The sequence below is a fragment of the Streptomyces niveus genome (genome assembly GCF_001723055.1).
In the GTDB taxonomy this organism is placed as follows: Bacteria; Actinomycetota; Actinomycetes; order Streptomycetales; family Streptomycetaceae; genus Streptomyces; species Streptomyces niveus.
The window spans coordinates 1-57285 of sequence record NZ_MDCR01000257.1; the positions used below are offsets into that span (position 1 = coordinate 1).

Sequence of the window (57285 nt, forward strand, 5' to 3'; positions counted from 1 at the left end):
GAGATTCGCAGGTACGGCGACGGGGCGGTCGCCGTCACCTGCTGGTGTCGCGGCCCGAGCCGCCCGGCGTCAGAGGCGGGACTTGCCGGCCTCGTGGGCCTCGGCCTTCGCGGCGGCGGCGCGCTCGGCGGCCTTCTCGGCCAGCTCGGCGCCACGGTCCTGCGGCGCGGCCTGCTTGGCGGAGCGGGAGGCCGACGCGCTCGCGGCGGCGGTGTCCCCGGTGACGGCGCCACGGATACGCGCCAACTCGCCCACGACCAGGACGGGGTTGTTGCCGGTCGCGGTGAGCGAGCCGCGCACGATCGCGTTGTCGAGCACGGAGTTCGCGGTGTTGTCGGTGATCGCCAGGTTGCCGCCGAAGTACGAGGCGCCCGCGCAGGGGCCGAGCGCGCCCTCGCCGCCGATCTGGAGGTTGTCGGCGTTGCCGGAGTACTTCGCCGCGCCGTACACCTCGCTGGCGCAGAACACGCCGCCGAGGGCGTTCCCGTTGACGGTCAGCGCGCCCTTGACGGTGGAGTCGTACACGTCGGTGTACTGGTTGCCCTCGCCCGTCAGCGCCGCGTTGAGGGTGCTGCCGGAGACGTACAGCTCGCCGCTGTCGGTGCTGACGTTCCCGCCGAGGGTCGAGTCGACCGCGTAGACGAATCCCTCGGTGGCGTCGACCGCCTTGAGGCTGCTCTTCTCCAGGTGTGTGCCGAACGCGGATTCGGTCGTCAGCGTGCCCTTGACGGTGGTGTCGGTGAGGTCGAGGTAGGCGTTCTCCTCCACGTTGACCGCGCCGTTGAACGTCGCGCCCGCCGCCACGAGGTCGGCGCCGGCCTCGACCGTCACCGAACCCTTGACCTTGGTACCGGTGAGGGTGCAGGACTTCCCGGCCGGAACGACCAGGTCGTTGCTGACGGTCACGGCCCCGCCGTCACCGACACAGGTGGTGTAGAGAGCGGCCTGGGCGGAGCCCGAGAAAGCCACCAGGCTTCCGGATGCCACCAGCGAGGCCGTCGCGATGAACGTACGGATCTTCATGTCGCTTCCCTTCAGCTGCGGTCACGGCAGAGTCGGTGACCCGGCCGGTTTCCCGTCCTGCGACGGGGGTGCTGCACGGTGCGTGTGCGACGAACGCCGTGGTGGCGATCGACGCAGCGCCTCGTGACGGGCGGTGGCCCGGCCATGGGGGGAGAGACGTGGAAAGACTCGTGGGGTGACGGGTGTTCGAGTGAACGCCCGACGGCTGCGGTGTTACCGCGACGAAACAATGTCTCGGTGGGCCGAGACATTAGAGCGCCACGTGAAGACTGTCCAGAGGTTCGGTATGAATCTCGGCAACTTTCTAATGATTCATCAAAAGGTGTGCTGTGCCCGTGGGAAAGGCGGCGGAAAGTCCGCGGGGACGGCGGGGGAGCGCAACGGCGGTGTCACGTGCGCGCGTTCGCGGTCGCGAAGGGGACTGTCCAACGCGGGGTGCTCAGGGGCGTGATGAAGCCGCGCGCGCCTCGTCGTACGCCTCGCGGGCCGTGAACACCGCGTCCAGCCGCCGCTCCGTCCAGCGCGCCAGTGCCCACACCTGCTCGGCCGCCTCGCGGCCCAGGTCGGTCAGCGAGTAGTCCACACGCGGCGGGATGACCTGCTTGGCGTCGCGGTGGACGAAGCCGTCCCGCTCCAGGGTCTGAAGGGTCTGGGCGAGCATCTTCTCGCTGACTCCGCCGACCGTGCGGCGCAGCTCGCCGAAGCGGTACGACCGCTCCAGCAGCGCGGCGAGCACCAGCACGCCCCAACGGCTGGTGACATGTTCCAGTACCAGCCGGGAGGGGCACATCTGCCGGTTGACGTCGGGAGCGATGATGCTTTCGTCCATTCCGGTACCTTACTTCAAGGTGGGTACTTCCTCTGAGTAAGTGTGGAACATATCGTTGATCCAGCGAGTTACGAACCAGTGCCAGACATGGCAAACCGTAAGAAATGGATAGGGCGCCTTCATGAGCATCGTCGTCACCGGAGCGACCGGACACCTCGGCCGGCTCGTCATCGAATCCCTGCTGACCGCCGACGTGCCGGCCGGCGAGATCGTCGCCGTCGCCCGGGACAGGGCGAAGGCCGCGCCCCTGGCCGCGCGCGGTGTCGACGTACGGATCGCCGACTACGACCGGCCCGAGACTCTGAGGGACATCTTCCGGGCCGGCGACCGGGTCCTGCTCGTCTCCGGCAGTGAGAACGGCCGCCGCGTACCGCAGCACAGCGCCGTCGTCGACGCCGCGCGGACGGCGGGCGTCGCTCAACTCGCGTACACCGGCGTACTGGGCGGCCCCGACGCCGACTTCGAACTGGCCGCCGAACACAAGGTCACCGAGCAGCTGATCCTGGACTCCGAGCTGCCGTACACCTTCCTGCGCAACGGCTGGTACACGGAGAACTACACCGAGAACCTGGCCCCTGTGCTGGAGCACGGCGCCGTCGTGGCGGCGGCGGGCGAGGGTCGCGTCGCGTCCGCGGCGCGCGCCGACTACGCGGCGGCGGCAGCGGCCGTACTGACCGGCGAGGGGCACCTGAACAAGGCGTACGAGCTGTGCGGAGACACCGCGTGGTCCTTCGACGAGTACGCGGCGGAGCTGTCCCGGCAGACCGGCCGGACGATCGTCTACAACAACGTCCCCGACGAGACGCTGTTCGGCATCCTCAAGGGCGCCGGGGTGCCCGGGCCGATGGTCGGCGTCCTGGTGGACGTGGACAAGGCGATCGAGCGCGGCCTCCTCGTCGGCACGACGGGCGACCTGTCCCGACTGGCGGGCCGCCCCACCACGCCGCTGGCCGACACGATCGCGCAGGCGCTGAAGGGCTGACGCGCGGGCGGGACCTTTGTGGGCCGTTGACCAGGTGGGCCTCCGCCTGGTCAACGCGGCGGTCTTCGCCTGCCAGAGTCTGTTCACGAGCGCGAAGTGACCGAGGTGATTGGTGGCGAACCACGCCTGCCGTCCGAGCCTCGCGGGACCTCGTGGTGGCCCGCCCGGCTCCGTCGGGACTTGAACTTGCCGTAGGCGTCAAGTTCTACCGTCGTCGCGACCCGTCGTCCCCGTCCTGAGGAGTCGCGATGACCAGCGCTGTCCCTGCCACCCACGGTGAGGTGTGGCTCCGTGCCCGGCCCGACGGAGTGCTCGGTACCGACCACTTCGAGGTGGTGCGTGTGCCGGTCCCCGACGTACGGGCCGGGCAGGTGCTCGTGCGTAATCGGCTGATGAGCGTCGTCGCCGTGATGCGTACGCTCATAGAAGGCGGCGCCGGACTGCCCATTCCGGCCGCCGCGCTCGGCGAGCCGCTGTGGGCGCCCGCCCTCGGCGAGGTGGTCGCGGCGCCGGGCGGCGAGCTGGCACCCGGCGATCTCGTGACGCACGGCCTCGGCTGGCGCGAGTACGCGGCCGTCGACGTCGCCGAGGCCCGGCGCGTCGACCCGTCGGAACTGCCCGACCCGGCCGCGCACCTCTCCCAGGCGATGACGGCCTGGCTCGGCGTCGTACGGGGCGCCGAAGTACGGCCCGGAGACACGGTGTTCGTGACCGGCGCGGCCGGCGGTGTCGGGACGATGGCCGGCCAGTTCGCCCGGCTGCGCGGCGCGGAGCGGGTGATCGGCAGCACGGGCTCCCGGCTCAAGGGCGAGTATCTGGTACGGGAGTTGGGGTACGACGCCGTCGTCGTCCGGGGAGCGGCGGCGCCGATCGAGGAGCAGCTGCGCGAGGCGGCCCCCGACGGCCTGGACGCGGTCTTCGACAACGTCGGCGGCGAACAACTCGTCGCGGCGCTCGCCGTGGCCCGGCGCGGCGCGCGCGTGGGGCTCGTCGGCGCGCTGTCCGGCCAGCTCTCCGGCGGCTTCACCGCGCCCATCCGGATCGACACCGGTTCGCTCATCATGCGGGGGATCACGCTGCGCGGGATGTCGGGCAGCGATCATCTGGACGCGATCCCGGAAGGCATGCGGGAGTTCGGGCGTGGTCTGCGCGAGGGGAGCATCGTCTTCCCGCACGCGCGGCTGCCGGGCATCGACCAGGCACCCCGGGCGCTGTGCGAACTTCTCGAAGGGCGTCACACGGGCGCCGTCCTGGTGGAACTGTGAGCGGTGACGGAGGGATCGGAGATGCGTATCGGCGATGCGGCGGCCGCCGCGGGCCTCACCCCGCGCGCGCTGCGGTACTACGAGGAGGAGGGCCTGCTGCGGGCCAGACGCATGGCGTCCGGTCACCGGGAGTACGGCCCCGAGGACGTCCACCGGTTGCGCGCCGTACGCCGGCTGCTGGAGACGGGGCTGACGATCGGTGATCTGCTGGCCTTCATCGACGTCCTCGACATGGTCTATCCGATGGACGGTGAGGACGCGGGGCCGGGGCCCGTCGAGCGGCTGGACCACTGCCCGGTCGCCGAGGTGACCGCCCGTCGACTGGCGGCGCTGGACGAGCGGATCGCGCGGCTGGTCGAGGCACGGAACAGGCTGGCCGCCGGACTGGCGGACCGGTTCGGGAACGTGTTTCCCGAACCGGCCGCGCGTCAGGACGCCAACCAGGGCGCGGACCAGGGCGCCGACAAGGGCCCCAACCGGGGCGCGAAACGGGCGGCTTGACGGAAAAGACGGGTGTCGTACGCCACCCGCCCACCCCCTCTATTGGTTGATCTTTCACCGCACCGACACTTCCGGACGCTCGGCATGTCAACAACATCCGGAGAAGATGATCCGAGCATGTCAAGATGGCCGACACCCCCATGTCGCGGTCGATCAGGAGGACGCAGTGAAGAAAAGCTCGCGCATCCGGAAGGTCTCATTCACCCTTGGCAGTGCCCTCGCACTGGTCATCGCGTTTCCCGGGAACGCTCTCGCCGCCGATCCCCCCAACGCCCTGCCCGCCAACGCGGACGGACTGGAGCAGACGTTCCAGCCGGCGTACGACTACGACACGGACGGCTGCTACCCCACCCCCGCCATCGGCCAGGACGGGACCATCAACCCCGGCCTCAACCCGAGCGGCGCGCTCAACGGTCAGTGCCGGGACTCCTGGGACCTCGACAACACCAACGGATACTCGCGGTCCAAGTGCAACAACGGCTGGTGCGCGATCATGTACGGCCTCTACTTCGAGAAGGACCAGGCCGTGGTCGGCAGCGGCCTCGGCGGGCACCGTCACGACTGGGAGCACGTCGTGGTGTGGGTGCAGAACGACCAGGTGCAGTACGTCTCCACCTCCGCCCACGGCAACTTCGACATCCAGACCCGTGACCAGATGCGGTTCGACGGAACGCACGCCAAGGTCGTCTACCACAAGGACGGCATCGGCACGCACGCCTTCCGGCCCGCGAACAGCAACGACGAGCCGCCGGAGAACCACCAGGGCAGCTGGCAGTTCCCCCGGCTCGTCGGCTGGAACGGCTACCCGGCCGGTCTGCGCGACAAGTTGAGCCAGGCCAACTTCGGCAGCGCCGTCTTCGGCCTCAAGGACGGCAACTTCAACGGCCACCTGGTGAAGGCCAAGCCGGCCGGCATCCCGTTCGACCCCAACGCCTGACGCGCCCGCGCCGGGGGCGTACGGGCCGGCGCGCCCGCCCAACCGCCCCCGGCCCGGCCGCTGTTACTGTGACCGTGTGTTCCTCCTCCGTGCGTAGGACCCCGTAAAGACCGCGACAGCTCTGCTCGTCGCGGTCTTCCGGTGTCCCTGTACGGCCGCGGCGCCCGCACTCGCGCCGCCCTCCTTGAGGAACCACACCGCGATGCACTCGTACGCCGCTGTCCTGCGGACCCCGCACGCCCTGAGCACCTTCGGCGCCGCCCTGCTCGGCCGGCTCTCCTACGGGACGGTCTCCCTCTCCCTCGCTCTGGCGGCGAAGAAAGCCTCGGGCTCCCTCGCCGTCGCCGGCACCGCACTCGCGCTGTTCGGCGCGACCAGTGTCGTTCTCTCGCCCGTACGCGCCGCCCTGGTCGACCGGTACGGCCCGCGCCGGGCCCTCGTACCGATGGCGGTCGTGTACGCCGCCCTGCTCACCGTGTTCGCCCTCGTCACCCGCGACCACCCGGGAGCGGGGGCGGGCACGTCCGCCGTGACGCTGGGCACGCTCGCCGTCTGCGCCGGGGCCTGTACGCCGCCGCTCGGCCCCACGATGCGGACCCTGTGGAGCCAACTCATGCCGGACCGGCGGATGTTGCAGCGCGCGTACAGTCTCGACGGCGTCGCCGAGGAACTGCTCCTCGTCGCCGGGCCCCTGCTCGTCGGGATCCTCGTGGCGTACGCGGAACCGGCCGCCGGAGTCGCGGTCAGCGCCGCGCTCGTACTCGTCGGGACGGTCGCGCTCGCGCTGTCACCCGTGCCGTTCCCCGTACGGCGGGGGAGTGGCCGGCGGGGGAGCGCGCGGCGTGAGCGCACCACCCGTACCCGGCCGCGCGGTCTCGGGCAGCCGGTGCTGGCGGCGGCCGGGGTCGGACTCTGTCTGGGCGGGCTCGACCTGCTGGCGATCGCCTTCACCGAGGAGCAGCACAGGCCCGGCGCGGTGGCCTGGATACTGGCTGCGCTCTCGGCCGGCAGCGCCGTCGGCGGCCTGGCGTACGGCGCCGTCTCCTGGCGGTCCGCCGCCCGGCCGAGACTCGCCCTGATCTGCGCGGCGCTCGGTGCCGCGCTGGCGGCGGCGGGGCTGGCGCCGAACGTGTACGCGCTCGGCGCCGCCGCGGCCGTCGCGGGACTGTTCGTCGCCCCCGCACTGACCACCGCCTATCTGATCGCGGACGAGACAGCCGCGCCGGACGCCCGCACCCAAGCGGGCGCGTGGGTCAACACGGCGGTGAACGCCGGGAGTTCCGGCGGTACGGCCCTCGTGGGCGTGCTGGTGGGCAGGCTGCCGTCCCTCTGCTTCGTCCTGGTGGCCGCACCGGCGCTGGTCTGCGCCGCCGTGACGCTCCACGGCGAAAATCACCGGAAGCGGCACTGATCAAGGGGCTACGCTCACCGCACCCGAGAGCCCGCGAGAGCCCGCGAGTGAGGAGCATCGATGAGCCGCCCTCTGCTCTACATCGACGTGGACGGCCCGTTGAACCCGTACGCCGCCAAGCCCGAGCGGCGCCCGGCCGGCTACTCGACGCACCGGATGAAGCCCGAGGGCTGGATCGCCCAGCACCCGGGCACCCCCGCGGCCCAGGTGAAGCCGCTGCGGGTCTGGCTCAACACCGACCACGGACGACGGCTCCTGGAACTCGCCGAGCGGTACGAGCTGGTGTGGGCCACCACCTGGGGCGAGGAGGCGAACGAGTTCATCGGGCCCGTCCTCGGACTGCCCCCACTGCCCGCGGTGGAGTGGCCGATGGAGTCCGACCAGGAACCGGACGCCACGTTCTGGAAGACCCGCCCGCTCGTCGCGCATGCCGCCGGCAGGCCCTTCGCCTGGGTCGACGACGAACTCGGCGACGCCGACCGTACCTTCGTCGCGGCCCACCACCACGGATCCGCCCTGCTGCGCCGAGTCGATCCGCGGCTCGGCCTGCTGGAGGCCGACTTCGCGGCGCTCGACTCCTTCGCACGCGGCCGGTGACCTGGAATCGCCCACTTGACCTGAAGTTCGGTTGAGGTCCTAGCGTCATGTCTCGTTGATCACCGCGCGACGAACGGGAGAAAAACCTCATGATCCTGGTGACCGGGGCCACCGGAAACATAGGCAGCGCCCTGCTACGGGAGCTTCGGGCCTACGGCGTCGGACCGTTGAGAGGGCTCACCCGTGAGCCCGCGCGGGCGGCGTTCCCCGAAGGGGTCGAGGCCGTGGCCGGCGACCTCGCCCACGCGGCTTCGCTGAAGCCCGCGCTGGAGGGCGCGCGATCCCTGCTCCTCGTGTCGCGCCGGGGCGCGGACGCCGAGATCATCGAGGCGGCCAAGGCGGCCGGTGTGGAACACGTCGTACTGGTGTCGTCCATCACCGGTCAGACCCATCCGCATCTCGGCCCCGCCGTAGAGAACCTGGCCGTCGAGCGGCTGCTCAAGGACAGCGGCATGACGTGGACGATCCTGCGGCCGACCCAGTTCGCCTCGAACGCCCTGCTGTGGGCCGAGGCGATCCGGGGGCATGAGGCGGTCCGTCTGCCGTACCCGGACATCGGCCTCCCGGCCATCCACCCCGCCGACATCGCCTCGGTGGCCCGCGCGGCACTGACCGAGCCCGGCCACCGGGGGCGGACGTACGCGCTGACCGGTCCGGAACGGATCACGCCCCGGGAGCAGGTCGGCGTCATCGCGGCGGTCCTGGGGCGGGACATACCGCTCACCGAGATCAGCCGGGCCGAGGCCCACGAACAGCTGGCCGTCTTCCTGGGCGACGAAGCCGCAGCCGCCGTACTCGACCTGACGGGCGGAGACGTCAACGACGATCTCCTCCTGGTGCGCGACACCGCGCCCCGCACCAGCGGTGTCCCGGCCAGGACGTTCCGGCAGTGGGCCGAGGAGAACGCCGCGGCCTTCCGCTGACCGCCAGGCGCGGAACGCCGCCCGGCCGGGACCCGACCCCGGTCGTCGGGTCGCGGCCGGACGAGTGTGATCAGGGGCCCGCCAACAGCGCCTCCAGCGCCACCGCCGTGTCCGGATGCCGGGCGGTGAGGACCGCGCCCGACGCGGCGGGAGCCGTCGTCTCCCACGAGCCCTCGTAACCCAGCAGATCCGCGACCGAGTCGCACGTCTCCGGATACGCGGCGAGCAGCGCGGCACCCGTACGCGCGCCGGCGGCAGGCCGGGCCTCCACGACCGTCGGGGGCTCCAGCCACGGTGGCACCCACGCGTCCAGCGCCGCCAGCCGGCCGGGGAAGATCCGGCCCGCCTCACGGATCAGCAGCGGCGCCAGGTCGGAGCCGTCGGCCCGCAGGGTGCTGATCAGGGTCGGCAGCCACGGCAGCAACACCGGATCCGGCAGCCGTGCGAACGCGTTGGACACCGCCTCCACGACGAAGTCCGCCAGCTGCGGCACCGGCTCCAGCGCGTGCAGGAACCCGCTCAGGTAGCGCGGATAGGCGGGCACCACCAGCGGATTGCCGAGCAAGTCGTCGCACAGGGAACGCAGTTCGGCACGGGAGAGCTGTCCCAGCTGGACCTGGGCCGCCCACCGCAGCGCCACCTTGGCCGGCTCCTTCGGATGCGACTGCGCGAACGCCAGGTCCAACTGCGTACGGTCGCAGCCCAGCGAGAGCGCCAGACTCTCCATGCTGAACAGGAAGCCCAGCATCGCGGCGACCTGCCGGACCGTCGCGTCCTCGTCGCCGAACGCCGTCGGCAGCAGGGTGCAGTAGTGCGCGTACCCCGTCTTGACGAAGGACTCGATCCACGGCGGCAGCACCGGCTCACTGGTCCGGTAGTACGCGAGCAGCCGGCGCACCCGGCGCAGCACCTCCGGCGCGCCGTCCACGCTGCGCTCGGTCGCCAGGACCTCCAGGGCGCGCGTGCCCAGCTCGTCGGCGAGACGGCGGCTGCGCAGATACAGCGTGGCGTCCTCCACCGCCTTCAGGACATCCGCCGTCGTCGCCTGCGCGTCGTACGCCCGGCGCCGCAGACGCTGCTCAAGCACCTGCTCGATGGTCACGCCCTCGTACCCGAGCTCGATCAGCTCCCGCTGATGAGTGCCGAGCGCCAGGTCCCAGGACTCCTGGATGGGCTGCTCGCCGAGCCGCCGCTCACCCATGATCGCCCGCGCGGCGCCCCACGGCAGCAGATGGCGCAGCATCCACAGCACGTCGGAGCAGCGCGCCAGCTCCGGACTGGCCGCCATGTCCAGCAACGCCCTTTGCACACCGCGCTGTTGGAGTTTGAGATTCAGCGGCGCGAGCCGGTCGTGCACATCGCGCGCGAGCGGCGGCAGGGCCTCGTAGCCGACCTGTCCGATCCGGTCGCCGCCCATCATGATCTCCACGATGCGCCGCACGTCACGCCGGCCAGGCACCGAGTCCTTCTCGACGCAGGTGATCGCCGCGTCCTGGAAGTCGTACGGCGTCGGCCTGGCCCGGTCGCGCATCCCGGCCAGCAGGATCGACGTCTCGAACACGGCGATGGCGTCGGCGGTGGAGGCCAGATAGCCGTTGCGGCGCGCGGCGCGCACGATCTCCACCGACCAGCCCAGCAGTTCGGCCTCGTCCAGCGGGTCGAGGACCGGCGCGCGCCGCAGGAAACCGGACAGCTTGTCCGAGGCGACGTCCGCGACCCCGGGGACGACGGGGGTGAGCGGGACGGCCGCCTTCGCGGTCTTCGCCGGTTTCTTCGCACCGACCTGCCCCTCCAGCCGGAACGGCTGGACGCGGGTCCGCTTGAGATTCTTCGCCCACTGGGTCGCGGCGATGGACACCGAGCCCGCGGTGAGGCCGAACTGCGCCTCGATCGCCGAGTGGCTGGAGGGAATCAGACCGTGCTGCCACACGCTCGCGCTCGGCGGACCGATCTCGAAGGTCGCGGCGCCTCCGACACCGAACTCCTCGACCCGGCTGGCCGCGTGGAACGCGCCGCAGACATAGAGACAGTCCGCGGGATCCGTACCTGACGCGGCGAGATGCTCGCGCATCCTCGTCCACATGTGGCGCTCGCGGTCCTCGTCCACCCGGACCCGCTCGGCGTCGCCGGGCGCCAGCCGCCGGAAGAGGCTGCCGATCAGCAGCATGACCTGCCGGTAGGTGTCGTGGTCGCTGTCGCCGAGCGGCAGCTCGACGTACTGGTGCCACCACTCCGACCAGTGCCGCACCCGGCCGTGGCGCAGCAGATGCTCCTCCAGCTCGGCGAAGCGCGGGCGCAGGTCGCCGATCTCCACACCGACGGCGTCGCCGTGCAGCGCCGCGTCCTCCTCGGCCGGCGGTGTCTCCGACGGCGCGTCCGGCGCTTCCGGCTCTGCGGACCGGTCCTCCGCAGACCCGCCGGCCTGCCACTGGAAGACGTGGTCCGACGAGCGGTCGACGAGGACCAGCTCCACGCCCGGCGTGTCCAGCGCGTAGGCGATCGCCTGGTACTCGGCGGACGCCTCGGTGATCGGAGCGACCACAGACAGCGGCGCCCAGTCCGCCGGGAAGCCCTTGACCTCGCTGGCGAACGCCTGCACCGCCACCGGGAGCCGGCAGTTGCGCAGCTCGGACAGGAGCGGCGCCATGTCCTCGCACAGCTCCAGATAGACGACCTTCGGCCGCTTCTCCCGCAGCCGCCGCGCCATGGCGATCGCCGAGGCGGGGGAGTGGTGGCAGACGGGGAAGATCTCCAGTGGCTCCCGGACCGCGCGGTCGACGTCGTCGACGATGCCGAGGAGGATGCCCTCCAGCGCGTCGGGCCCGTCGGCCAGCGCCGTCGCGGCCTCCCGCAACTGCGTACGCAGGGCCTCGAAGACCGCCTCGTCCTCCCGCACGGGGCTCACGAGAGGGTGGCGATCGCGTCCCGACCGCCCTCCAGGAACTCCGGCCAGGAGCCGCCCTGTTCCTTGCTGCGCGGCTCCACGACGCCGTGCAGATACTTGTTGAGGATGGCCAGGTCCTCGGGCTCGCGCCGCGCCAGCGATCCGACGAGCGAGGAGGCGAGGGCACGGGCGGTCAGCTGACGCTCGCCGAAGAAGTTGCTGTGCAGGATCGCGTCCTCCAGGACGCCGATCTGCTCGGCGCTCGACAGCGCGGACTCCAGCTTCTCGTCGTCGCTGCCCGCCGCCGCCGCGGAGGCCCGTAGATCCGCGAAGCTCTGGAGCAGCACGTCCAGGAGCGTCGGCGGCACGTCCAGCTCGATCCGGTGCCGGCGCAACAGCTCCTCCGTACGGAAACGGACGATCTCCGCCTCGCTCTTCCTGTTCGTCACCACCGGGATACGCACGAAGTTGAACCGTCGCTTCAGCGCGGAGGACAGATCGTTCACGCCCCGGTCGCGGCTGTTGGCGGTGGCGATGATCGAGAAGCCGGGCTTGGCGAAGACGATGCTGTCGCTGTCCAGCTCCGGGACCGAGATGTACTTCTCCGACAGGATCGAGATCAGCGCGTCCTGGACGTCGCTGGTGGAGCGGGTCAGCTCCTCGAACCGGCCGATCGCGCCGGTCTCCATCGCCGTCATGATCGGCGAGGGGATCATCGACTCACGTGACTGGCCCTTGGCGATGACCATGGACACGTTCCACGAATACTTGATGTGGTCCTCGGTCGTGCCGGCCGTGCCCTGCACCACCAGGGTGGAGCTGCGGCATATCGCCGCGGCCAGCAGCTCGGCCAGCCAGCTCTTGCCGGTCCCCGGGTCACCGATCAGCAGCAGGCCGCGGTCGGACGCCAGGGTGACGACGGCCCGCTCGACGAGACTGCGGTCGCCGAACCACTTCTGCGGGATCTCCCGGTCGAGCCCGTCGGCCCGCTCCGAGCCCAGGATGAACAGACGGACCATCTTCGGCGAAAGGCGCCACGAGAACGGCTTCGGACCGTCGTCCACCGACTCCAGCCAGTCCAGCTCCTCGGCGTACTTGATTTCGGCGGGAGCGCGCAACATGTCTGACACAGCAGGGCCTTTCTAAGCGAGAAACGTCTTGAGTTCGTGAACGAGCTTCTGGATGTGGCCGGAGATCACCGGTGTGCCGAGCGCCTTGAAGCGCTCCCGGAACCAGGGGTTGACCTCCTGGCGGCCGGAACTGGTCACCGAGCCGACCGGGATGAACTTCACGCCGGAGCGGTGGACTTCCTCGATGCCCTCGAACAACGGCTGCGAGCGGTCGAACTCGTAGAAGTCGGAGATCCACACCAGCACCGTGTTGCGCGGCTCGGTGATCTTCGGACGGGCCATCGCCATCGCGACCGGACCGTCGTTGCCACCCCCGAGATTGGTGCGCAGCAGCGATTCGAACGGGTCGTTGACCCAGGGAGTCAGATCGATCGCGCGCGTGTCGTACGCGATCAGATGCACATCCACCTTCGGCAGACCCGCGAAGATCGACGCCAGAATGGTGCAGTTGACCATCGAGTCGACCATGGAGCCCGACTGGTCGACGACCACGATCAGCCGCTGGGGCGTCGTCTTGCGCGCGGTGTGACGGTAGAAGAGGCGGTCGACATAGAGCCGTTCCTCCTCGGGACTCCAGTTGGTGAGGTTCTTCCAGATCGTGCGGTCCAGGTCGAGATTGCGGTACACCCGCTTGGGCGGCACCGAGCGGTCCAGGGCGCCGACCGTGGACTTCTCCACCTGCGTACGCAGCACCTCGGCGACCTCTTCGACGAACCTCCTGATGAGGGCCTTCGCATTGGCCAGCGCCACGCCCGACAGATTGCTCTTGTCGCGCAGCAGCTGCTCGATCAGCGACATGCTCGGGGTGAGCCGCGCCGCGAGCGCGGGATCGGCGAGCACCTCACGCAGCCGCATCCGCGAGACCAGGTCCGCTTCGATGGCCCCCAGCTCCGGGCCCATCCCCGGAACCAGCCGGTCGAGGTCCGGCCCGCCCGGGCCCCGAGCGGGGCGACCGCCGCGCAGCGCACCGGGCTCGCAGCCCAGCGCGCGCTCCAGCCAGTCCGCGTCGGACTGCCACTGCGCGAGCTGACCGGCGGTGACCGTGCCGGAACCACCGGCGGGCGCGTAGACGTTGAGCAGCACCTTCGACACCAGCGCCGCGCGCCGCACCTCGGCGGCACGGTCGCGTCCGTCGCCGCCGATGTCCGTGTCGTCCCCGGGCGCGGACGGCGGCGCGGGCACCATCAGACCGTCGAGTTCGGCGGCCAGCTCGGGATGCCGCTGCACGGTCGAACCCACCGAGACCTTCGGGTCCAGCAGCGCGGCCGGCAGACCGATGTCCTCGACCACGGCGAGACTCGCCGACTCCAGGGCCGCCTGCTCCTCCGGGTCGAAGAGCCGGGCGAGCAGACGCCAGTACAGCACCTGGCGGCGGTTGTCGTCGGCACTCACCTCGGGGCTCCGGCCGGCCGCTTCCGTCGAATCCGTCGAATCCGTCGTTCCCGTCATTTCCGCAACAGCCTTCCCGCTCGCTCACGCAGGACCGCTCCGGCGTCGGTGGCGGCCTTCTCGGCCTTCACACCCGCCTTGTCGGACGTACCACCCGCCCACGCCCCGGCGTGGATCGCGGCGGGCTTCTTCCGTACGAGGGTCTCGACGGCGAGCGGCTGGACGGTGAACGCCCCGGCGTCCCAGCGGAGCAGACCGATGCACGCCACCGACGCGGCCACCGCCTCGGGCGTGAGCGGTCCGGCGGCCGGGATCCGGTCGGTGTCGACCGCCAGGCCGTGCCCGGCGAGTGTGAACGTCAGCCCCTCGTCGCCCTGTTGAGCGTCGTACCCCTCCAGGAAGACCGGTGCGGCGATCCGCGCCGGATGCCGGTCCAGGGGCGCGGTCGCGGCAGCCGTGGCGGTGGACATGGCGACGCGGGCCGTGGCGAAGGCGTCGGCCGGCTTGCCCGTACGAGCCCGCTCGTCGCTCCACACCAGGTCGCCCCCGGCGGTCAGCGGCATGTCGGTGAGGTCCATCGAGCGGCCCTCACTCACCGCTGCCAGGAGCGACATGTGCGGGCGCAGAAGCTGCCAGAGGCCGGCGCCGACGACCGTGTCGGGCTTCGGTACGGAGACGCTCGCCCGCACCAGACGGGGCGCCGCGCCGTCCGCCGGCTCGAACACCGCGTGCACCTGCGCCTGGACGGCGGTCGCGTGCTCCTGCACGTCCACGCCCAGTGGCAGCAGACGCCCGGTGGCCGTACCGGTCACGGGCACGTCCGCCGCACCGGGCACGGTCAGGATCATCGCCCGCGACCACAGATCGGCCCAGCGGCGAACCGGGACCCGCTCCAGGGTCGACCCGGGGCAGCACGCGGCGAGTTCGGCGGCGAAGCCGTCGAGCACCGTCGCCGCGCGGCGCAGCTCCGGGTCCGGCAGCATCGCGGAGACGACGGGCGCCGCCCCGGAGACCACCTCGTGGTCGATGCCCTGCCAGCCGCCCCGCGCCAGGTCGGACAGCCAGGAACGGGCCGCGGCGAGCAGATTCCCCGCCTGTCGGCCGGCGGGGGCCGCTCCGCTCTCCTCGGCGCGGGCCCGGCCGGTCGCCTCCTCCACGCGGGCCGTCAGCGCGTCATGGACGGAACCGACCAGGGCCGTGCGGGCGGCGGCGAGAGCCACGAAGTGGTCCTCGCTCGCGGCGCCCGCCGCCGCCTTCTCCGCCGCCTCGGCGACCCGCGCGGCCAACGGCGTCCCGGCGACGGCGCCGGCCAGCTCCGTCAGACCCGTGGTCAGGACGGCGTGCGGACGGAGCAGGCCCACGACAAGCGCCTTGTCGAAGGCGTCGACAGCGGCCATGGCCTCGTCGACCCCGTCGACGGTCTCGGCGAGCAGGTCGGTACGCATCAGGCCACCGCCCTGGTCGGCGGGAACCACTGCATCTCCGGCAACGGGCCCGTCGTCGGGGCGAGTTCCAGATACGCCAGGTGGCGCAGGAACCGGCTGAAGACGGGCGCCGCCGCCGCGGTGTCGCCCCGCGGCGGACGCGCGCCGGTCATGCTCGTGGTGAGCGTCTGGGCGCTCGGCTCGCCCTCGGTCTCGACCCGGAGGTAGCGGGCGACGCGCTCCGCGCCGTACTGGAGCACCGCCTCGTTGACCAGGGTCCGGATGTGATTGCAGAACCCGCCCCGCGCGCCGCCGCACGGACGGTTGTTGTTGGTGCTGCAGGCGTACGCGAAGGTGCCGGCCCCGACCGACGAGACGTACACCCGCTCGATGTCCGATCCACTGGACACCACACCCTGGAGGCGTCCGTCGGCCAGCTCCACGAAGGGGACCTTGGCGAGCTTGCGCGGCCGGGCGGGCGGAATCACCCGTGCCATGCTCGACCTCTCCCAATCCGACACCGCACCATCTCCTTTTCAGCAGGGGGGACTTGCGCGCCGCCGTAACGGCGGAACACGAACGAACCTACTGGTGACCACTGACAACGCCGATCACGATCCACAGCCCGGCGAACGCCCCCGAGACGCCCGCCACGAACGCCGTACCAGGTCCGCCGACAGCGCCCTACTAGGCTCGCTCCGCATGACCGACCGCGTTCTCAGCCTGCTCCGCTCCCGCCCCGAACTGGCCGCCCTCGCCGCGTTCCCCTTCGACTTCGACATCGACCGGGCGTACCACCTCGAAGACGTCCACCTCGCATCCGGCGCGTCGCTGGAGCCCATCGCCGGGGACGACACGGGCGGCACGTACTTCCTGTGCGCCGGTACGGCCGTGCTGTACGCCTCCTTCGAGGGCGACGCCGTGCTGATCGCCGACAGCGTCACCGAGGCGCTGGAGACGATCGTCCGGATTCCCCGGTACTGCGAGAACATCTCCGCCGACCTCGACGAGGACCGGCTGCGCGCCGAGGTCGACGCCGCCGACGAGGAGGCGCGCGAGGAGTTCGCCCCCGAACTCGACGCGCAGCGGGCCGCGTTGCTCGCCGGACTCGCGCTTCCCGACCGCCCGCTGACCGAACTCGTCGCCCTGTCGGAGTCGGCCGGCGAACGCACCGAACCGGACCACCTGCTGCTCAACTCCCTTGAGCTGAGGGCCTATCGCCTGCCAGGCGCACCGGTCCGCCGGCCGCTGCGGGACCTCGTGCTCGGCCCCGGACGGACGGCTCTCGCGCGCGTCCGCGCGGGCGAGCCCGGAGCGCGGGAGGACGCCGTCGCCGACGCCGTCCTGCGCGCGGGCGTGGTGCGGGCGGCGCAGTACGACCGCCGGGACGGCGATCTGCCCCTGCTGCGGCTGCTTCTGGAGCGCGAGGCTGCCGAGCGGACCGAGTGGTACGAGGAGCGCTGGATCGCCGCGATGCTGGTGGCGCTGCACGGCGAGGAGGCGGATCTGCCGCTGCTGCGGGCCGCGCATGCCCCCGGTGCCCGCGACTGGGCGCTCCGCGCCGACGCGGAGAAGTACGGCCGGGACCCGGAGACGGAGAGCGCCTTCACCTGGATCGAACTGGCCCGTCGGCAGGGGAGAACCGAACATGCCCGGGTCGCGCTCATCCGCATGCTGGACGACGCCGGCCCCGACGCGGATCACCTCGGCGCACTGAGCCAGGCCCTGGAGCGACTCGGCGACCACGCCCAGGCGGCCCGCGCCCAGTCCGCCCTCCTCACCCTCCAGGACACCGACCGCGACCGCGCCTGCGCGGCGTACGTCCTCGCCCGGCTCGAACGCCACAAGGGCGATCTCCCCGCAGCGGGCCGGGCGCTGGAGCAGTCGCGGGCAGCGGTCGCGGGCCCCGCGAAGGACGGCACGGTCGCGCAGTGGCACCGCCGCGGCCTCGGCCGCCTGATCACGGAGCAGCACCTGGAACTGGCCCTCGCGGCGGCCGAGTCCGGCGACGCCCCGCTCGCCCGCGAGACCATGCGGCACGCGAAGTCGCTGCTGGCGACGATCGGCAAGGGATTCGCCAAGTCACTGAGCGGGCTCTCCACCCGCGCGAAATGGGCCGTCGCCGGGTTGGACCGCGCCCCGGGCACCCGCGCCGACCGACGGGCGCCGATCCGATCGGTACGACGTCCGGTAGGCGCTCGGAGTCACTCCCACCTCCCGCCGGAAGAGGTTGCGGAAGTTCGAGGCCGTACCGAAACCCGTCGCCCCGGCGATCCGCTCGACCGACCAGTCGGAGTCCTCCAGGAGCCGCCTCGCGCCGATGATCCGCTGCGAAGCGACCCAGTGCATGGGAGGCATTCCCGTCTCACGCGCGAACCGCCGGATGAAGGTGCGCCGTGACAGCAGACTGTGGTCCGCCATCCGCTGGACAGTGATCGGCGAGCCAAGATTGCTGATCACCCATTCCCGAGTCGCGCGCAGGTCGGCCCGCGCGGGAGTCCGCGCGTCCACGTACTGGGGCTCGTTCGCGCCGCGTACAGGAGAGCTGACGACCTCCTTCGCCATACCGTCCGCCGCCGCGATCCCGAAATCGGTCCGGACGACATGAAGGCACACGTCCATTCCGGCACTCGCACCCGCGGACGTGAGAATTGCCCCGTCCTCGACGAACAGCTGATTCTCCACGACGTCAACTCCCGGATGTGTTTCCCGAAGCAGGTCGGTGAATTGCCAGTGCGTCGTGGCTGCCCTGCCGTCCAGCGTCCCACTCGCCGCGAGCGCGAAAACACCCGTGCACACAGCGACGATACGAGCGCCCCTTTCCACGGCGCCGCGCAACGCCTCGACATAGCTCGCCGGGATCGGTTCATCGGGATTCTCGTAGCCCGGAATCACGACAATGTCCGCGCCCTCGATGTCGGAGAGCGAGTGCGTCGGCCTGATGTCCGCCGCCACGACCTGCGACGACTCGTCGCCGGAATCTCCGCACACCAGGACCCGATAACCCGGGTGCCGACCGAACACATACGCCGGAATGCTGACGTCCAGCGCGTACAGTCGCGGCACCGCGAGAATCGCGACAACTGTCTTCTCGTCTCCGGAGTGCAACAACGTCCCCTTGTCTCCGTGTTCCCCGCCCAGGGTAGCCCACCGGCCCCGCTTCCGACCTGGCGTCCGCCGCGGCACGATCCTTGCTGAAAGTGGCACGCCACCGCCTGGTCCGGACCGGTCCCGCCCTCTACCGTTCAAAGGGAATTCACTTGCCGACGAATGGGAGCGGGCGTAATGAGCAGGACGCGGCAGGACCAGACCGAAAGCTTCGGCGTCCCCTGGGAGGAGAGTTACGGGTATGTTCAGGCGATCAGACGGGGCGACACCATCTATCTCTCCGGTCAGGTCGCCCATGACGGGAAGGAACTCGTCGCACCCGCTCCCGTCGACGATGACGGAAAGGTCACCGATTTCGGCAACATGGGCGAGCAGCTGCGCCAGTGCTACGCCAACGCGGCGCATTTGCTGAGCCGTTTCGGCGCCTCACTGGACGACGTCGTCGACGAAGTCATCTACGTCCTCGACGCCGACGCGGGCGACGCCGCCGCGGGCCCGGTGCGCAAGGCGGCGTACGGCCGGCCGGACCCCCAGGTGGCGAGCACCATGATCGGCACCTCCCGGCTGGCCTTCCCCGAACTGCTGGTCGAGGTCAAACTCGTCGCCCGGGTCTGACGGCCCCCGGACCGTACGCGGCTAGGGCAGCGAGCCGCCCGTCACATCCAGCCAGTGCCCGGTGATCCAGCGGCCGTCGTCCGACGCGAGGAAGGCGACCACACCGGCGACGTCGTCCACCCGGCCGACCCGGCCCAGCGCCGACACGGCGGCGGCCCGCGCCCAGGCCTCGTCGCTCGTCCGGATCTGGGGCGCGGTGTTGTCGGTGTCGATGATGCCGGGCGCGACCGCGTTCACCGTGATGCCCCGGGGGCCGAGGAGCTTGGACAGATCGCGGGTGAAGACGTCCAGCGCGCTCTTGCTCATCGCGTAGGCGATCAGGTCCGGCATCACGGCCGCGTGCGTCAGCCCCGTCGACACGTTGATCACCCGCCCGCCGTCGGGCATCCGTTCCAGGCCGAGCCTGGTGAGGAAGAACGGCGCGCGGGTGTTGACCGCGAACAGCCGCTCGTACTCCGCCTCTTCCATCTCCTCGTACGTGGTCGACGTCCCGATCCCCGCGTTGTTGACCAGGATGTCCACCCCGTCCGCGTGCCGGTCGAACTGTGCCCACACCGCCTGCGCGTCGCCCGGCGAGCCCAGCTCCGCCCCCAGCGCGAACGCCGAACCGCCCGCCTTCTCGACGGCCCGTACCGTCTCGGCGGCTGCCGCCGCGTTGGTGCCGTAATGCACGGCGACCCGCGCCCCTTCCTGACCGAGCCGCACCGCTATGCCCCGCCCGATGCCCCTGCTGCCGCCGGTGACCAGTGCCGTTCTGCCGGTGAGCACACCCATGGCCGACGCCCCCTCTTTCTCTAGTGACCGCTACAGAAAGGACCGTAGCAGATATCTAGCGGCCACTACAGAACGCGTTAGGATGAGCGCATGGCCACCAAGCAGCGCGGCAGACCCCGCTCCTTCGACCGCGAAGCGGCGCTGGAACGGGCGACCATGGCCTTCTGGGAACACGGCTACGAGACGACGTCCATCACCGATCTCACCGACGCCATGGGCATCGGAGCACCCAGCCTGTACGCCGCGTTCGGCGACAAGAAGACCCTCTTCGCCGAGGTCGTCGAGTCCTACGCGGTGCGCTACGGCTCCTTCGGTGCCCGCGCGCTCGACGAGGAGCCGACGGCCCGCGCCGGCTTCGCGCGGCTGCTGACCGAGACGGCGGCCGTGTTCACCGACCCGTCGCACCCCCGTGGGTGCCTGATGATCTGCGCGGCGGTCAACTGCGCGACCCCTGAGGTCGATAACGCCCTGCGGGAGCGGCGCGAAGCCAACATCGCCGGCTTCGAGAGCCGAATCCGCGCCGACATGGCGACGGGCGAACTGCCCCCGGACACCGACCCGTCCGCACTCGCCCGGTTCATCGGCGCCATCATCCAGGGCATGTCCCAGCAGGCGCGCGACGGCGCAACGGGAGCGGCACTCCAGGGCGTCGCCGACGCGGCGATGCACGCCTGGCCCGCCTGAGAAAGCCACGGACTCCTCGCAGCGGGCCGATCGCTACGATCGCGACGTGTGCGCAAACATCGTGATCGCCGAAGACGACGCCAAACAAGCCGAATTGGTGCGCCGCTATCTGGAACACGAAGGGCATGCCGTCACGGTCGTCCCCGACGGCCGCGCGGCCCTGGAGGAGGTCCGGCGCGGGGAACCTGACCTGCTCGTTCTCGATGTGATGATGCCCAGGACCGACGGCCTCGACGTCGTACGCATCCTGCGCGCCGAGTGCCGCGAGGTACTGGTGCTGATGCTGACCGCCCGCAGTACCGAGGACGATCTGCTGCTCGGTCTGGACCTGGGCGCTGACGACTACATGACCAAGCCGTTCAGTCCACGGGAGTTGACGGCCCGGGTACGGACACTGCTGCGCCGCAACCGCCGTTCCGCCGCCTCCATCGAGGACGAAGCGCTGTCGGTGGGCGCGCTCCGGATCGACACCGCCCGGCACGAGGTGTCGGTCGCGGGAACACCGGTGGTGTGCACCCCCGGCGAGTTCCGGATCCTCGCCGCGATGGCCATGGAGCCCGACCGGGTCTTCAGCCGGGAGCGGCTTCTGGAGGAACTGCACGGCTTCGACAAGTACATCAGCAACCGCACCGTCGACGTGCACATCATGCATCTGCGCAAGAAGATCGAGCACGCCCCACGGCGCCCGGCCCGCCTGCTGACCGTGTTCGGCGTCGGATACAAGCTGACGGACCCCGCGAAGGAGGCACGCCATGCGCCGTCGTGAACCGGAACGGCGGCGGCGGGAGCGGGGGAGACCGCGGCTGCCTCTGCGCAGGAGCCTGCTCGGCCGGCTGCTGATCGTGTCGGTGCTGGTGGCGTCGTGCGCGGTCGCCGCCACGGCCTGGCTCGCGGTGCAGACCACCTCCGGAGCGATCCGGCAGGAGCAGGGACAGGACCTCAGCTCCGACGCGAAGATCTACAACACCCTGCTGGGGTACGCCGCCACCCACCCACGTTGGGAGGACGTCGAGGACACCGCACGCGAACTGGCCCGGACCTCCCAGCGCCGGATCGTCCTGACCACCGAGGACCGGCGCCCCCTGTTCGACTCCGCCGGTGCTTCGTCCGTCGCCCCGCTGCCGGCCCAGGCCTCGGCGGTCGTCGACCCGTTGTCCGTCGACACGGTGCTGGTGCCCGATGCCATGACCGCGGGCTCGGACCGCATCGATCCCCGGGCCGTGGGCCCCTTCCTGCTGCCCGCGAACGAACGCACCGAGCTGCGGGCGATCACGGAGAAGCAGGTCGCCTGCCTCAACTCGGTGGGCGTCGCCGCCGATGTGGTCGACGGCCCGAGCGGGCGGCCCCGCATCGAGTTCGTACGGGGCGACACCGACCGCGACCTGGAATTCAAGTGCGTGGCACAGAACTCGGGCGCCACCCTGACCGAGAAGAAGGCCCTCGACGAGCTCAACACACTGGCGGACGCCTGTCTGAAACGGCAGGGGCACAAGGGCGCCACCCTCAACCTCGACCTGTCCTGGGACCGGGGCTACGGCCAGATCACAGCGGCCGAGAAGCAGTCGGCGGAGAAGCAGTCGGCGGAGAAATACCCGAGCGAGAAGTATCCGGCCGAGAAGAAGGCCGCCGCCGTCGAACGCGGCGACGACCGGGCCATCGCCTCCTGCGTCGGCAGCGCCCGCCGCGAACAGCTCACGGACCATGTCGCCGCGCCCGCCCTGCTGTTCATCGACGGCACCGGCGCCGTCAGCGTGCCCGGCTTCGATCTCTCACCGTCGAACACCGCGCGCATCGTCGGGGTCACGGCCCTCGTCCTGGCACTGACCGTGGGCGTCTCGGTGATCGCCGGAGCCCGGCTCGTACGCCCCTTGCACGCCCTCACCGGCGCCGCCCAGCGGATGCGGGACGGCCTGGACTCGGCGCCGGTGCCCGTCGGCCCGGACAACGAGATCGGACGGCTGGCCGCGGCCTTCAACGACATGGCGGTGCACCGCGCCCGGCTGGAGGAGCAGCGCAAGGTGATGGTCAGCGACGTCGCCCACGAGCTGCGTACTCCGCTGAGCAACATCCGCGGCTGGCTGGAGGCGGCGCAGGACGGTCTGGCCGACCCGGACCCGGCGTTCGTCTCCTCGCTCCTCGAAGAAGCGGTCCAGCTTCAGCACATCATCGACGACCTCCAGGACCTGGGCGCGGCCGACGTGGGCGCGCTCCGGCTGCACCCGGAACCGGTGTACGCCGACGAACTGCTGGGTCAGGTCGCCGCCGCCTACCAGGGGCCGGCCGAGACCGCCGGCGTCACCCTCGGCGTCGCCACCCCGAAACCCGGCCCGCCCGGACCGACGCTGTACGCCGATCCGGTGCGGCTGCGGCAGGCGGTGAGCAACCTGGTCTCCAACGCCGTACGTCACACACCGTCCGGGGGCCGGGTGACCCTGCGTTCGTACCGGACGGGCCCCGGCCACGGGGACGAGGTGGCCCTGGAGGTCTCCGACACCGGCGCCGGAATCCCGGCGGACGACATCCCGCATGTGTTCGACCGCTTCTGGCGGGCGGAGAAGTCCCGCAACCGGAGTACCGGTGGCAGCGGCCTGGGCCTGGCGATCGTACTCAAGCTCGCCGAGGCGCAGGGTGGTACGGCGAGCGTCGTGAGCACCGAGGGGAAGGGATCGGTCTTCACCCTGCGACTGCCGCCCGCGCCCGCCGAAGCGCCCGCCGACGCGACAGCGGCCGAGGCGGCGGCCGGTCCCGACGGCCCTGATCCGATCAACATGACGCTCTGACAGCTTCTTCACAAGTGGTCGCCAGCCTGGAGCCCAGCCCGGAACCTGGCTGCGAATCGGCATCCAGGCACCACCCAAGCCGGGCTGGAACTGGAGTCGTACATGTCCCACCGTCACCGTCTGCGCCTCGTCGTCCTGCCGGCCCTCGTGGCCGGAGCGATGCTCGTCCCGGTCACCGCGGCCGTGGCCTCGGACGGGAAGCCGACGCCGTCCGCGTCGGAGACCGGGAAGACCACCGCCGAGAAGGAGAAGGAGGACGCCGCGAAGAAGGCCGAGGCGGTCAAGAAGGCCTCGGGCGAAGGGATCTCGAAGGAGGAGGCCGAGAAGAAGGCGGCGGCCGAGAAGGCCGCGGCGGCCAAGGAGGTCCCGCGCGGTGGCGTCGCCGCCGGCGAGGCCCCGGCCACGGACTCCGGGGCGACCACCCTCGCAGGCTCGGCCGCCGGGGCGCTGCTCCTCGCGGGCGCCGGCACCTACGTGGTACGTCGCCGCTCCGCCGCGCGGCGCGAGATCTGACCCGGCGCGACAGTGGCGCCGCCCTTTCACGGGGCGGCGCCCACCCGCGCCGGCCCACGGCGCCCGCCCCGCCCATCCGGCCCGACGGCCCGACGGCCCGACGATCCGACGCCCCGACAGACCCCGACCGCCCTGTTCTGGAGCCCGCTGTGCCCCCTGCCCGCCTCGCTCTCGCCACACCCGCGGTGCTGCTCATCGCGCTGACCGGCTGCTCGTCCACGCCGGACACCGCCACCCCGGTCGCCGCCACCGGCGCGAGCGCCGATGCCGACGCCGGGACCCCATCGCCCCGCGCTCCCAAGGGAGTTGGACGGCCCGCGACTCCCGTCGAGGTCTCCATCCCCTCCATCGGCGTCACGAGTGATCTGATGGAACTCGGCCTCAACCCGGACGGAACCGTCGAGGTACCGCCGCCCGAGAAGGGCATGACCGCCGGCTGGTACACCGGCGGCGCCACGCCCGGCGAAGCCGGTGCGGCCGTCATCATCGGCCACAACGACACCCGGTTCGGCAAGGCCGTCTTCCACGACCTCAAGAAGATCACCAAGGGCGCGGACATCACCGTCGGCGACAGCCGGGGGAAGTCGGCGCGCTTCACCGTCACGGACACCGAGAGCGTCGGCAAGGACTCCTTCCCCACCGACAAGGTGTACGGCCCCACGGCCGACCGCGCCCTGCGACTGATCACCTGCGACGGTGACTTCGACGCGGAGGGCCACCCGGTGAACAACCTCATCGTCTACGCGACGCTGGCCTGACGGCCCGGTGGTCTCCCGGGCGCGTGCCGTGTCCTGCCGCCCGGCCGCCCCGCCGACGGTTAGTTTCGGTCCATGCCTCCGTTCTCGCCCGCCTATCTCCTCCACAAATTGCTGAGCAACGAGCGGTGGCGGCGGCTGCATGTGAAGGCGTCCATGTGGGCGGCCGTGGGCGTCGTTCTGGTGATGCTGATCGGCTCCTGGATCATCGTCCCGTGCGAGGCGTCGGCGCCCCGTGCGACCATCACGTCGTTCCCGCTCGCGCTGTGGTGGTCCATCGAGACCGCGACGACCGTCGGGTACGGGGACCTGTATCCGGTCACGGCGGCCGGGCGCGTCATCGCGGCGATCGTGATGCTCGTCGGGATCGCCGTGTTCAGCATCGTCACCGCCTCCCTCGCCACCTGGTTCGTCGGCACCGCCGCGCGCCGCGCCCGCCAGGCGGCACAGGCGCTGGAACACGCCGAGGCACGGGGGAGGGCCGACGCCGATCTGGAACTGCGGGCGCTGCACGCCCGCTTCGACCGGCTCGAGCACCTGATCACCCGCGACGGCGGCCCTGGCGACCGGTAGGAACGCGCCCCGCGCCGTGGCCCGGGGCGCTCGCGGCGACGGGATCAGTCGAGCGAGAACGGGTCCCTTCCGCCCGGCTCCCGCTGGTCAAGGAAAAGCCCTTCCGGCGGGTCCATGACCGGAAGCGGCCGGGGGTCCTGATGGCCGTCGGCGCAGTTGGCGAACGGCCCCGTGACGGGGTCCAACAGGGCACGCAGGTGCGGGTCGGCGTGGTTGAGCCACCAGCTGGACAGTCCCATGCCGGCGTCCCAGCGGAGCGCCTCCCAGGCGCGCCACACGGAGTCCAGCCGGGACAACGCCTGGGCGTGCCGGTACCACTCCGGGCACCACACCTGCCCGGAAGCGGCGTTGGGACGCTGGACGAAGTAGATGAACCGGTCGGTGACGAACTCGTTGACGTTCCCGTAGAACAGTCCGGCCGCACGCTCGGCGCTCTCCTCGTCCTGCCGGATGTCCTCGGCGGACTCGCCACGCCCCTCGTCATGGAGTGGTGATGTCACGGCGTCATGCTCCTCTGCGTATCTGTACATCGATGGCTTCGGCGTGCCTGCCCGTACGGTCAAGGGCTTTCGCGAGAACCGCGACCGCCCATCTCAGATCGGCCTGCCTGTCCGGGGACCGTTCGACCACGCCCTGGTAGAGCCGGACGGACCGCCGCGCGGGCTCCAGGGCCCGGACGGCCAGACGTCCGTCGTGGCGACCACACAGACTCAGCGTGCCGGCCAGGCGACCGAGAAGGAACGCGGTCCGATCCGGTGGCTCGTCCGTCCGACCGGCCAACGTCCGGCACAGCTCCTCAGCCTCGACCGCGGTGCGCCAGGCAGCAGCTGTCTCCCCTGCCATCGCCCGTCCGTCGGCCAGCCTCAGCAGAGCGCGGCACAGGGGGCGCTCCTGGTCGGCCGGTGCGGTGACCAACAGCCGTCGCCGGACGCTCACTTCGGTCTCCGAGACGCGTACGGCCTCGCGGAAGCGGCTTGTCGCCAGCAACGCACGGCTCAGCTCCGCGGCGGTGCCGGCCAGCCATATCTCTTGCGTCACGTCCTCGGCCGCGAGCTCCAACTGCAGTTGGTAGGCCTCCCGCAGGGCCCGAACCGCCCGCTCGGTCGTTGCCCAGTGTGTGCCGTAACTGGTGCCGAGGTCGTGCAGACAGGAGGCCAGCCCCCGGCGTCCCTCCTCGTTGACACGGGAGTGCCGGCGGTAGTGCGGCAGTGCCTGGCGCAGCAGGATCCGGACCGCGATATGCCGGTCGTGGTTCCAGTACAGACTGGAGCCGTCGTGGAGGCTGCGGGCGTAGTCCTCCGTGTAGAGCTGGCCGTAGTCACTGAGACGGCGCTGGATGTCGAGGGCCTGGTTGAGGGCGGTCAGCGTGTCCGCCGGGCGACCGACGGCGTCGTAGGCGTACGCGAGGCTGAGAGCGGTGGAGCCCTGCCCGTTCAAATCGCTCGCGCTGAGCGGCAGTTCCGCCTGCGCGTAGATCGCGAGAGCTTCCTCGAAGAGCTCCACCGCCGTGTGATGCTCCCCCGCCTCGACGTGGAAGCGGGCAAGGGTGTGCACCGACCTGGCCAGGCTGGGCTGCTCGGTCGCGTACGGACCGCGCGCCAGCTCCCGGCGATGGCCGATGGCCTCCGCGATGGATGCCAGCGCCGCCCGCCGATCTCCGGAGTCGAGCTGATCCCAGGCGAGGTTGTGCCACATCTGGGCCAGCGAGGAGAGGTGAACGCGCGGCAGGTCGCGAGCCTGCGGGCGCAGAAGTTCGATGGCCTCCTCCAGGAGCGCCGTCGACTCGGCGCGCGAGGAGCCGTGGGTGTCGACGGACAGACCCAGCAGGGCGCGCGCGAGGTCGGCGGTATAGGCGTCCGGGTTCTCCCGTGCCAGTCGGCGCGAGGTCTTTGCCGCCTCCTGGCTCGGCGACAGGGTCTCCGCGTGCCGCTGGAAGCGCCAGAGGGCCGTGCTCCGTGCCACCAGCGCGTTGGGCAGCAGGAGCGGTTCCAGATCGGGGCGCCGTTTGGTCAGCTCGCGGGCTCGCCGGACAGCTTCGGCCGTGTGGTCGTCGGACCGGGCGATCTGGTCGAAGGGGACCGCCTCCGGGTCGAGTTGCCAGACCACCCGGGACTGGTTGATCAGCGCCCGCACCAGCCCGCGTTCGCGCCTCTCCTCCTCTTCGTCGCCGTCCTCCTCCGCCGGCGCGCGGAAGAGGTCGAGCGCCCGGTGGCCGGCGTCGTACGCGGCCGGCAGCCGTCCCGTCATACGCAGGGCGTGCGACTGCACCAGCAGCGAGTCGGCCCACTCCGTACGGAGCGTGGCCGCCCCGTCGTCGGCGGCCAGTCGGCCGCGAATCGCCGCCGCCTCGTCGGCCGCCTGCCGGGCGTCGTCCCAGTCGCCGATCGCGAGATGCCGCTCGGCCACGTGGTGCAGGGCCCAGGCGCGGTCCCGGAGCGCCTGCGGCGTGTGGTCCGTCGTGGGACACAGCCGGGCCAGTTCACGGGCGACGTCGAGCGCGTAGTCGCGCAGCACATGGGACTTCTCCGGCAGGGTGTCGGAGTGGGCACGCAGTACGCCTGCGGTCAGCGGCACGTCGTCGGGCACGGACCGCAGCACCTGGCGCAACTGCCCGATGACGGCGTGCGCCCGGTCCGCCCGGTCCTCGTTGGCGTGGGCCACGGCCGACCGCGCCAGCACGGTCAGGATCTGTACGCGCTGATGGTCCGGGGCCCGCGCGAACAGCCTCAACAGGAGTCCGCCGTCGGCGACGACCTGCTCGGAGGCGTGGTACTCCGCCAGCCGGTCCGGCTCCAGTTGACCCCAGTAGCGGTCCTCGGTCGGCGGATACAGGTCGCGCAGCCACGCGGCGATGTCCCCGGTCAGGCTGGGGAGTTCGTCGGGCAGCAGGCGGGCCAGGGTCTCGCGCGCCTCCAACTCGTCGCGCGCGGGGCACAGTACGGCCGCCGCCACCGCCTGCGCGCGCAGACCCTCCCGGCGCTCCCTGCTCCAGCGGGCGGTGTCCGACCAGTACCGCTCCTCGTGCCCCAGGAGCTGGTCCTCCACGGTGATCTCCTCCTCCCGGGGATCCCGTACGTGACGCAGCAGCGTCGCCAGGGCCGCCATCTGCACGGCCAGCGCCGTCTCGGCCCCCGGTGCCCCTCGCGGCCGGCCGGCGGGCAGGGCGTCCGCCACCCGGGCCCAGTCGACGTTCCCGTCGGTCACCTCCGCCAGGCGGCCGGAGAGGTCCCGGGCCGCCGTACGGAACGCGTGTTCCCGTTCGTCGGGGGCGGGGCTGAGCGCGTGCAGTCTGATCTCCCGCACCGCGCCGGTCGCCCGGATCCAGGAGCCGCGCGAGCGGGCGAGCAGCAGCAGCCGGACCGGATGCCTGGCCTCGGCCGTCCGCTCCCGGAGCTCCCTGACCAGCTCGGGCCGGGTCTCCGCGTAATCGACGACCAGGAGCAGCGGGTGCTGGACGGTACGCAGCGCGTCCAGATCGCCGTGCGTCCGACGCACCTGACCGGCCACCCATCCTCTGTCCCGCAGCCGTGCCGCGAGCTGCCGCGCCAGCCGCGTCTTGCCCTGCCCGCCCGGGGCGGTGAGCACGCGGGCGGACGGGAGGCCGTCCGAATCCGCGAGGCACCACGCCTCCAGCTCTTCGAGCGTGTCCTGTCTGCCGTGGAAGGACACCACCTCGGCGTCCGCCCGCAGCAGCATCGTCGCCGATGTCACCTCGCGCTTGGGCGGCGTCGGTTCCAACAAGCGGGCGAACTCGGCGGGTTCGGGTCCCGGGTCGACGCCCGTCGCCTCGCGGACCACCGCGCGGAAGTCCGCACACGCCAGCAGATCCTCGCTACGGGTGTACGCCAGCCGGGTGCCGTGGCGCGGTCGGCGATCCACCCGTGCGACGCCGAGGAGCAGATCCTCGGAGGCCAGGAAGACAGCCGCGCCTGACATCCCCGACCACGGGGTGGTCTTCGCGGCGGTGTCGACCTCCAACAGCCCTGCCTCGTCGAGGATTTCGAAGGACCGTGAGCCACCGTGCGGTCTGACCCGGCCCGCCAGTGACTCGCGGCGGCGCTCCGCCCGCTGCTGCCCGTCCCGCTTGACGCGCTGCTGCCGCGGGAATCCCGTGACGGAGACCGGTACTTCGGTACCGCCCGTCACCAACCGGCCCCAGCGCTGCGGGCGTCGGCCGAAGGCGTCACGTAGCGTCGCTGGTGGTGTCCATGCCCGGTCGGCCGGGATCTCCAGCAGTACGGCGTCCATGGTGTCGCCGTCGTACCGTCGCCACCGCACCACCGCCGCGGCGGAAACGCCTGACTCCGAGAGAGTGATCGTCGCCTCTTCGTGGGGCGGCGGCACCACATGAGAGGCGGTCAGGACAAGCCGTGGCGCGATCAGATAGCCGCTGCCGAAGCCGCTCTCTCCGCAGTGCACCTGGACAACCTGATCCGTCTGCACCATCCGCCCCCGCTCAGCCGGCCCTGCCCCTGCGTCACGCGCCACACAGTGTAGGCGCCGGTGCGCGCGCGGGGGCTGCGTAAGTGAGGGCGAGGTCTCGCGCGACGGCCGGACCGCCGGTGCGGGTGCAACCGTTCGGCGCCAAGAGGTGTCTTGGAGATCGAGGAGTTGTTCTCCCGGAGTCCACTGTCCGTTTGCCCGCGTTCCGTTCTGCAGAGGTTCGTTCCATGCCGATCCCCCCACGCAACCGCCGCACCTCCCGTACCGCCGTCGCCGCGCTGAGCGCCGCCGGTCTGGTCGCGATGTGCGCCGCCGCGCCCACCGCCTTCGCCGACGAGGCCGCCCCGGAACTGGTCCTGGGAGACGTCGCCCCGGTCGAGGGTGTGAAGCCGGGCACCAGCTTCGACCCGTCGCTCGTCGTGGCGAACAAGGGCACGAAGGCCGTCGACAAGGTCTGGGTCTCCTACTCGGTCACGCGAGGTCTCGACTACGCGGAGATCCCGTCCAACTGCGAGGCGCACCAGGTCCCGTCCTACGACGAGATGACCGAGAAGTCGAACGTGGTGTGCGCGTTCGAGCAGGCTTTGGAGCCCGGCGTCCTGTACGAGCCGAAGAAGCCCCTCGCGATCAAGGCACTGGACCGGGCGCTCAACGACGACCTGCGGATGACCGTGCGGGACTACTACCCGGACCTGGACGAAGCCGCCACGACGCCGGTCGCCGGAACCGCCCCGGCGGTCGAACTGGTCGAGCGCGCGGCCGGCGGCGACGCCACCAAGGACTTCGTCGACGTACCCGTCACCACCGTCAACAAGGCCGACTACGAGGTCACGGGAGCCGACCTGAAGGGCGCGGTCGGCGACACGGTGACGCTGAAGGCGAAGTTCAGGAACGCCGGGCCTGCCTGGGTGCTGACCAGGGAGGGGGACCCCCTCGTCGAGGTCCTGATCACGCCCCCCGCCGGGACGTCGGTCGTCAAGCCCGACGGGTTCTGCGAGGCCAAGGGCAAGGCGCTGTCCTGCGGAACGAGCCAGAGGTGGGTCGACGAGGGCGGCGGCGAGACGTACACGATCAAGCTGAAGATCGACAAGGAGCTGGCGGGTGCCAAGGGCTCGGTGGCACTGAGCACCGAGGACCGCCCGTTCGACCCCGACAAGACCAACGACAAGGCGGAGATCAGCCTCGACGTGACGGGCGGGGGTTCGACCGGCTCGCCGGGCTCGACCGACTCGACCGGCGGCTCCTCCTCAACCGGGAGCTCCTCCTCGTCCGGCGGCAACGACCCGACCACGAACAACGCCCACCTGGCCGAGACGGGCTCCTCCTCCCCGGCGCTGCCGCTCGCACTCGGTGCGGTGGCCGCGGTGGCCGTGGGCGCGGGCAGCCTCTTCGCGGTACGCCGCCGGCGGGCGCAGCACACGGGCTGATCCGTCAACGCATCTCCGCACCACTCGCGGCCGGCGTTCGAGAGGACCGAATGCCGGCCGCGACCCGTGAAATCCGGATGACCTGGAGCGTCGCCGCTTCCTACGCTCTCTCCTCATGGACGAGGGCGAGCACCTGCTGAACGTGGTCGATGTCGAGGCGACATGCTGGGAGGGCCGGCCGCCGCCCGGCCAGGTGAGCGAGATCATCGAGATCGGGCTCACCGTGGTCGACCTGCGCGCGCGCGAACGCCTCGCCAGGCACCGGCTGTTGGTACGACCCGCCCGCTCGGAGGTGAGCCCCTTCTGCACGGAGCTGACCGGGCTGACCCGGGCCGAGGTGGACGGCGGCCTGTCGTACGCCGAGGCCTGCCGGACCCTGGCCGCCCAGCACCGAACGGGACTGCTGCCCTGGGCCAGTTGGGGCGACTACGACCGTAATCAGTTCACCCGCCAGTGCCGGCGGACGGGCACCGAGTACCCGTTCGGCAGCCGCCACACCAACGCGAAGGTCGCCTTCACCGCCTCCTACGGCCTGCGGCGACGGCCCGGCATGGCCCAGGCCCTGACGAGCGCCGGCCTTCCGCTGGAGGGCCGCCACCACCGGGGCGACGACGACGCGTGGAACATCGCCGCGCTGATCCTGAACCTGGCGAAGCGCGGCGACTGGCCCACCGACCGGACCGAGACTGGAAGCCGGGGCCCGACAGGGTGAACGACACCGTGTACGTGGGCAACGCGGGCAAGGACGCGACGCTGGACCGGGGATGGCTCCTCGGCCACTTCAAGGACGCCGGCGATCCGCGCCACAGTGACGCCGTCGAGATCAAGTGGGGCGTCCATCCACCTGGCGACGAGCGGGCGAGCTGGGTGAGAGGTGAGGTGCGCACAGCTCTCCTGGTTCTCATCAGCGGCCGCTTCCGCGTCGAACTCCCGGACCGCAGCGTGCTTCTGGAGCGACAGGGTGATTACGTGGTGTGGGGCCGCGGCACCGACCACTCGTGGTTCGCGGAGGAGGAGTCGGTGGTGCTGACCGTCCGGTGGCCGTCCGTGCCGGGCGGTACACCTGGCCGGTGATCGGTCCGGCTGCCAATGACCCGTCCGCGGCCCCTGCCCTCCACCGTCCTCAACCGTGCACGACTGGCTGCCCGGAGAGCGCCACTCCCGCCTCCCGCATCTCGGCCAGGGCGTGGGTGGTGGTGTCCGGGGCGACCCCCGCCGTGTAGTCGAGCAGAACCCGCGCGGTGAAGCCCGCCGCGACGGCGTCCAGCGCGGTGGCCTTCACACAGTGGTCGGTCGCGATCCCGACGACGTCGACCTCGGTGATGTGCTCGGCGCGGAGCCAGTCGGCCAGCGGCGTACCGCCCTCCGTCGCACCTTGGAAACCGCTCTTCGAAGCGGAGTGCGCGCCCTTGAAGAAGACCTCGTCCACCGCGTCCGAGGCGGCGGTCGCGGCGAAGCCGGGGTGGAAGTCGCTTCCCTCGCTGCCGGCCACGCAGTGGACGGGGAAGGAGTTCTCGTAGTCGGGCCGGTCGGAGAAGTGGTCGCCCGGATCGTAGTGGTGGTCCCGCGTCGCGACGATCCGCGCGTACTCGCCGCCCGCCGAGCCCCGAACGAGCTCGGCGATGGCGGCGGCCCGGTCCGCACCGCCCTTCACCGGAACGCTGCCACCTTCACAGAAGTCCTTCTGCACATCGACCACGATCAGCGCACGACTCATCAGGCACCTCTTTCTCGGGAATCCTCGGTCCGCACCTGATCGGTGACCCCTTCACGGTCCTGTCATGCGCGGCGGACCGACCGCACACCCGTCCGGGCCAGCCGGTCCGCGTGTGGGCGGTGCGGGTCACGTCCTCCCCGAGAGCAGACGGCACGCCAGCGCCCGCTCGCCGCCTGGCTCGACCGGTAGAGGACCGCCTCCGGGACCCGCGTCACCGCCTCCGTAAGGAGAGCGTCCTCGAAGAGCGCGCCCACGCCGTCGTCCACCGCCCACCCGGCGGGCAGCATGCCGGTCCCCACGGCCTTCCGGTACGAGGGGCGACGGCCCGGTTCACTGTCGTAGTGCGGGCACACCGACCCCGCCAACAGGCCCAGCCCGTCCGGCAGGAACGTCAGCGGCCCGAAGGAGTCGGTGTGGGACCCCTCGCCCCAGCAGTTCGCACCGGCGCTGATCCCGCACATGAGCGTCCCCCCGTCGTACGCCTCGCGCGGCAGCCGGTCCAAGCCGTGCGCGCGCCAGACAGCGAGCAGGTTCGCGGTGTTGCCGCCGCCGACGTACACGACGCCTCCGCCGATGAGGACGAGACGACGGGTGGGTCTGGCGGCCACGGGAATGCCTCCTCGTTCGGGTCTGCCGAACGATGCCGGGCCTCGTCCGCGCCCGCAATCGAACAGGGCGCCGGGACGGCGCTCACCTGCTCGTTGTCAGTGGTGGCTGGGATGCTGCCCTGATGGACGAACTGATGCGGCGTCGGGTGTACGGCGCCGACCATGACGACCCCGATCCGGGGCCCCGACCTGGCCGCGCCTACCGGGAGCTGTGCGCCGGGCCGTTGGACGGGCTGCTCCTGGACGTGACCGGGTGGACGGACGAGGAGCTGGGTACCGGCGCGATGCTCGTCACCGAGATAGGGGCGTACGGGCCGGGCGGACGGGCCGGGTACGGGCCGCGCGCAGGTGATCCGGGGCGCTGGGACTGGCAGGGCGACAGCCCGTGACGGCGCGGGTCAGCGGCGGGGCAGCGCGCCCAGAAGGGTCGCGGTGAGGGCCAGCTTCAGGGAGTCCTCCAGCTCCAAGTGGAAGCGGGCCAGGTCGGGCTCGGCCTCGTAGGCCGCCCGGAGGCTGGGTGGGGGAGTGCTGTACGCCGACAGCGCGCCGGCCATGACCATCGTCTGCAGGCTGAACAGCGTCGCGTTCTCGCCCAGTTCCGGCAGGTACCTCTGGATCACCGCGGTCAAGGTTGTCAGGCGCTCCAGCGAGGCGCGCTTGTAGCGCGTCACGACCTCGACGGAGACGTTGTGCTCCAGGACGCTGCCCTGCGCGCCGAAAAGGTCGCACAGCACTACGCGCCCGGAGAGTGAGCGGCTGAGGATCTCTGCCACCCCTGCCGCTCGCTCGGCCATGGGCAGATCTTCGTCGACACCGGCGGCCAACTCGCCCGCCAGTTCCGTCAGCCACTCCTGCAAGAAGTGGTCCAGCAGCTCAAGCAGTACCGCCTCGCGAGACTCGAAGTAGCGCAGCACGTTCGGCTTCGCCAGCCCCACGCGCCGGCTGAGCTCGTTCAGGGTGACCGCGGCGACAGGCATCTCGTCGAGCATCGCCGACGCCGTTTCGAGGATCGCCCGTCGGCGGATCTCGCGCTGCTCCTCGGTTCGCGCCCGCTGGAAAGTCACGATCACCAGCCTAACTTAGGTACCTGCGGTACGTTGACAACGTACTGGAGGTACTTTAACGTCGTCGACACAAGATACTTTCGGTGCGTTACTTGGTTGGGAGCCTGACATGGGCGAGAAGTGGACGGCGACGAACATTCCGGACCAGCGCGGCCGGGTGGCCGTGGTGACCGGGGCCAACACCGGACTCGGGTACGAGACCGCCAAGGCACTCGCCGCGCGCGGGGCGTCCGTGGTGCTCGCCGTGCGCAACGTCGAGAAGGGCGAGCAGGCAGCGGCCCGCATGAGCGGCGACGTGACCGTGCGGGCGCTGGACCTGACCTCGCTCGACTCCGTACGGACCGGGGCCGCCGCGCTGCGGTCCCGGCTCGACCGGATCGACCTGCTGATCAACAACGCCGGCGTGATGTACACCCCGAAGCAGACCACCCGGGACGGCTTCGAGATGCAGTTCGGCACCAACCACCTCGGCCACTTCGCGCTCACCGGACTGCTGCTGGACCTGATGCTGCCGGTGCCCGGCTCGCGCGTGGTGACGGTCAGCAGCACCGGCCACCGCATCCGGGCCGCGATCCACTTCGACGACCTGCAGTGGGAGCGGTCGTACAGCCGGACCGCCGCCTACGGTCAGTCCAAGCTGGCCAACCTGATGTTCACGTACGAGCTGCAACGCCGGCTCGCCACGCACGGCACCACCGTCGCGTTGGCCGCGCACCCCGGCCTGTCCAGCACCGAACTCGCCCGTAACACCCCCGCGGCCGTCCGGCTTCCGCTCACCTGGCTCGCGCCGCTGATCACCCAGTCGCCGGCGATGGGCGCGCTGCCGACCCTCCGCGCCGCCACCGACCCGGGAGCACTCGGCGGCCAGTACTACGGCCCCGGCGGCCGCAACGAGATCATGGGCCACCCCCGGCTGGTCACCTCCAGCCCGGATTCGTACGAGGTGGCCGTCCAGCAGCGGCTGTGGGCGGTCTCCGAAGACCTCACCGGGGTGAAGTTCCCCGTCGCCCGGTCCGAGCGGAACGCGTCGCTGTAGCGTCGCACTCCGCCGCGGGGGCGGTCATCGACTCGTCGCGGTGGGGGGTGCCGTGGGCCTGTTCGTGCTCCGGCGCCACGCTCAACTGACACACGGTCGGAGTGCCCTGCATGAGTCCGGCCGTGCACTGCCCCTCAGTGGCCGTGCCCGTCGATCTCCTCCGTCTCACCGGGCTCTGCGGAGGGCTTCGCTCCGGTGGTGGCGTCGGCCCCACCCGCCGGGACGTCGACGGTGAAGGCGGCCGTACGGACCTCACCCTCGTGCTGGAAGTCGAGGAAGAGCCGATAGGCGCCCGAGCTGGGTGCGGTGGCGGTGAAGGAGACCTCCGGGCCCGGCTCGGTGACGCCGTCGTCCGGTTCGCCGTTCGGGTGGACGTGCAGATAGGCGAGGTCACCGGCGCGGAGGGCCACGAGGTGGCCGTACGCCCCGAGGTAGGGCTGGAGGTTGGTGACGGGCTTGCCGTCCTTGGTGACGGTCAGCTTCAGTTCGTTCGCCTTGCCGGGGGCCAGGGCGCCGTCCAGGGTGACCCGGTAGCCGTCGACCTCGGCGGTGGCGCGGGCGGGCGGGAGCGCGGCGGGCTCGGCCTTGCCGGAGACGGCCAGGTCGGCGCCGAGCGTCACCCCTGTCGAGCCCTTCTTCGCGGGCTTGAAGTCGGCGAAGGCCCGGTATCCGCCCGCCGCGGGCAGCTCGGCCCGTACGCTCCAGGTGCCGTCGGCGGCGCGGGTCGGGTGGAGGTGCCGATAGACCGTCAGGTCGCGTGAGGCGACGATGAAGTGCAGCTCCTTGCCGTGCTCACGCTGGTACGCGGTGACCTTGCGCCCGCTCTCGTCCTTGACGGAGAAACTCAGGACGCTCGACGTCCCCGCCGCGACGCGCGGCGTGTCGAGGGCGAGCGTGTACCCGCCCTCCGAGATCTGCAGACCGCCGGCCGGCGCGGACTCATGGCCGCCCGCTGTCTTGCCGCCGGCCCCCTCACCCGCCTCGGCGTGCTCGTCGTGAGCGGTCGGCGGCTTCTTGGCGACGACGGGGTCGATGCTCGTGCCGACGCCGTACGCGGTCCCGAAGGTGGCGGCGATCGCGGCGGCGAAGGCGGTGATCTTGAGTCCCGTGTTCATGGGGGTCTCCTTCGTGAAGGGGCCACTCCGCAGGGCGGCCGAACACCTCCAACATACCCTCTGGGGGTATGTAGTCAAGTCAGATGCTCTCTTGGCTTGGATACCCGGAGGGGGTGTATGTCGGGGGTGGTGAAGTCGGGTCCGCGCGGGCCGGGCGGCCGATGGCGCGACCGCTGCGGTCGCTGCCGGTGACGGCCGTGCCGGACGCCGACCCGCCCGAATTCAGGTCTCCACCACCACGGCCGCGCCGTCTGCTCGGTGAACGCCTCGGTTGCCGCGTTTCGGAAGTCGTCGGCCAGGTCCGCGGGGCGTCCCGGGTGGCAGGTGACGGCCGCACCGATGTGTTCCTGACTTCCGCCCCGCCCCGCCTGCCCTGCGCCGTTCATCTCGGAAGCCCTTCGCTGGCCATCGCATACCCCTGGGGGGTATGTTGTCTTTCGAGTTGGCAATACCCCACTCCCGTATAGGAGACCGTCATGCCATCACCCACCGCCCCAGCCGATCCACGCCGCTGGACGGCGCTCGCGCTCATCGCCCTCGCGCAGTTCATAGTGATCATGGACACCTCGATCATCGGGGTCGCCCTCCCCAAGATGCAGACCGACCTGGGCTTCTCGCAGGAGAACCTGTCCTGGGTCTTCAACGCGTACGTCGTCGCCTTCGGCGGACTGCTGCTCCTCGGCGGGCGCCTCTCCGACCTCTTCGGCGCCAAGCGGCTCTTCGCCGCCGGCTGGCTCGTCCTCGCCGCCGGTTCGCTCGCCGCAGGCCTGGCGAGCGAGGTCTGGGTCGAACTGACCGGCCGGGCCCTCCAGGGCGTCGGCGCGGCGCTGATCGCACCGTCCGCCCTGACCCTGCTGATGATGCTCTTCGGCGGCAACCCGAAGGAGCTGACCAAGGCACTCGCCCTGTACGGCGCCGCCGCCCCGGCGGGCGGTACGGCCGGCGTGTTCCTCGGCGGCGTCATCACCGAGTACGCGAGCTGGCCCTGGGTCTTCTACATCAACATCCCCATCGCGGTGATCGTCCTGTCCCTCGCCCCGCGCGTCATGCCCGCCGCCCCCGCACGCCGCGGCTCGATCGACCTCGCGGGAGCCGTCACCGTCACAGCCGGTCTCGCCGTCGCGGTCTACGCCATCGTCCGTGCCCCGGAGACCGGTTGGGCCTCGGCCGGGACCTGGCTGGTGCCGGCCGCCGGTGTGGCGCTGATCGCCGCGTTCGTCGCGATCCAGGCCAAGCGGCGCGAGCCGCTGATGCGGCTCGCCATCTGGCGCGCCCCCAACCTCGCCGGCGCCAACATCGCCCAACTCCTCATGGCCGGCGCCTGGATCCCCATGTGGTTCTTCCTCAACCTCTACCTCCAGCAGGTCCTGGGGCTGGGCGCGTTCGCCTCCGGATCCGCGCTGCTCCCCATGACCGTCGCCATCATGATCATGATGATCGTGCTGGCGCCCCGGATGATCGCCCGCTTCGGTCCCAAGCCGCTGATCGTCACCGGTCTGTTCGCCCTCGCGGCCGGCATGGTCTGGCTCTCCTTCGCCCGCCCCGACGGCAACTTCTGGGTCGACGTCCTGCCCGCCTCGCTGCTCGCCGCCGCCGGTATGGCGCTGGCGTTCATCCCGTCCCTCGGCACCGCGCTCTCCAGTGCGCGCCCCGAGGAGGGCGGACTCGCCTCCGGCATGGTCAACACCAGTTACCAGGTGGGCTCGGCCCTCGGCCTGGCCGCGATGACCGCCGTCGCCTCCGCGTACGGAGCGAAGGAACTCGGCAACCCCGTCGCCCTGACCGACGGATTCTCGGCCGCTTTCGTGGGCGCCGCCGCCATCGCGGCGGCCGGTGCGGTCATCGCCTGGCTCACGCTCCGTACCAGCCCCGCCCCGGCACCCGCCACGCCGGACGAGGCACCGTCCGACCGCGGTCGCGACAACTCCCGTACCGCCGAAGCACGCTGACACCCACCCGTACCCACCGGCGCCGCCCGACACGGACCGCGAGTCCCCGTCCGGCGGCGCCCGCATGCCCACACGGCCACCAGACGCCGGCTCACACGGTGACGTCGGCGCCGGCGCGCTTCCAGGCGGACTCGCGCAGCAGGCGCAGGCCGTTGAGGCCCACGACGACGGTGGAGCCTTCGTGGCCGAGGACACCCAGCGGGAGTGGCAGGTGGCCCACGAGATCCCAGACCACCAGTCCGGTGATGAACACCGAGGCGATGACCAGGTTCTGTACGACGAGGGCGCGGGCGCGGCGGGAGAGCGCGACGACCGTGGGTACGGTGGCGAGTTCGTCGCGGACGATCACCGCGTCGGCGGTCTCCAGCGCGAGGTCCGACCCGGCGCGGCCCATCGCGATACCGACGTGGGCGGCGGCCAGCGCGGGGGCGTCGTTGACTCCGTCACCGACCACCAGGACCCTGACGCCGGCCTTCTCCCATTCCTGGACGGCGGCGACCTTGTCCTCGGGCAGCAGCCCCGCGCGTACGTCGGTGATACCGACCTCGGCGGCCAGGCGCGCGGCGGCGCGCGGGTTGTCCCCGGTGAGCAGAGTCGGAGCCGTACCGGTGAGCTTCGTCAGAGCGGCGACGGTGGCGGCGGCGTCCGGGCGCGGCCGGTCCGCGATGCCCAGCACACCGGCGGCCACGCCGTTCACCTGAACCAGCACGGCGGTACGGCCACCGGCCTCCAGCTCACTCGCGAGCGCGGCGGCCGGCGACGTCTCCTGATGGCCGGTCAGCAGCCGGGACGGCGCGCCCACCGCGACCACGTCGCCGCCGACGGTGGCCGTGACGCCGACGCCGGGGGAGGAGCGGAAGTCCACGGCCGGGAGCAGCGCGAGGCCGCGGGCACGGGCGGCGTCCACCACGGCGCGGGCCAGCGGGTGCTCACTGGGGTGCTCGGCCGCCGCGGCGAGCGCGAGCAGTCCGTCCTCGTCCAGCAGCGCGCCGTCCAGCGGCCGGATGTCGGTGACGCGCGGGGTGCCCTCGGTGAGCGTTCCGGTCTTGTCCAGCGCGACCACGTCCACCTGGCCGAGCCGTTCCATGACCACGGCGGACTTCACCAGCACACCGTGCCGGCCCGCGTTGGCGATCGTCGAGAGGAGCGGCGGCATGGTAGCCAGCACCACGGCGCACGGAGAGGCGACGATCATGAAGGTCATGGCCCGCAGGAGCGAGCCGGTCAGTTCGGCGCCGAAGGCGAGGGGGACGAGGAACACGGCGAGGGTGGCGACGACCATGCCGATCGAGTACCGCTGCTCGACCTTCTCGATGAACAGCTGCGTGGGGGCCTTCGTTTCCGAGGCATCCTCCACCATCTTCACGATGCGGGCGATCACGGAGTCCGAGGCGTCCCGCCCGACCTCCACCCGCAGCGTGCCGGTGCCGTTCAGCGTGCCGGCGAAGACCTCGTCACCGCTCTCCTTGGCCACCGGAAGCGGCTCGCCGGTGATGGTGGCCTGGTCGACCTCGCTCGCCCCGGCCCGTACCCGGCCGTCGGCCCCGATCCGCTCGCCGGGCCGAATCACGATGGTGTCCCCGACGGCCAGTTGCCCGGCCGCCACATTCTCCTCGGTGCCGTCGGCGAGCAGCCGGGTGGCGGTGCCGGGAGCGAGATCGAGGAGCCCGCGCACCGAGTCGGCGGTGCGCGCGGTCGCGATCGCCTCCAGTGCGCCGGACGTGGCGAAGATGACGATCAGCAGCGCCCCGTCGAGCACCTGCCCGATGGCGGCGGCGCCGAGCGCGGCGACCACCATCAGCAGATCCACGTCCAGGGTCTTGTTCCTGAGGGCCTTCAGGCCCTCCCGGCCCGGCTCCCAGCCCCCGGCGACGTACGTGGCGGCGAACAGCGGTCCCCAAGTCCACGCCGGGGCTCCGAGCAGGTCGAGGGGGAGGGCGATCAGGAACAGCACCAGGGCGGCCGACGCCCAGCGGGCCTCGGGCAGCGCCAGGACACGGGTACGCCGCCGGCGGGTTTCGGCTGCGGCGGGAGGCGGCGATACGGGCTTGGTCAGGGTGGAGGCCATGACAGAGGGAGTCCTTCATGGGAGGAGGTCGTCAACCCACACCGTACAGGAACGCTTGAACAGCTATTCATGTGTTCATTCCGTAGAATGGTGCCCATGGGCCATGGAGCGAACGCACCGGACAACAGCGCGACGCCGCGCACCCGCCTGACTCCGGAGAACGCGCCCCAGGTCGCGACCACCCTCCAGGCGCTGGCCACACCGTCGCGACTGCTGATCCTGGCCCACCTGCGCGAAGGCCCTTGCGCGGCGACCGAGTTGGCCACGGCGGTCGGAATGGAGCAGTCCGCCTGCTCCCACCAACTACGCCTGCTGCGCAACCTCGGCCTGGTCACGGGCACCCGCGAGGGCCGCTCCGTCGTCTACGCCCTCCACGACGACCACGTCGCCGGCCTGCTCGACCAGGCGCTCTACCACGTGGAACACCTCCGCCTCGGCATGACCGACACCTCGGCCGACGCGCTCCCACAACAGGACGACGCCACGCCGGCCGAGGCGCGCTGAACCGGGCGGCGCCGCCACTCCCGTCGCTGCCGGCGCGACCACCTGGGCTGTAGGCGTGCTGACCGATGAGTTCGCGCGCGAGTTGATCGAGCTGGGTCAGGTGGCTCTCGACGGACAGGGTCTGTACCTGTGGTTCGTCGGGGACTGAGACCGCGGGCCGGCTCAGCCCCGGAGCCATAGCCGGACAGCCGCAGTGGTGACGGTGCGTGTAAGAGGTCGCGGTCCGCACCTCGGCCCCGAAGGATTCGGGCCCCACGCCCAGCCATGAATCGAGTTCACCGATCTCGACGTCATCGACCGCCTAGAGTGACGGCATACATGAGGGCACGTCAGGACAGGGGACCGCAGACCGCATGGCGTACGAACTGCCGCCGGAGATCGTGCACTTCGTCAACCGGGAGGACGAGCAGAACCGGGCCCTCACCGCCGTCGCCGAGTGGAACGCCCGCTCCCGGCCCCTGTGCCTCGCGCTGAGCGGCCCCGGCGGATCGGGCAAGACCGAACTGGCCTTCCGGATCGCCCGTACGCTGCGGGACCGGTACCCGGACAGCGTGCTGTACGTGGATCTCGACGAGTACCGGCGGGACGGGGCGGTCGTGGTCGCCGACGTGCTGGGCCAGCTGCTCGTCTCGCTGGGCGTCGCCCCCGACATGCTGGCCAACTCCTTCAAGGGGCGCTGCAAGCAGTACTGGACGCGGACCGACGGCCAACGGCTCGTCGTGGTCATCGACAACGCGCGCTACGGAGCGGAGGTCGTACCCCTCCTCCCCGGCTCCGGCGCCAGCGTGGCGATCGTCGCGAGTCACGGGCCGCTGTACGACATCGAAGACGGCGCCGCTGTCGACCTTGAACTGCATCCGCTTGACGCGGTGGATTCCGCGGAGTTGCTACGGCTCGTCGTCCGGGATCAGCGGCTCTCGGACGAGCCCGACGCGGCACGGGGTCTCGTCCAGCTCTGCGCCGGCCTGCCCGCCGCTTTACACGTAGCCGCCCGCTGGATCCGTAAGTACCGCCGTCGACCGCTCTCCCGCCTGCTCGCCGACCTGTCGAAGGAACTCGACGAGAAGGGCATCCCGGTGGTCGAGAAGGTGTGGGACGCCGCGTATCTCAGCCTCACCTCCGAAGCCGCCCTGCTGTACCGGCTGCTCGCCGACCATCCAGGACCGTCGTTCACCCCGGAATCCGCCACGGCGCTTCTCGGTCTCGGCCGGGACGCGGCCGACGAGGCGCTCGAAGAACTGGAGATCGCCGGACTGCTCGACACCCGCGAGGCGTCGAACACCGCCGACGGCAGGCTGCGGCTGCCCGAACTGATGCGCGCGCACGCCCGCCGCCGGGCCAGGACCGACGGGGCTGAGCGCGAACGGGCCGAAGCGCAGCGGCGTATCGTGACCTGGTTCCTGCGGCAGGCCCAGCGCGCGGACCTCTACGCCGCCGGCCCCAGGCTCGTCGTGGCCGACGCCGTACCGCCCCTCGAAGGCGCCCCCGACTCCCCGCTCACGGACCCCGCCGACGCCAACACCACCGACGCCGAGCGGCGCGAGCGGGCGCGGAGCGCGGCACGCTGGCTGAACACCGAACGGCACGCGCTGTACGCCTCCGTGCGTCTGGCCCACTCGCTCGGCCTCGACACCGAGACCTGGGCCCTGTGCGAACCGCTGTGGACGCACTTCCTCGACCACCCGCACCCCGCCGACGACATCGAGGTGTTCGGCCTCGGCGTCGCGGCGGCCGGGCGCGCCGGAGATCTTCCCGCGCTGGTCCGCATGCGATGCCAACTGGCTCGCCCCCTCTGGGAGCAGGGCAGAAACGACGAAGCGGCGCAGGAACTGGCACGTGCGCTCGCGACGCTCGACACGCTCGGGGAGTCCACGCGTACGAGCAAACTGCGCGCGTCAGCCATCGAGTTCCGAGGCACGCTGCACGCGGTCCAGGGCGACTGGGCCGCCGCCGCCGCGGACTTCCGGCGCTCCCGCGACGTGCACCACACGATCTCCAACACGTACGGCGTCACGCTCCAGACCTACCGGCTCGGCCAGGCGACGGCCGAGCTCGGCGACGTGGACGAAGCGGCCCAACTGCTCGCGCAGGCGCACCGGTCGGCGGTCGAACTGGGACGTGAGCGGCTGGCCGGGCGCATCGGTTTCGCGCTGGGCGGGGCGCTGCGCGGACTCGGACGCACAGGCGAGGCGCGGGTGTTGTACGAGGACGCGCTGGCCAGCGCGCGCGGCCGGGGATCCGACGCCGACGAGCAGCGGATCCTCGACGCCTTCGCCGAACTGGCCGACGAGGAGGGGCACTTCGACGAGGCCGGGGCCCACCGTGCGGCGGCGCACGCCATCCGGGTGCGCAACGGCCTCGCCTAGCACTTGTCCGGGTGATCATGTCCGGAGCCGGATCGTGAGGGCAGTGGCGGTGAGGCGGGCGGTCTGGCTGTCGGCCTTGCTCAGGCACCGTGTGGCGCGGCCCGCAAGTACTGCCGAGGCGGCCCGTTGCTGTAGGCGTAGGCACTGTCGGCCGCGACGGCCCAGTCGATCTCGCCGACTGGGTCCGCCGCGGCCTGGCCCTGCTGCTGGGGCTTTTCGTCCACCCCGAGGAACGGGGGTCGATTCGGGCGTGAGCTACGCGCGTCCACCAGGCCCGCGACACTGCGCCCCATGCTTGTCATCAGACGGACTGTGCGGACCGATCCGGGGCGTCGGTCCTGAGCTCAGGGATCATGCGAAGCCGTGACGGTTGCGTGGTCATCTGGCCCACGGCCCTCACGGACCCCCTCATGGGCGCGGCCTTGAGTCTCCATCTAGACGCGATGAGAGCCGTGACGACCTTCGCCTCCGTTTCCGCGAAGACGTCGCCGATACACATTCTCTTGCCTGCCCCGAACGGGAGGAAGGCTTCCCTGGGGGGTTGCGGCCGGTCCGGGTGCCAGCGATCAGGATCGAACCGGTCGGGGTTGGGGTAAAGGCTCGGATCGCGGTGCACGGCGTAGGGACTGAAGATCACGTCGGTTCCGGCCGGGAGCACCGTCTTGCCCAGCCGGACGTCACGCAGGGCCTGTCGGGTGAGGAACCACGGCGCGTACAGCCGCAGAGTCTCCTGGACAAGCCGCCCGGTGAAGGGGAGACGGCCGAGATGGTCGGCGGTGAGTTCGTCGCCAGCGAGCGCGGTGTCGACCTCCTCGTGCAGACGGCGCTCCAGGTCACGGTTGCGGCTGAGTTCGTAGAACAGCCATGAGAGCACCACGGCGGTGGTCTCGGAGCTGGCCGCGAGCAGCGCTGTCACCTCGGAGAGGATGTCGTTGCCGTCCATGGCTCTGCCGGCATCGTCCTGAGTGTTCATCAGCAGCGAGATCAGGTCCTGATACGAGTCGGGCCGCCTCTGGTGATCCTCGATGATCTCCGTGACTCCGTCCCGCAGCGCGGAACTCGCAGCCGCGATCTTCCGGTTCCCGCGTGTGGGCAAGCTCTCCAGCGCACGTATCGGCAGCAGGACTTTCAGCAGCGCGGCGCGGAAAACGGTGTCGACGCTCTCCAGGATGACCCGTGCGGGCTCGCGCGCCGGGACGGATGAGAACAGGGCCGACATGACCACGTTCTGAGTGATCAGCTGCATCTCAGTCTTCATGTCGAGTGTCGTGGCGGGGTCCCACGAGTCGATGGCCGGCGCGCTGGTGCGCACCATTTTCTCGACGTAACTCCTGACCATCTCTCTGTGGAAGGGCGGGTGCATCTGCCGCCTCCGTATCAGATGCACCCGGCCCTCGGTGATGGGCAGAGCATCCTTGTTGAAGAGTTTCAGTCCCTCAAGAAGGAGGCCCTTAGAGAAGGCGTCCGCCTGTCGGGTGAGCATCTCGTGTATCAGGGTGGGGTCGTTCACGACAGCCACACTCTTGGGACCCAGCCGGATACGCACGATCGGACCGTAGGCGCGGACGTCCCGCATGAACTTCAGTCGGTTGCTGCTCCCTGCCATGGACAGACCGTGTCCGAGGAGCGGAAGGCGCCCTGGGACTATGGGCGGGATTCCGGGTGCGCTGGCCAAAACCGTTCCTTTCCTGTGCCGAGTCGCTGACTTGGTGGGTATGTTCATGCCGCGTATCGAGTGGCGCAGACGGGCCCGCGACCTCAGTGCGCCGCGGTCATGCCGACCGGGCGACCTGCCGCCGGCGGGGGCGGTCAAGGACACACGTGCCCCGAGAGAGTGGAGGCGTCGGAGTCAGGTGGTGTCCTCGATGGGTGCTGTGGCCCGTGTGAGCTCCTCATGGAGGATGACTTCCCCTATTGGCCCATTTCCGCACGCCGGTCGATGTCCCGATTCCGTCTTCCTGTCGGCCAGGACGTGTCCGGCCGATCATGTGACCACTCCGCGCGGAGGTCGCCTGGGCCGCTCGCGCGGCGGGGTTCCCCACGGCGAAGCCCTTGAGCAAGTGATCGGCAACCACCCCGGCCGGACCGGGCGAGTGGGCCCCGTACCGTCCAACACCATGGCGGGCCGGACAGCTCCTAGAGGATCCGTCCCGCCTCGTCGGCGGTGGCGGGGGACAGGTGCGCCTCGTACCGTCGGCCGCCGATCACACAGGTCACACGGCTCACGCCCGCCGGCCGGGCGTGCACCGCGGACAGCACGGCGGCGGGATCGCTGTGCACGATCCGGCCGTTCTCCCGAGGCGGTTCGATCCGTACGGACACCAGCGACCCGCCCCGGACCCGCGCCACGCAGTGCACCGGGGACAGTACGACCCCGGCGGTGCGGCAGCCCGGATAGCTGTCGAGCACGTGCGAGATCCAGCCGTCCACGGTCCACCCGACGCTGTACGCGGCGGCAGTCGCCCGGTCCCTACGCCGGTACAGCAACGCCGCGCTCTGCGACTGCCGTTCGCCGGCCACGCCGTACTCGGCGGCGAGGTGGAGCGCGGGCGCGTCGACGTGGCCGGGGAACCGTTCGACATGCGTCTCGTCGCCGTCGAGGCGTACGCGTACGGCGAAGGCGGACGGTGTACGAGAGGGCGGGGCCGGGATCGGGAGCAGCCGCACGGTGACAGGTGCGACGGGCGGGGAGAGACCGATCAGCCGGTACAGCTCCAGCCGGAGCCGCTCCAGCGCACTCCCCTGTTCGGAGGCAGGGGACAGGAAAGCGGACGCGGCGGCGTCCCGTCCGGTCCCCACCCGGTAACTCTCCAGAGCCATCTCAAGCTCCTCCGCCCGGCCCAAGCGCGGCGCGTGGGCGAGGAGTTCGGCCATCGGGCTGCCGGGGATCAGCTCGTCGCCCCCGTCGTACGCGGCGAGTACCGGACCGTCCAGCGCAGCCGCGTAGTACAGCGCGGTCGAACCGTGATCGGTGATCAGGGCGTCGGCCGCCACCAGGACCGAGGCCCAGTCCTCGTACGGCCGGGCGAGGACCATTCCGGCGTCGAGCGCGGGCGCCAGCCGCTCCGACAGCTCGAACTCACCGGTCCGGCTCCATTCGTTCGGGTGCACGATCAGCCCGAGTTGGTACGCGTCCTGGGGAAGGCGGGCGGCCAGTTCGAAGGGCAGGTCCGGCCGACGCCGCAGCAGGGACTCCCCGCCCCAGGTCGACGCCAGCACGATCAGCCGCCTCGCACCCGTCCCGAGCGCGGCGCGGAAGCTCTCGCGCAGGGGGAGCGAGGAGAGGATCCGCTCCAGGGTCGGATCGCCGACCACGGCGGCACGCGCCGCCGCTCGCGGGCTGAGGGCCGCCAGCCGGTCGATCTGGCCGGGGTGGGCCAGCGCGTGCAGGGCGGGCGGTGGACCGCCGTGCGGCATCAGATGCTCAGGGTCCAGGCCTGAGGGCGCGTCCGCCGATCCCTCCCCGTGGAACGTCTTGCCGAAGCCCGCCCCGTGCGGCAACAGCACCCGAGGGCCCCGGAGAAGGTGCAGCTCACCCTTCGGACTCGCGGTGACGATCAGGTCGTACGTATCGCGGCACGCCTCGTCCCAGGGGACCGAACGTGCGCCGACCCGTTCGACGGCAGCGAGTGCGTCGACGCCGAAATCGGAACCGGGAACGAGCGTGAAGACCCGGCTGACGCGCGCGTCACCGGCGAACACCGGAAGGAGGTCGAGCAGCCTGTAGAGGGCGATCGCCGAGCGCGCGGCGAACAGAACCGCCACGCCCGTCGCCCGTCGCCCGTCGCCCGTCGCCCGTCGCCCGTCGCCCGTCGCCCGAAGTGTCCATTCTAGAGGCTCGATTCGGGCTTCGGGCGCCCGTCGGGCATGAAGTCACCGCTGATCAGTCCAGGTTCCTCGGGCTCGTTCGGCGGCATGATCCTGATCGTACCTTCGGGCGTTCGCGGTACTCCACGTCATGCGGTCGGGAACAATGGCCGCCATGGACGAGTGGGGGATCGCACTGATCGCGGCAGGTTCGGCCCTCGCGGGCAGCCTCGTCACCGGCTGGTTCGCGCGGAGCGCGGGGATGAAACAGGCCGAGGCGGCACAGCACGCCGGTGACCGGCAGGCGGATGCCCTGCTTCACACGGTACGCCTGACGCTTCAGGAGCAGCGCGCGGTCCGACTCCTCGATCTGCGGCGCCAGACCTACGTGGCGTTCCTGGAGGCCGCGACGCCCACGAGCCGCACGGGCTTCGGGTCCGACGGGCTGGTGGCCCTGCAACGGGCTTTCAGCGCAGTGGAGTTGGAGGGACCCACCGATGTGGCCCGGCTGGCGGGCGAGGTGGTCAGCGGCCTGCGCCGCGATGACCCGCCGGACGACATCGAGCGCGCCAGGCTGCACTTCACCTCGGCCGCGCAAGCCGCCCTGGACCCAACAGTCCCCGAACCGCAGTGACCGCAGTGACCGCAGCGATAGCGGCGACCGTGGTGACCGCGCGGTAGGGAGAGCGCGCCGCGACAGTTGACCCTGACGCAGGGGCAACCTCCCAGCATGGTCCGCATGACGACAAGAACCTATGCGATCGAGGTCGCCGGACTCCGCAAGTCGTACGGCGACCACCAGGTGCTCGCCGGAGTCGACCTCACAGTCCCCGCGGGCAGCGTCTACGCACTGCTCGGCCCCAACGGAGCCGGCAAGACCACCGCCGTCCGTATCCTGTCCACCCTGCTCCCGGCGGACGCCGGCGCGGTCCGGGTCGCCGGGCACGACGTACGCCGCGAGGCCGACCGGGTACGCGCGTCGATCGGCGTCACCGGACAGTTCTCCGCCGTGGACGAGCTGCTGACCGGGCGGGAGAACCTGCTGCTGATGGCCGACCTCGGCCACCTCGACCGGCACCGCGCCCAGCTCGTCGTCGGACGGCTGCTGGAGCGGTTCGACCTGGCCGACGCCGCCGACCGGCGCGCGGCGACGTACTCCGGCGGCATGAAACGGCGTCTGGACCTCGCGATGACCCTGGTGCCCGGCCCCCGGCTGATCTTCCTCGACGAGCCGACCACCGGACTCGACCCGCGCAGCCGCCGTGACCTGTGGGGGATCGTGCGCGAACTGGTGGCCGACGAGGTCACGGTCTTCCTCACCACCCAGTACCTCGAAGAGGCCGATCAGCTCGCCGACCGGATCGGTGTGCTCGACGGGGGCAGGCTCGTCGCCGAGGGCACCGCCGCCGAACTGAAACGGCTGATCCCCGGCGGCCGTGTCCAGCTCCAGGCCGCCGGAAACGAGCAACTGGCCCAACTCGTGAGCCAGTTGCCCGAAGCGATTCCGGACGCCGAGACGCTCACCGTAACTCTGCCGCACGACGGCAGCCTCACCGCACTACGACGGCTGCTGGACAGGATCGAGGACGACGGCGCGGTCACCGGTCTCGCCGTGCACACCCCGGACCTCGACGACGTGTTCCTCGCCCTCACAGGGCGCCCCACCGACGAACCCTCACAGGAGATGCCGGTATGAGCGACGCGACGTACGCCGTCCGCGACTCGGCGACCATGCTGCGCCGGAATCTGACGCACATGGCCCGCTACCCGTCGATGACGGTGATGCTGGTCGGGCAGCCGCTGCTCTTCCTGCTGCTGTTCGTGTACGTCTTCGGCGCGGCCATGGGCGCCAGTCTGCCGGGAGCCCCGGCGGGGGACCGCGGTGACTACCTGACGTACATCACTCCCGGGATTCTGATGATGACGGTGGCCAGCGTCTCCATCGGCACCGCGGTGCTGGTCGCCACCGACATGAAGAACGGGATCATCGACCGGTTCCGGACCATGCCCATCACCAAGCCCGCCGTACTCACCGGCCATGTGCTCGGCGCGATGATCCAGACCGCGCTCGCGCTCGTGGCGCTTCTCGGGGTGGCGTTCCTGATCGGCCTGCGCACCGGCGCGTCGGCGACGCAGTGGCTGGGCCTGGCGGGCCTGCTGGTGCTGCTCTCCCTGGCGATGACGTGGTTCACCGTGGCGCTGGGCCTGGCCAGCCCGGATCCGGAGACCGCGAGCAACCTGCCGATGATCTTCGTACTCCTGCCGTTCGTGGGCAGCGGCTTCGTGCCGGTCGAGTCGATGCCGGCCGGACTGCGCCGGTTCGCCGAACACCAGCCGTTCACGCCGATCATGGACGCGTTCCGCGGCCTGCTGGCGGGAGCGCCGGCCGGCCCGGACGTACTCCTGGCCGTCGGCTGGTGCGCGGTGATCGGACTGACCGGCTACCTCTGGTCCCGCCGCCTCTACCGGACCCGCGCCGCGAGCTAGGAGACTGATCCGATGCTGACCATCGGCGAGCTGGCCGCGTACGCCGGAGTGACCGTACGGGCGGTGCGGCACTACCACGCCAAGGGCCTGCTGCCGGAACCGGAGCGGGACCACTCCGGCTACCGGAGGTACGACGCCACCGCCGTGGTCGAGCTGATCAAGATCCGTACCCTCGCCGACGCGGGAGTCCCCCTCGGGCGCGTACGGGAACTGCTCCAGGCGGGCGAGGACGAGTTCGCCACGGCGGTCGCGGACATCGACAGGCGCCTACGGGCCGAGATCCGCGAGCGCCAACAGCATCGCGAACGGATCGCCCGCCTCACTGCCGGGGACAGCCTCGTACTCCCGCCGGAGGTCGTCACGTTTCTCGACCAACTCCGGGCACTCGGGGTCGACGAGCGCATCGTCCAGGTCGAGCGCGACGGCTGGATCCCGCTGGCCGCGCACTCGCCGGGGCGCATCCCGGAATGGACGGCCCGCAAACGCCGGCAGATCGCCGACCCGCGGCTCGTCGACTTCTATCTCACCCTCGGCCAGGCCCTGGACCGCACCGACGACGACCCTCAACTGGTCGCGCTGGCCGACAAGATGGCGGCCTACATCTCGGAGGTGGCCGACGAGCGGGGCGAGGACTACGTCGACGACGCGGACATCGAGCCGCCGATCGCCAAACTGCTCGACAGCCTGGCGTTCGCCACCGCCCCGCCCGCCCGCCGGTTGATCGAGCTGCTGAGGATGCGGGGCTGGACTGGCTGGACGAAGGTCGAGCGACTGGACCCGCCGGGGAACGGGACCGGAGGGTGACGGGATGGACGGATACCGGGTCGTGCGTGACGAAGCTGGTCGACGAACACCTCGCCTGGCCCAGGAGCCGGCGCCGAGGAAACGGCCTACAGCGGCCAGCTGGTCGATGATCCGTACATCTGGGAGAGCCCCGGTACCAGGCTCATGACCAGCAGGGCAGGGAAGACACGCCGGGTCCAGGCTCCGGGTCCAGCGGCGCCCGCTCAGTCCTCGACGACACGGATGATCGTCTTGCCGGGGACGCGTTCCCGCGGCGCGAACGCGTCGGCGGCCTCGGCGAGCGGGCGTACCACGCCGACGATCGGCTTGAGCCGCCCAGCCCGCAGCCGTCCGGCCAGGTCCGCGAGGCGGGCCCGGTCAGGTTCGACGACGAAGAAGACGGCCCTCCCGTCCGCCGGCCGCACGGTGACCGGCCCCGCGATGGTGACCAGGGTGCCTCCGGCCCGGACCAGCCCCGCGGAGCGGTCAAGGATGTCACCGCCGATCACGTCGAAGACCAGGTCGACATCGCCGATGTCCTCCAGGCGCTCGGCCTGGAGGTCGACGAAGACGTCCGCGCCCAGTTCGAGGACGGTCTCCCGGTCGGCGGCCCGCCCGGTTCCGATCACCCTGGCGCCGACCTCCCGGGCGAGCTGCACGGCGAGGGACCCGACACCGCCCGCGGCCCCGTGCACCAGCACGGTCTGGCCGGTGGTGAGGCGGCCGTGGTCGAAGAGGGCCTGCCAGGCGGTGAGCCCGGAGACCGGCAGTGCGGCGGCCGTGACGTGGTCGACATCAGCCGGGAGAGGAGCCAGATTGCGGGCCTCGACCGCCGTGTACTCGGCCAGCGAGCCGTCGCGGCTCCAGTCGGCCAGACCGAACACCCGCTGGCCCACGGTCAGCCCGGTGGTGCCGTACCCCAGCTCGGTCACGACCCCGGACAGCTCGTGCCCCGGCACACTCGGCGTACGGTCCCGCCCCGCCCGGTCGGTCCAGGTACCGGCCCAGGCCAGCTCGCCCGGGGTGAACCCGGCGGCGTGCACGCGCACGATCACGTCGTTCTCCGCGGCATGCGGATGGGGCAGATCGGTGAGAGCCAGCCCGCCGACGCCGGCGTCGCGGTCCTGGACAGTGATGGCTCGCATGGGGTTCCTCTCTGATCCACGGAAGCGCCGGGGGACGGGCGCTCTGCTGATCCCGCTCTCACGGTAATCATGGGGCGGCCCAGGCAGGTGGGCCATCGTGAGAGTGAAACGTTGGGCCAGTTGCCGCCTTCGCCGGGTTCCGCCCCAGAACCTTCCGGCGGACGCCCGCCCCGCGACACCTGCGGGCAGGCATGAGCGTCAGCCGGCCGACGGTGACTCGCTGTGAGGGAGGGCGGCGAGGAGCAGAGCCGTCGCGCTCCCGGCCTCCGTGATCTCCCCGGCACGCACCGCCGCCACGGCGTCGGACAGCGGGCGCCAGTGGACCGTCATCCCGACTTCCGTCCCCTCACGCCGCATGGTGCCGGGACGCAGGTCGGTGACGAGCATCAGGTGGGTGCGGGCAGCGGTGACGCCGGGCAGCGGATCGATCACACCGAGCGTGTCCACGTGCGCGGCCGTCAGCCCGGTCTCCTCCTCCAACTCGCGCAGAGCCGCGCGGTATTGATTCTCACCGTCCATCCCGCCGCCGGGCAGATGCACCATCCGCCGACCCTGCAAGTAGAAGTCGTCCTCGACCAGCAGGACTTGACCGTCGGTGTCGAGTGCCACGACGCGTACGCCGTCGCCGACGGTGACATGCTCGTAGGCACCCGCGATGCCGTCCGGTCGCCGGACCGCATCTCGACGCAACGTCAGGAACGGGCCCTGGTACATCACTTCTGTCGCCAGCCGCTTCCACCCCATACCGGTGAGTGTGTCACCGGCCGCGGCCACTCTGCGAAGCGAGACCCGGGCAGTGCCACCGGCCAGTGATCAGTACAGCGGGCCGAAGGAGAGGACGTGCAGGGCGGCTAAGCGGGCCCGCCAACCCGATGGCCGTCAACGCGATGACCATGGCGAGGCTCAGGAGACAGACGAGGACGCCGGAGGTCCGAAGCCGCCACCCCTCCCGGGCCATGTCCCAGCCTGCGCTCACGCCATGACGGACCGGAATCGCGAGGGAACCGATCAACCAGCACGCCAGCGCCGCGTACCACTCGTACGCGCCGAGAAGGCCGCCCACCAAAATCGCCGCGGCTGCAAGCAGGTAGAGCGACACCAAGAGACGTAAAGCCGCACCCTTTCGCTCCCCTGATCTCCACCCGGTCGATCGCGGCAACTGGGATGTGCCTCTCGAAAGCCCGCGACTCCATGATCAGAACGCCCTGTTCAAGCCGGGCCGCAACGCAACGGCGCCGTCCGGGAAGGATCACCAGCGAGGTGACCTCTGAGGCGATACTCGCGTCTGGGGCCATATGGGCAGGCTAAAGCGTGCGGCGGGAGTTTGGACCGGGGGTGGCGAAGCGGGTTTCCAAGACCGCCTAGCGGACGGTCTTGTGATGTTGCTTGCGGGCGAGGAGGTGCTCGGTCGCCCGGCGTTCGCTTTGGTCACCAACTGAGCTGCCCGGCTTGTCGGACGGGCCCAGGGCGTGTGCCGGAAGTGCTCTAGGTTGGCCAATGTGAGTGCTCGGGGGCGGAGGTACCGGTATGTCGGACCGGTCGAGCTGAAGGCTGCGGTCCGGCCTGGCAGCGGCGGGTGCCGGATCAGCTCGGCGGCCGACTTCGGTGGTTGGATCGCTGGGCGATCGGCCGCGGAGTTGGCGGAGCCGTTCACTTTTGTGGTGGGCACGGACGGTGTGCTTCGGCTGGCGCCGCGACGGAGCGAGCACGTGGCCTGTGCCGGCGGAGACATGGTTCTGAGTGCCGGCGAGATCAGCTTCACGCGCGATGCAGATCGGTGGGCCGTGAGCGAGGTCAGCAACCAGTCCACCGGGTACTGCCCGGACGTCATCTCCTGGTCGGCAGTGGCGCGTGCTCTGGACGAAGCAGAGCTCGGGCGGCCCTCCGGCTTCACCCACGAGGTGGTGTTCCGGCGGTGCCCCAACTGCCAGGAGCACAACATCGTGCGCGAGGACGACTTCGTCTGCGTCTTCTGCGACGGCGATCTGCCCGCGACATGGAACATGGATTCCACCGCGTGACGGCTGAGGTCACGGCCACTCGTTCCTTGTTGCGGATGCCTGTCAGACGGAGGACCTCGATATGGCCATTCTCTCGCGGCAGGCCGGCGAGGATGTCGGTGCCTACATCATGGGCCGCCGGATGTTCGGTCCCGGGACCGGTGAGTGGGACCAGGAGTGGACCGGCTGGTGGGGGCCGAATCCGCCGTACCACGCGCCGGTGTTCGTGCTCAGTCACCACCCGCGTGAGCCGCTGACCATGGAGGGCGGCACGACGTTCACCTTCGTCACCGATGGGATCGAGTCGGCGCTGGAGCAGGCGAGGAAGGCGGCCGGTAACCAGAAGGTCGTGATCGCCGGTGGCGCGAACGCGGTCCGCCAGTACCTCGCCGCCGGGCTGATCGACGAACTGCTCCTGCACATCGTGCCCGTCACGCTCGGGGCGGGCGAGCGGCTGCTGGAGGGCGTTGGCGGCCTGAAGCTGGACCCGGTGGAGGTGATCGCGTCCCCGACGGTGACGCATGTGCGGTACCGACTCTCCATGGCTTCATGGCGAACACGGTGGGGGCCAATCGGCTCCTGACTCCGGCGATGGTCAGGTTCACCTGTGGTGTTCTGTCCATCGCTTCGATTGTGAGCGTCATGGCCGCTTCGTCATGACCGCCTGACCGGACAGGCCCATGTAACGGTCCAGCGCGGTGCAGCTCTTCATGGTGGTCGCCACACTCTTCTTGTCCTGTTGGGGGTTCTTGAACGATCAGCCGGTTTCCCCGTCGAGCTCCCCTACAGGTGGGCGGTTCCGGCGCCTGCGGCGTACCTCGCAGAGGGCGGGTCCGCAAAGTCCCGTCTGGCTGACGCCGCCTGGCACGCACGCTCGCCGCGTTGTCGGGCCCGACCAGGTACGGCCAGGCCATCCACAACGCCGATCCTCCGCCTTGCGGTCGCACGCACCACCCGCCGTCAGCCCCGCCCTGCAAACGGACGACGGGACCTCGCGGGCACGTCCTAGTCCCGCCCAGCCACGGTGAAGGAGTACGACACCGCGAAGGGCACATGGCCGTACGTCACAGTGATCGCTTCGCGGGGCTTCGCGTGCAGCGTCGCCATGTCGAGGGTCGCGCTGAACGTCTTCGAGTTCTTCGCCGTCTGTGTGACGGTCAGCGGCTTGGCCGGGTGGTCGCCCACGCGTACCTCGACCGTGCCCTCGCCGAGGGCTTCGGCGTCCAGGTTCAGCGGTGCCGACAGCTCCACCCGGACCGTCTCATCGGCCTTCACGACCTTCGCGGGAGCGTGGTCGTGGGCCGTCACCCTCAGGCGAGTCTGGTCAACCGCCCGCCATGCCAGTGACTCGTTCCAGGCGGTGTTGAAGGCAACCCACCCTTCGGTGTGCCCGATATTGCCCTTCTCCGGGCTGAAGGGGTAGAGCCCGTTCTTCGGGCTGCCGTCGAGCACGCCCGACTCACCCTCCAGCAGCCCCGCTCCTCCGTAGTACTCGGAATACCAACCGCGTTCCACGCCCTCGAATCCGGCCGTCCCACTCGGCGCGTCGTAGGAAGCGTGACGTCCTGCCGGGTTGCGGCCGAAGAGGTTGTCGACCTGTGCCGTGGCGATTTCACGGAGCCGGCCGGCCAGCGGATCATTTCCCAGAAGGCGCGCCGCCGCGAGTGCGGGCGCGGAGAAGCCGGCCACGTTTCCCACCTCGTTGGGATCGTCGGCCCCGCCGCCGGTGAAGGCGGGAATGGTCCAGCGGTCGGCGGAGTAGCGGCGGAAGTCCCAGAGATTGTCCGAGCGTTCCACGGCAATCCGGGCCCACTCCCGCACGAACCGGGTGACGCCCCGTGGAGCCTTGTCCGGATACGACTCGGCGAACTGCACCAATCCCGTGATCAGTACGTGTTCGCTCTGCCGCTGCCCCTTGGTGACGCGCGGATCCGTGAGATCCAGGTTGTCGACCAGCCAAGAGGCCTGCTTCTGGGCAGCGTTGAGATAGCGGTCGGCGTCATCTCGGCCCTCACGCTTCGCCACCTCGTACATCATCACGTTCGGCCACACCGAATGCCCCGGCGCGAGCTCCCCTTTTCCTGTTCCCACCTGCGTGTAGACCTGGAGCAGGTCCCCGGTGTGGGGCGTGAGCGCCTGCCAGGAGTACCGATCGCGGGCGGGGTCGTCCCAGGTGGCGAAGAGATGGGCGGTGGCACGCTGATATACCGAGTCGGGTATGTACTTCTTGAGTTGCGGATAGGCAAAGGCGAACGCGGCGAGTTGCTCCTTGAGTTGAGGGTCGTTCACGTCTTCCTCCAGGAGCACCTCGACGCCCCAGTGAATGAGACGCACGATCTCCGGTGTGTCTTCCGGCAGTGTCACCGGAAGCCCCTTGTAGACGGCGCTGTTCACATGGATACGGTCGAACGCGCTGGGGTTCGCCAGATACATGTCGACGAGCGTCTGGATTTCCTTGGAGTACTGCGCCGCGTCACGCCACGCCACTCCTTTCATGCACTCGCGCGGCCCGTACTCGTCGCTGACCGGATCGGTTGTCTTGCGCGTGTAGTCCCCGAAGTAGCACCGACTGCCCGACATGAATTCGATGGCGCGCCGATAGGAAACCCGGTCCGTCCAGTACGCGCCGATGCCGAAGGGTACGGAGGTGCCCACCCCCGCTTTTCCGGTGACGGTGACGACGAAGTCACCCGTGTCGCGCGGGTCGAACGCGGTGAAAACGCCTGTGCCGTCCTTGATCTTCCCTCCGTACCTGACAGCACCTGAGGCATCGGTGACCGTGAACCTCGCACCGTCCTCCGCTCGTGGCGCGGTGAAGCGCTTGGACTCGCCCAGTCCGAAGCCGCTCTGGTTGAGCAGCACGGGCTGTGCGGCCATGGGATCGCCCGCCGCCGTGCCGGCGGAAACCGGATCGGCCGCGGCAACGGCCGCGCCTGGAACGGCTCCCAGGATGAGCGCACCTGCGGCTACCAGCAGACGGACCTTCATGGGCCACCTCACTTTCGATGGGAGGAAAGGAATGCGCGAGATCACTGAGGGGTCTCCGCGACTACGGCGACTTCGCCCGCGGGAATGGTGAGAACGCCCGGCGAACGGGTGCCCGACAGGAGATCGATTCCTGTCGTGGCCACCCGCGCCGGCTGATCGGTGTGGTTCACGGCGAAGAGCCAGGACCTGCCGTCGGGGGCGCTGCGGCGGGTGACTTCCACTCCACGGCCGGCGCCCCCGACCGGAGCGGCGCAGCCGGCCGCTGCCGCCCACCGCGGAAGGAGCCGCAGAAGGGAGGCGGAGTCCGGGCGGGTGGCCAGGTAGCGGGCGGTGCCGTGGCGCAGTACGGCCGGGCCGCCCCGCGCGGGGCCGTCGGCGAACCGGCTCTCCACCTCCGTGCCCGGGTCGGGCAGCACCCGCTCGGCCCACAACAGGCCGGTCGAGCCGTCGTCCAGACCGACGGACGCTCCGGCGGCGAGCGGCAGGTACTCGTCCACCCGCAGGCCGAGCAGGTCACGCAGCACACCCGGATACGGGCCGGGGTGGACGCGGTCGTGCGGGTCGGCCACCCCGCTGAACGGGCCGACGACCAGATGGCCGCCTTGGGCCGCGTAATCCTCCAGTGCCCTCGCCGTGCCGGCCGACAGGGCATAGAGCGAGGGCACCAGCAGCAGGCGCTGT

50 protein-coding genes and 1 pseudogene (1 of these 51 only partly in view) are annotated in these 57285 nt (G+C 70.9%); 28 read left to right on the plus strand and 23 right to left on the minus strand.

Annotated features, from left to right (window positions below):
- Window positions 1-69 precede the first annotated feature (69 nt).
- Both BHU15_RS26375 and BHU15_RS26380 read right to left on the minus strand, forming a co-directional pair.
- Window positions 70-1023: a hypothetical protein gene (locus BHU15_RS26375; RefSeq protein ID WP_069629460.1), complete on the minus strand. Its 954-nt coding sequence runs from the start codon at window positions 1021-1023 to the stop codon at window positions 70-72.
- 439 nt (window positions 1024-1462) lie between these two features.
- Window positions 1463-1852: a winged helix-turn-helix transcriptional regulator gene (locus tag BHU15_RS26380; RefSeq protein ID WP_069629461.1), complete on the minus strand. Its 390-nt coding sequence runs from the start codon at window positions 1850-1852 to the stop codon at window positions 1463-1465.
- 121 nt (window positions 1853-1973) lie between these two features.
- On the opposite strand from BHU15_RS26380, the gene BHU15_RS26385 reads away from it, so the two are divergent.
- From BHU15_RS26385 to BHU15_RS26415, 7 genes are all read left to right on the plus strand, one after another.
- Entirely contained in the window at window positions 1974-2834 is an 861-nt protein-coding gene (locus BHU15_RS26385) for an SDR family oxidoreductase (protein ID WP_069629462.1), read from the plus strand.
- A gap of 248 nt (window positions 2835-3082) precedes the next feature.
- On the plus strand, window positions 3083-4099 hold the full coding sequence (locus BHU15_RS26390; RefSeq protein ID WP_069629463.1) for an MDR family NADP-dependent oxidoreductase: 1017 nt from the start codon (window positions 3083-3085) through the stop codon (window positions 4097-4099).
- A 21-nt stretch (window positions 4100-4120) separates the two neighbouring features.
- Window positions 4121-4600 (plus strand): MerR family transcriptional regulator, encoded by a 480-nt coding sequence (locus tag BHU15_RS26395; protein WP_079128395.1) that lies wholly within the window; start codon window positions 4121-4123, stop codon window positions 4598-4600.
- A 166-nt stretch (window positions 4601-4766) separates the two neighbouring features.
- Complete coding sequence (locus tag BHU15_RS26400; RefSeq protein WP_069629465.1) at window positions 4767-5537, plus strand: NPP1 family protein; 771 nt, start codon at window positions 4767-4769, stop codon at window positions 5535-5537.
- A gap of 202 nt (window positions 5538-5739) precedes the next feature.
- Window positions 5740-6948: an MFS transporter gene (locus BHU15_RS26405; RefSeq protein WP_069629466.1), complete on the plus strand. Its 1209-nt coding sequence runs from the start codon at window positions 5740-5742 to the stop codon at window positions 6946-6948.
- A 60-nt stretch (window positions 6949-7008) separates the two neighbouring features.
- The gene (locus tag BHU15_RS26410) at window positions 7009-7545 is read left to right on the plus strand and encodes an HAD domain-containing protein (RefSeq protein WP_069629467.1); all 537 of its coding nucleotides are present in this window, start codon (window positions 7009-7011) and stop codon (window positions 7543-7545) included.
- 89 nt (window positions 7546-7634) lie between these two features.
- Window positions 7635-8468, plus strand: a complete 834-nt coding sequence (locus BHU15_RS26415) for an SDR family oxidoreductase (RefSeq protein WP_069629468.1) — start codon at window positions 7635-7637, stop codon at window positions 8466-8468.
- Between the two features lie 70 nt (window positions 8469-8538).
- On the opposite strand, the gene BHU15_RS26420 is transcribed toward BHU15_RS26415, so the two are convergent.
- From BHU15_RS26420 to BHU15_RS38630, 6 genes are all read right to left on the minus strand, one after another.
- A complete protein-coding gene (locus tag BHU15_RS26420) occupies window positions 8539-11364 on the minus strand; it encodes a DUF5682 family protein (protein ID WP_107422931.1) in 2826 nt (941 codons plus the stop codon).
- Window positions 11365-11369: 5 nt separating this feature from the next.
- Window positions 11370-12482 carry an ATP-binding protein gene (locus BHU15_RS26425; RefSeq protein ID WP_069629470.1) on the minus strand — a complete coding sequence of 371 codons (1113 nt, stop codon included), beginning with the start codon at window positions 12480-12482 and terminating at the stop codon, window positions 11370-11372.
- A gap of 12 nt (window positions 12483-12494) precedes the next feature.
- On the minus strand, window positions 12495-13931 hold the full coding sequence (locus BHU15_RS26430) for a VWA domain-containing protein (protein ID WP_079128385.1): 1437 nt from the start codon (window positions 13929-13931) through the stop codon (window positions 12495-12497).
- Entirely contained in the window at window positions 13928-15346 is a 1419-nt protein-coding gene (locus BHU15_RS26435) for a hypothetical protein (RefSeq protein WP_069629472.1), read from the minus strand. Before BHU15_RS26435 ends, BHU15_RS26430 begins: the two co-directional genes overlap by 4 nt.
- The gene (locus BHU15_RS26440) at window positions 15316-15792 is read right to left on the minus strand and encodes a hypothetical protein (protein ID WP_069629473.1); all 477 of its coding nucleotides are present in this window, start codon (window positions 15790-15792) and stop codon (window positions 15316-15318) included. The genes BHU15_RS26435 and BHU15_RS26440 overlap by 31 nt, the downstream gene beginning before the upstream one ends.
- A 1585-nt stretch (window positions 15793-17377) precedes the next feature.
- Window positions 17378-18700 (minus strand): GlxA family transcriptional regulator, encoded by a 1323-nt coding sequence (locus BHU15_RS38630; RefSeq protein ID WP_141726891.1) that lies wholly within the window; start codon window positions 18698-18700, stop codon window positions 17378-17380.
- On the opposite strand from BHU15_RS38630, the gene BHU15_RS26450 reads away from it, so the two are divergent.
- The gene (locus tag BHU15_RS26450; protein WP_069629474.1) at window positions 18581-19018 is read left to right on the plus strand and encodes a RidA family protein; all 438 of its coding nucleotides are present in this window, start codon (window positions 18581-18583) and stop codon (window positions 19016-19018) included. The two genes, BHU15_RS38630 and BHU15_RS26450, sit on opposite strands and share 120 nt — an antisense overlap.
- A 21-nt stretch (window positions 19019-19039) precedes the next feature.
- Here the strand turns inward: BHU15_RS26450 and BHU15_RS26455 are convergent, their stop codons facing one another.
- Entirely contained in the window at window positions 19040-19792 is a 753-nt protein-coding gene (locus BHU15_RS26455; RefSeq protein ID WP_069629475.1) for an SDR family oxidoreductase, read from the minus strand.
- Window positions 19793-19882: 90 nt separating this feature from the next.
- Between BHU15_RS26455 and BHU15_RS26460 the strand changes: the two genes are divergently transcribed.
- From BHU15_RS26460 to BHU15_RS26485, 6 genes are all read left to right on the plus strand, one after another.
- The gene (locus tag BHU15_RS26460; RefSeq protein WP_069629476.1) at window positions 19883-20476 is read left to right on the plus strand and encodes a TetR/AcrR family transcriptional regulator; all 594 of its coding nucleotides are present in this window, start codon (window positions 19883-19885) and stop codon (window positions 20474-20476) included.
- A gap of 46 nt (window positions 20477-20522) precedes the next feature.
- Window positions 20523-21242: a response regulator transcription factor gene (locus BHU15_RS26465; RefSeq protein WP_171908452.1), complete on the plus strand. Its 720-nt coding sequence runs from the start codon at window positions 20523-20525 to the stop codon at window positions 21240-21242.
- Window positions 21229-23256 (plus strand): sensor histidine kinase, encoded by a 2028-nt coding sequence (locus BHU15_RS26470; RefSeq protein WP_069629477.1) that lies wholly within the window; start codon window positions 21229-21231, stop codon window positions 23254-23256. The genes BHU15_RS26465 and BHU15_RS26470 overlap by 14 nt, the downstream gene beginning before the upstream one ends.
- 102 nt (window positions 23257-23358) lie before the next feature.
- Window positions 23359-23769 carry an LPXTG cell wall anchor domain-containing protein gene (locus tag BHU15_RS26475; RefSeq protein WP_069629478.1) on the plus strand — a complete coding sequence of 137 codons (411 nt, stop codon included), beginning with the start codon at window positions 23359-23361 and terminating at the stop codon, window positions 23767-23769.
- A gap of 149 nt (window positions 23770-23918) precedes the next feature.
- The gene (locus BHU15_RS26480; protein ID WP_247748493.1) at window positions 23919-24527 is read left to right on the plus strand and encodes a class F sortase; all 609 of its coding nucleotides are present in this window, start codon (window positions 23919-23921) and stop codon (window positions 24525-24527) included.
- Window positions 24528-24599: 72 nt separating this feature from the next.
- A complete protein-coding gene (locus BHU15_RS26485) occupies window positions 24600-25097 on the plus strand; it encodes a potassium channel family protein (protein WP_069629479.1) in 498 nt (165 codons plus the stop codon).
- A 44-nt stretch (window positions 25098-25141) separates the two neighbouring features.
- Here the strand turns inward: BHU15_RS26485 and BHU15_RS26490 are convergent, their stop codons facing one another.
- Window positions 25142-25597: a DUF4913 domain-containing protein gene (locus tag BHU15_RS26490; protein WP_079128387.1), complete on the minus strand. Its 456-nt coding sequence runs from the start codon at window positions 25595-25597 to the stop codon at window positions 25142-25144.
- A gap of 4 nt (window positions 25598-25601) precedes the next feature.
- The gene (locus tag BHU15_RS26495) at window positions 25602-29543 is read right to left on the minus strand and encodes a trypsin-like peptidase domain-containing protein (RefSeq protein ID WP_069629480.1); all 3942 of its coding nucleotides are present in this window, start codon (window positions 29541-29543) and stop codon (window positions 25602-25604) included.
- Between the two features lie 224 nt (window positions 29544-29767).
- Here BHU15_RS26495 and BHU15_RS26500 point away from each other — a divergent pair, with 224 nt between their 5' ends.
- The 3 genes from BHU15_RS26500 (at window position 29768) to BHU15_RS26510 (ending at window position 32041) form a co-directional block, all read left to right on the plus strand.
- Window positions 29768-30967, plus strand: coding sequence for an LPXTG cell wall anchor domain-containing protein (locus tag BHU15_RS26500; protein ID WP_069629481.1), 1200 nt, complete (start codon window positions 29768-29770; stop codon window positions 30965-30967).
- A gap of 115 nt (window positions 30968-31082) precedes the next feature.
- The gene (locus tag BHU15_RS26505; protein WP_069629482.1) at window positions 31083-31679 is read left to right on the plus strand and encodes a 3'-5' exonuclease; all 597 of its coding nucleotides are present in this window, start codon (window positions 31083-31085) and stop codon (window positions 31677-31679) included.
- Complete coding sequence (locus tag BHU15_RS26510; RefSeq protein ID WP_069629483.1) at window positions 31676-32041, plus strand: cupin domain-containing protein; 366 nt, start codon at window positions 31676-31678, stop codon at window positions 32039-32041. Before BHU15_RS26505 ends, BHU15_RS26510 begins: the two co-directional genes overlap by 4 nt.
- 49 nt (window positions 32042-32090) lie before the next feature.
- Here the strand turns inward: BHU15_RS26510 and BHU15_RS26515 are convergent, their stop codons facing one another.
- Together BHU15_RS26515 and BHU15_RS26520 are read right to left on the minus strand one after the other, a co-directional pair.
- The gene (locus BHU15_RS26515; protein WP_069629484.1) at window positions 32091-32684 is read right to left on the minus strand and encodes an isochorismatase family protein; all 594 of its coding nucleotides are present in this window, start codon (window positions 32682-32684) and stop codon (window positions 32091-32093) included.
- Between the two features lie 62 nt (window positions 32685-32746).
- Entirely contained in the window at window positions 32747-33292 is a 546-nt protein-coding gene (locus tag BHU15_RS26520; protein WP_438284985.1) for a Type 1 glutamine amidotransferase-like domain-containing protein, read from the minus strand.
- A gap of 122 nt (window positions 33293-33414) precedes the next feature.
- On the opposite strand from BHU15_RS26520, the gene BHU15_RS26525 reads away from it, so the two are divergent.
- Entirely contained in the window at window positions 33415-33681 is a 267-nt protein-coding gene (locus BHU15_RS26525; protein WP_069629485.1) for a hypothetical protein, read from the plus strand.
- Between the two features lie 9 nt (window positions 33682-33690).
- Here the strand turns inward: BHU15_RS26525 and BHU15_RS26530 are convergent, their stop codons facing one another.
- Complete coding sequence (locus BHU15_RS26530; RefSeq protein ID WP_069629515.1) at window positions 33691-34356, minus strand: TetR/AcrR family transcriptional regulator; 666 nt, start codon at window positions 34354-34356, stop codon at window positions 33691-33693.
- 109 nt (window positions 34357-34465) lie between these two features.
- Between BHU15_RS26530 and BHU15_RS26535 the strand changes: the two genes are divergently transcribed.
- Window positions 34466-35392 carry an SDR family NAD(P)-dependent oxidoreductase gene (locus BHU15_RS26535; protein ID WP_069629486.1) on the plus strand — a complete coding sequence of 309 codons (927 nt, stop codon included), beginning with the start codon at window positions 34466-34468 and terminating at the stop codon, window positions 35390-35392.
- 134 nt (window positions 35393-35526) lie between these two features.
- On the opposite strand, the gene BHU15_RS26540 is transcribed toward BHU15_RS26535, so the two are convergent.
- Window positions 35527-36507 (minus strand): DUF8832 domain-containing protein, encoded by a 981-nt coding sequence (locus BHU15_RS26540; RefSeq protein ID WP_069629487.1) that lies wholly within the window; start codon window positions 36505-36507, stop codon window positions 35527-35529.
- A 476-nt stretch (window positions 36508-36983) separates the two neighbouring features.
- Here BHU15_RS26540 and BHU15_RS26545 point away from each other — a divergent pair, with 476 nt between their 5' ends.
- A complete protein-coding gene (locus tag BHU15_RS26545; protein WP_069629488.1) occupies window positions 36984-38456 on the plus strand; it encodes an MFS transporter in 1473 nt (490 codons plus the stop codon).
- Between the two features lie 91 nt (window positions 38457-38547).
- Here the strand turns inward: BHU15_RS26545 and BHU15_RS26550 are convergent, their stop codons facing one another.
- On the minus strand, window positions 38548-40524 hold the full coding sequence (locus BHU15_RS26550; protein ID WP_069629489.1) for a heavy metal translocating P-type ATPase: 1977 nt from the start codon (window positions 40522-40524) through the stop codon (window positions 38548-38550).
- 96 nt (window positions 40525-40620) lie between these two features.
- On the opposite strand from BHU15_RS26550, the gene BHU15_RS26555 reads away from it, so the two are divergent.
- A complete protein-coding gene (locus tag BHU15_RS26555; RefSeq protein WP_069629490.1) occupies window positions 40621-41028 on the plus strand; it encodes an ArsR/SmtB family transcription factor in 408 nt (135 codons plus the stop codon).
- Between the two features lie 353 nt (window positions 41029-41381).
- Window positions 41382-43394, plus strand: a complete 2013-nt coding sequence (locus tag BHU15_RS26560) for a Cdc6/Cdc18 family protein (protein WP_069629491.1) — start codon at window positions 41382-41384, stop codon at window positions 43392-43394.
- An 80-nt stretch (window positions 43395-43474) separates the two neighbouring features.
- On the opposite strand, the gene BHU15_RS26565 is transcribed toward BHU15_RS26560, so the two are convergent.
- From BHU15_RS26565 to BHU15_RS26575, 3 genes are all read right to left on the minus strand, one after another.
- On the minus strand, window positions 43475-43696 hold the full coding sequence (locus BHU15_RS26565; RefSeq protein ID WP_069629492.1) for a hypothetical protein: 222 nt from the start codon (window positions 43694-43696) through the stop codon (window positions 43475-43477).
- Window positions 43696-45117: a cytochrome P450 gene (locus BHU15_RS26570; RefSeq protein WP_079128388.1), complete on the minus strand. Its 1422-nt coding sequence runs from the start codon at window positions 45115-45117 to the stop codon at window positions 43696-43698. The genes BHU15_RS26565 and BHU15_RS26570 overlap by 1 nt, the downstream gene beginning before the upstream one ends.
- Window positions 45118-45530: 413 nt before the next feature.
- Complete coding sequence (locus BHU15_RS26575; protein ID WP_255293222.1) at window positions 45531-47159, minus strand: CDP-glycerol glycerophosphotransferase family protein; 1629 nt, start codon at window positions 47157-47159, stop codon at window positions 45531-45533.
- Between the two features lie 217 nt (window positions 47160-47376).
- Here BHU15_RS26575 and BHU15_RS26580 point away from each other — a divergent pair, with 217 nt between their 5' ends.
- The 4 genes from BHU15_RS26580 to BHU15_RS26595 all read left to right on the plus strand — a co-directional run bounded on the left by BHU15_RS26580 (window position 47377) and on the right by BHU15_RS26595 (window position 50492).
- Window positions 47377-47835 (plus strand): hypothetical protein, encoded by a 459-nt coding sequence (locus BHU15_RS26580; RefSeq protein ID WP_069629517.1) that lies wholly within the window; start codon window positions 47377-47379, stop codon window positions 47833-47835.
- 105 nt (window positions 47836-47940) lie between these two features.
- Window positions 47941-48897 carry an ATP-binding cassette domain-containing protein gene (locus BHU15_RS26585; RefSeq protein WP_069629518.1) on the plus strand — a complete coding sequence of 319 codons (957 nt, stop codon included), beginning with the start codon at window positions 47941-47943 and terminating at the stop codon, window positions 48895-48897.
- Entirely contained in the window at window positions 48894-49688 is a 795-nt protein-coding gene (locus tag BHU15_RS26590; RefSeq protein ID WP_069629494.1) for an ABC transporter permease, read from the plus strand. Before BHU15_RS26585 ends, BHU15_RS26590 begins: the two co-directional genes overlap by 4 nt.
- A 12-nt stretch (window positions 49689-49700) precedes the next feature.
- The gene (locus BHU15_RS26595) at window positions 49701-50492 is read left to right on the plus strand and encodes a MerR family transcriptional regulator (RefSeq protein ID WP_069629495.1); all 792 of its coding nucleotides are present in this window, start codon (window positions 49701-49703) and stop codon (window positions 50490-50492) included.
- A 203-nt stretch (window positions 50493-50695) separates the two neighbouring features.
- Here BHU15_RS26595 and BHU15_RS26600 read toward each other — a convergent pair whose 3' ends face one another.
- Window positions 50696-51616, minus strand: a complete 921-nt coding sequence (locus tag BHU15_RS26600) for an NADP-dependent oxidoreductase (RefSeq protein WP_069629496.1) — start codon at window positions 51614-51616, stop codon at window positions 50696-50698.
- A gap of 198 nt (window positions 51617-51814) precedes the next feature.
- A complete protein-coding gene (locus BHU15_RS26605; protein ID WP_069629519.1) occupies window positions 51815-52360 on the minus strand; it encodes an NUDIX domain-containing protein in 546 nt (181 codons plus the stop codon).
- A 755-nt stretch (window positions 52361-53115) separates the two neighbouring features.
- Here BHU15_RS26605 and BHU15_RS26615 point away from each other — a divergent pair.
- Entirely contained in the window at window positions 53116-53637 is a 522-nt protein-coding gene (locus BHU15_RS26615; RefSeq protein ID WP_069629498.1) for a hypothetical protein, read from the plus strand.
- A 97-nt stretch (window positions 53638-53734) separates the two neighbouring features.
- Window positions 53735-54199: pseudogene (locus BHU15_RS26620) on the plus strand (dihydrofolate reductase family protein); the annotation flags it as partial.
- A 422-nt stretch (window positions 54200-54621) separates the two neighbouring features.
- Here the strand turns inward: BHU15_RS26620 and BHU15_RS26625 are convergent.
- Together BHU15_RS26625 and BHU15_RS26630 are read right to left on the minus strand one after the other, a co-directional pair.
- Window positions 54622-56493 (minus strand): hypothetical protein, encoded by a 1872-nt coding sequence (locus BHU15_RS26625; protein WP_171908453.1) that lies wholly within the window; start codon window positions 56491-56493, stop codon window positions 54622-54624.
- Window positions 56494-56645: 152 nt separating this feature from the next.
- Window positions 56646-57285, minus strand: partial view of a beta-galactosidase gene (locus BHU15_RS26630; protein ID WP_069629500.1) — the end only. 1379 nt of this gene lie beyond the right edge of the window; the window shows 640 of its 2019 coding nt (coding positions 1380-2019); its start codon lies beyond the right edge, outside the window; it ends in the stop codon at window positions 56646-56648.

Excerpts from the sequence above, each read along its gene's own strand:
- BHU15_RS26395 (WP_079128395.1), top strand. The coding sequence starts at position 4,121 with ATGCGTATCGGCGATGCGGCGGCCGCCGCGGGCCTCACCCCGCGCGCG.
- BHU15_RS26415 (WP_069629468.1), top strand. The coding sequence starts at position 7,635 with ATGATCCTGGTGACCGGGGCCACCGGAAACATAGGCAGCGCCCTGCTA.
- BHU15_RS26585 (WP_069629518.1), top strand. The coding sequence starts at position 47,941 with ATGACGACAAGAACCTATGCGATCGAGGTCGCCGGACTCCGCAAGTCG.
- BHU15_RS26450 (WP_069629474.1), top strand. The coding sequence starts at position 18,581 with ATGAGCAGGACGCGGCAGGACCAGACCGAAAGCTTCGGCGTCCCCTGG.
- BHU15_RS38630 (WP_141726891.1), bottom strand. The coding sequence starts at position 18,700 with ATGGGCGACCTGACCGGAGAGATAGATGGTGTCGCCCCGTCTGATCGC.
- BHU15_RS26475 (WP_069629478.1), top strand. The coding sequence starts at position 23,359 with ATGTCCCACCGTCACCGTCTGCGCCTCGTCGTCCTGCCGGCCCTCGTG.
- BHU15_RS26405 (WP_069629466.1), top strand. The coding sequence starts at position 5,740 with ATGCACTCGTACGCCGCTGTCCTGCGGACCCCGCACGCCCTGAGCACC.
- BHU15_RS26560 (WP_069629491.1), top strand. The coding sequence starts at position 41,382 with ATGGCGTACGAACTGCCGCCGGAGATCGTGCACTTCGTCAACCGGGAG.
- BHU15_RS26600 (WP_069629496.1), bottom strand. The coding sequence starts at position 51,616 with ATGCGAGCCATCACTGTCCAGGACCGCGACGCCGGCGTCGGCGGGCTG.
- BHU15_RS26495 (WP_069629480.1), bottom strand. The coding sequence starts at position 29,543 with ATGGTGCAGACGGATCAGGTTGTCCAGGTGCACTGCGGAGAGAGCGGC.
- BHU15_RS26385 (WP_069629462.1), top strand. The coding sequence starts at position 1,974 with ATGAGCATCGTCGTCACCGGAGCGACCGGACACCTCGGCCGGCTCGTC.
- BHU15_RS26555 (WP_069629490.1), top strand. The coding sequence starts at position 40,621 with ATGGGCCATGGAGCGAACGCACCGGACAACAGCGCGACGCCGCGCACC.
- BHU15_RS26590 (WP_069629494.1), top strand. The coding sequence starts at position 48,894 with ATGAGCGACGCGACGTACGCCGTCCGCGACTCGGCGACCATGCTGCGC.
- BHU15_RS26535 (WP_069629486.1), top strand. The coding sequence starts at position 34,466 with ATGGGCGAGAAGTGGACGGCGACGAACATTCCGGACCAGCGCGGCCGG.
- BHU15_RS26485 (WP_069629479.1), top strand. The coding sequence starts at position 24,600 with ATGCCTCCGTTCTCGCCCGCCTATCTCCTCCACAAATTGCTGAGCAAC.
- BHU15_RS26380 (WP_069629461.1), bottom strand. The coding sequence starts at position 1,852 with ATGGACGAAAGCATCATCGCTCCCGACGTCAACCGGCAGATGTGCCCC.
- BHU15_RS26455 (WP_069629475.1), bottom strand. The coding sequence starts at position 19,792 with ATGGGTGTGCTCACCGGCAGAACGGCACTGGTCACCGGCGGCAGCAGG.
- BHU15_RS26570 (WP_079128388.1), bottom strand. The coding sequence starts at position 45,117 with ATGAACATACCCACCAAGTCAGCGACTCGGCACAGGAAAGGAACGGTT.
- BHU15_RS26375 (WP_069629460.1), bottom strand. The coding sequence starts at position 1,023 with ATGAAGATCCGTACGTTCATCGCGACGGCCTCGCTGGTGGCATCCGGA.
- BHU15_RS26625 (WP_171908453.1), bottom strand. The coding sequence starts at position 56,493 with ATGGCCGCACAGCCCGTGCTGCTCAACCAGAGCGGCTTCGGACTGGGC.
- BHU15_RS26515 (WP_069629484.1), bottom strand. The coding sequence starts at position 32,684 with ATGAGTCGTGCGCTGATCGTGGTCGATGTGCAGAAGGACTTCTGTGAA.
- BHU15_RS26430 (WP_079128385.1), bottom strand. The coding sequence starts at position 13,931 with ATGACGGGAACGACGGATTCGACGGATTCGACGGAAGCGGCCGGCCGG.
- BHU15_RS26505 (WP_069629482.1), top strand. The coding sequence starts at position 31,083 with ATGGACGAGGGCGAGCACCTGCTGAACGTGGTCGATGTCGAGGCGACA.
- BHU15_RS26565 (WP_069629492.1), bottom strand. The coding sequence starts at position 43,696 with ATGACAAGCATGGGGCGCAGTGTCGCGGGCCTGGTGGACGCGCGTAGC.
- BHU15_RS26550 (WP_069629489.1), bottom strand. The coding sequence starts at position 40,524 with ATGGCCTCCACCCTGACCAAGCCCGTATCGCCGCCTCCCGCCGCAGCC.
- BHU15_RS26440 (WP_069629473.1), bottom strand. The coding sequence starts at position 15,792 with ATGGCACGGGTGATTCCGCCCGCCCGGCCGCGCAAGCTCGCCAAGGTC.
- BHU15_RS26605 (WP_069629519.1), bottom strand. The coding sequence starts at position 52,360 with ATGGGGTGGAAGCGGCTGGCGACAGAAGTGATGTACCAGGGCCCGTTC.
- BHU15_RS26390 (WP_069629463.1), top strand. The coding sequence starts at position 3,083 with ATGACCAGCGCTGTCCCTGCCACCCACGGTGAGGTGTGGCTCCGTGCC.
- BHU15_RS26525 (WP_069629485.1), top strand. The coding sequence starts at position 33,415 with ATGGACGAACTGATGCGGCGTCGGGTGTACGGCGCCGACCATGACGAC.
- BHU15_RS26410 (WP_069629467.1), top strand. The coding sequence starts at position 7,009 with ATGAGCCGCCCTCTGCTCTACATCGACGTGGACGGCCCGTTGAACCCG.
- BHU15_RS26595 (WP_069629495.1), top strand. The coding sequence starts at position 49,701 with ATGCTGACCATCGGCGAGCTGGCCGCGTACGCCGGAGTGACCGTACGG.
- BHU15_RS26540 (WP_069629487.1), bottom strand. The coding sequence starts at position 36,507 with ATGAACACGGGACTCAAGATCACCGCCTTCGCCGCCGCGATCGCCGCC.
- BHU15_RS26500 (WP_069629481.1), top strand. The coding sequence starts at position 29,768 with ATGCCGATCCCCCCACGCAACCGCCGCACCTCCCGTACCGCCGTCGCC.
- BHU15_RS26460 (WP_069629476.1), top strand. The coding sequence starts at position 19,883 with ATGGCCACCAAGCAGCGCGGCAGACCCCGCTCCTTCGACCGCGAAGCG.
- BHU15_RS26580 (WP_069629517.1), top strand. The coding sequence starts at position 47,377 with ATGGACGAGTGGGGGATCGCACTGATCGCGGCAGGTTCGGCCCTCGCG.
- BHU15_RS26545 (WP_069629488.1), top strand. The coding sequence starts at position 36,984 with ATGCCATCACCCACCGCCCCAGCCGATCCACGCCGCTGGACGGCGCTC.
- BHU15_RS26470 (WP_069629477.1), top strand. The coding sequence starts at position 21,229 with ATGCGCCGTCGTGAACCGGAACGGCGGCGGCGGGAGCGGGGGAGACCG.